The 48,317-nt window shown below is 57.4% G+C and carries 36 protein-coding genes and 2 tRNA genes; 11 read left to right on the top strand and 27 right to left on the bottom strand.

Annotated features, from left to right (window positions below):
• Nucleotides 1-647: 647 nt before the first annotated feature.
• The 14 genes from DXC99_RS09270 to DXC99_RS09205 all read right to left on the bottom strand — a co-directional run bounded on the left by DXC99_RS09270 (nt 648) and on the right by DXC99_RS09205 (nt 17,196).
• On the bottom strand, nt 648-1,445 hold the full coding sequence (locus DXC99_RS09270; RefSeq protein ID WP_117630005.1) for a TraX family protein: 798 nt from the start codon (nt 1,443-1,445) through the stop codon (nt 648-650).
• Nucleotides 1,446-1,639: 194 nt separating this feature from the next.
• Nucleotides 1,640-1,715, bottom strand: a tRNA-Lys gene (locus DXC99_RS09265).
• Between the two features lie 28 nt (nt 1,716-1,743).
• On the bottom strand, nt 1,744-3,024 hold the full coding sequence (locus tag DXC99_RS09260) for an aminopeptidase (RefSeq protein ID WP_117630004.1): 1,281 nt from the start codon (nt 3,022-3,024) through the stop codon (nt 1,744-1,746).
• A gap of 89 nt (nt 3,025-3,113) precedes the next feature.
• Entirely contained in the window at nt 3,114-3,689 is a 576-nt protein-coding gene (locus DXC99_RS09255) for a hypothetical protein (protein WP_117630003.1), read from the bottom strand.
• Nucleotides 3,690-4,568 (bottom strand): phosphoribosylaminoimidazolesuccinocarboxamide synthase, encoded by an 879-nt coding sequence (locus tag DXC99_RS09250; protein WP_117630002.1) that lies wholly within the window; start codon nt 4,566-4,568, stop codon nt 3,690-3,692.
• Nucleotides 4,569-4,686: 118 nt separating this feature from the next.
• Nucleotides 4,687-6,252, bottom strand: a complete 1,566-nt coding sequence (locus DXC99_RS09245; protein WP_117630001.1) for a cell wall metabolism sensor histidine kinase WalK — start codon at nt 6,250-6,252, stop codon at nt 4,687-4,689.
• An 11-nt stretch (nt 6,253-6,263) separates the two neighbouring features.
• Complete coding sequence (locus DXC99_RS09240) at nt 6,264-6,986, bottom strand: response regulator transcription factor (protein WP_006236208.1); 723 nt, start codon at nt 6,984-6,986, stop codon at nt 6,264-6,266.
• A gap of 153 nt (nt 6,987-7,139) precedes the next feature.
• The gene (locus DXC99_RS09235) at nt 7,140-8,351 is read right to left on the bottom strand and encodes a twin-arginine translocation signal domain-containing protein (RefSeq protein ID WP_117630000.1); all 1,212 of its coding nucleotides are present in this window, start codon (nt 8,349-8,351) and stop codon (nt 7,140-7,142) included.
• Nucleotides 8,351-8,614, bottom strand: a complete 264-nt coding sequence (locus DXC99_RS09230; RefSeq protein WP_117629999.1) for a TIGR03905 family TSCPD domain-containing protein — start codon at nt 8,612-8,614, stop codon at nt 8,351-8,353. Before DXC99_RS09230 ends, DXC99_RS09235 begins: the two co-directional genes overlap by 1 nt.
• Before the next feature lie 113 nt (nt 8,615-8,727).
• On the bottom strand, nt 8,728-10,527 hold the full coding sequence (locus DXC99_RS09225) for a diguanylate cyclase (protein ID WP_117584010.1): 1,800 nt from the start codon (nt 10,525-10,527) through the stop codon (nt 8,728-8,730).
• Nucleotides 10,524-11,360, bottom strand: a complete 837-nt coding sequence (locus DXC99_RS09220) for an ABC transporter substrate-binding protein (RefSeq protein ID WP_158551694.1) — start codon at nt 11,358-11,360, stop codon at nt 10,524-10,526. Before DXC99_RS09220 ends, DXC99_RS09225 begins: the two co-directional genes overlap by 4 nt.
• A gap of 344 nt (nt 11,361-11,704) precedes the next feature.
• Entirely contained in the window at nt 11,705-13,690 is a 1,986-nt protein-coding gene (locus DXC99_RS10375; protein ID WP_158551693.1) for an Ig-like domain-containing protein, read from the bottom strand.
• 1,662 nt (nt 13,691-15,352) lie between these two features.
• Nucleotides 15,353-16,696 (bottom strand): adenylosuccinate lyase, encoded by a 1,344-nt coding sequence (purB, locus tag DXC99_RS09210; protein WP_117584013.1) that lies wholly within the window; start codon nt 16,694-16,696, stop codon nt 15,353-15,355.
• A 425-nt stretch (nt 16,697-17,121) separates the two neighbouring features.
• Nucleotides 17,122-17,196: transfer RNA gene (locus tag DXC99_RS09205), tRNA-Gly, on the bottom strand.
• A gap of 295 nt (nt 17,197-17,491) precedes the next feature.
• Here DXC99_RS09205 and DXC99_RS09200 point away from each other — a divergent pair.
• Nucleotides 17,492-20,923 carry a SpaA isopeptide-forming pilin-related protein gene (locus tag DXC99_RS09200; RefSeq protein WP_117629998.1) on the top strand — a complete coding sequence of 1,144 codons (3,432 nt, stop codon included), beginning with the start codon at nt 17,492-17,494 and terminating at the stop codon, nt 20,921-20,923.
• 66 nt (nt 20,924-20,989) lie between these two features.
• Here the strand turns inward: DXC99_RS09200 and DXC99_RS09195 are convergent, their stop codons facing one another.
• A complete protein-coding gene (locus DXC99_RS09195) occupies nt 20,990-21,208 on the bottom strand; it encodes a hypothetical protein (protein WP_022094153.1) in 219 nt (72 codons plus the stop codon).
• Between the two features lie 21 nt (nt 21,209-21,229).
• A complete protein-coding gene (locus DXC99_RS09190; protein WP_117629997.1) occupies nt 21,230-24,427 on the bottom strand; it encodes a hypothetical protein in 3,198 nt (1,065 codons plus the stop codon).
• Between the two features lie 198 nt (nt 24,428-24,625).
• Between DXC99_RS09190 and DXC99_RS09185 the strand changes: the two genes are divergently transcribed.
• Complete coding sequence (locus DXC99_RS09185) at nt 24,626-25,648, top strand: YafY family protein (protein ID WP_117629996.1); 1,023 nt, start codon at nt 24,626-24,628, stop codon at nt 25,646-25,648.
• Nucleotides 25,635-26,552 carry a YafY family protein gene (locus tag DXC99_RS09180; protein ID WP_117629995.1) on the top strand — a complete coding sequence of 306 codons (918 nt, stop codon included), beginning with the start codon at nt 25,635-25,637 and terminating at the stop codon, nt 26,550-26,552. The genes DXC99_RS09185 and DXC99_RS09180 overlap by 14 nt, the downstream gene beginning before the upstream one ends.
• Here the strand turns inward: DXC99_RS09180 and DXC99_RS09175 are convergent.
• Nucleotides 26,549-29,443: a helicase C-terminal domain-containing protein gene (locus DXC99_RS09175; RefSeq protein WP_117629994.1), complete on the bottom strand. Its 2,895-nt coding sequence runs from the start codon at nt 29,441-29,443 to the stop codon at nt 26,549-26,551. The genes DXC99_RS09180 and DXC99_RS09175 overlap by 4 nt on opposite strands.
• On the bottom strand, nt 29,437-30,402 hold the full coding sequence (locus tag DXC99_RS09170; protein ID WP_117629993.1) for a D-alanine--D-alanine ligase: 966 nt from the start codon (nt 30,400-30,402) through the stop codon (nt 29,437-29,439). Before DXC99_RS09170 ends, DXC99_RS09175 begins: the two co-directional genes overlap by 7 nt.
• 85 nt (nt 30,403-30,487) lie before the next feature.
• Between DXC99_RS09170 and rlmN the strand changes: the two genes are divergently transcribed.
• Nucleotides 30,488-31,540, top strand: coding sequence for a 23S rRNA (adenine(2503)-C(2))-methyltransferase RlmN (gene rlmN, locus DXC99_RS09165; RefSeq protein WP_055251319.1), 1,053 nt, complete (start codon nt 30,488-30,490; stop codon nt 31,538-31,540).
• A 198-nt stretch (nt 31,541-31,738) separates the two neighbouring features.
• On the opposite strand, the gene DXC99_RS09160 is transcribed toward rlmN, so the two are convergent.
• From DXC99_RS09160 to rpmH, 9 genes are all read right to left on the bottom strand, one after another.
• Nucleotides 31,739-31,993, bottom strand: a complete 255-nt coding sequence (locus DXC99_RS09160; protein ID WP_099432405.1) for a hypothetical protein — start codon at nt 31,991-31,993, stop codon at nt 31,739-31,741.
• On the bottom strand, nt 31,983-32,888 hold the full coding sequence (locus DXC99_RS09155) for a ParB/RepB/Spo0J family partition protein (RefSeq protein WP_199408909.1): 906 nt from the start codon (nt 32,886-32,888) through the stop codon (nt 31,983-31,985). The genes DXC99_RS09160 and DXC99_RS09155 overlap by 11 nt, the downstream gene beginning before the upstream one ends.
• Entirely contained in the window at nt 32,881-33,681 is an 801-nt protein-coding gene (locus DXC99_RS09150) for a ParA family protein (protein ID WP_117584022.1), read from the bottom strand. Before DXC99_RS09150 ends, DXC99_RS09155 begins: the two co-directional genes overlap by 8 nt.
• 134 nt (nt 33,682-33,815) lie before the next feature.
• Nucleotides 33,816-34,481 (bottom strand): 16S rRNA (guanine(527)-N(7))-methyltransferase RsmG, encoded by a 666-nt coding sequence (rsmG, locus tag DXC99_RS09145; protein ID WP_233502312.1) that lies wholly within the window; start codon nt 34,479-34,481, stop codon nt 33,816-33,818.
• 168 nt (nt 34,482-34,649) lie between these two features.
• Nucleotides 34,650-35,219 carry a R3H domain-containing nucleic acid-binding protein gene (locus tag DXC99_RS09140; RefSeq protein ID WP_022093802.1) on the bottom strand — a complete coding sequence of 190 codons (570 nt, stop codon included), beginning with the start codon at nt 35,217-35,219 and terminating at the stop codon, nt 34,650-34,652.
• A 44-nt stretch (nt 35,220-35,263) separates the two neighbouring features.
• The gene (locus DXC99_RS09135) at nt 35,264-36,034 is read right to left on the bottom strand and encodes a YidC/Oxa1 family membrane protein insertase (RefSeq protein ID WP_055251326.1); all 771 of its coding nucleotides are present in this window, start codon (nt 36,032-36,034) and stop codon (nt 35,264-35,266) included.
• 29 nt (nt 36,035-36,063) lie between these two features.
• The gene (gene yidD, locus DXC99_RS09130) at nt 36,064-36,288 is read right to left on the bottom strand and encodes a membrane protein insertion efficiency factor YidD (protein WP_022093804.1); all 225 of its coding nucleotides are present in this window, start codon (nt 36,286-36,288) and stop codon (nt 36,064-36,066) included.
• Nucleotides 36,285-36,623, bottom strand: coding sequence for a ribonuclease P protein component (rnpA, locus tag DXC99_RS09125; protein WP_082435526.1), 339 nt, complete (start codon nt 36,621-36,623; stop codon nt 36,285-36,287). Before rnpA ends, yidD begins: the two co-directional genes overlap by 4 nt.
• Before the next feature lie 20 nt (nt 36,624-36,643).
• A complete protein-coding gene (gene rpmH / locus DXC99_RS09120) occupies nt 36,644-36,778 on the bottom strand; it encodes a 50S ribosomal protein L34 (RefSeq protein ID WP_019127408.1) in 135 nt (44 codons plus the stop codon).
• A gap of 345 nt (nt 36,779-37,123) precedes the next feature.
• Here rpmH and DXC99_RS09115 point away from each other — a divergent pair, with 345 nt between their 5' ends.
• The 7 genes from DXC99_RS09115 to gyrA all read left to right on the top strand — a co-directional run bounded on the left by DXC99_RS09115 (nt 37,124) and on the right by gyrA (nt 48,258).
• On the top strand, nt 37,124-38,476 hold the full coding sequence (locus DXC99_RS09115; RefSeq protein WP_089572572.1) for an ATP-binding protein: 1,353 nt from the start codon (nt 37,124-37,126) through the stop codon (nt 38,474-38,476).
• A gap of 15 nt (nt 38,477-38,491) precedes the next feature.
• On the top strand, nt 38,492-40,216 hold the full coding sequence (locus tag DXC99_RS09110; RefSeq protein ID WP_117629991.1) for a DnaA ATPase domain-containing protein: 1,725 nt from the start codon (nt 38,492-38,494) through the stop codon (nt 40,214-40,216).
• A 238-nt stretch (nt 40,217-40,454) separates the two neighbouring features.
• Nucleotides 40,455-41,558, top strand: a complete 1,104-nt coding sequence (dnaN, locus tag DXC99_RS09105) for a DNA polymerase III subunit beta (protein WP_117629990.1) — start codon at nt 40,455-40,457, stop codon at nt 41,556-41,558.
• A gap of 9 nt (nt 41,559-41,567) precedes the next feature.
• Nucleotides 41,568-42,674: a DNA replication/repair protein RecF gene (locus DXC99_RS09100; protein WP_117629989.1), complete on the top strand. Its 1,107-nt coding sequence runs from the start codon at nt 41,568-41,570 to the stop codon at nt 42,672-42,674.
• Nucleotides 42,661-43,224, top strand: a complete 564-nt coding sequence (locus DXC99_RS09095) for a DciA family protein (RefSeq protein ID WP_117629988.1) — start codon at nt 42,661-42,663, stop codon at nt 43,222-43,224. Before DXC99_RS09100 ends, DXC99_RS09095 begins: the two co-directional genes overlap by 14 nt.
• Before the next feature lie 105 nt (nt 43,225-43,329).
• Nucleotides 43,330-45,360, top strand: a complete 2,031-nt coding sequence (gene gyrB / locus DXC99_RS09090) for a DNA topoisomerase (ATP-hydrolyzing) subunit B (RefSeq protein WP_117629987.1) — start codon at nt 43,330-43,332, stop codon at nt 45,358-45,360.
• Nucleotides 45,361-45,546: 186 nt separating this feature from the next.
• A complete protein-coding gene (gene gyrA, locus DXC99_RS09085) occupies nt 45,547-48,258 on the top strand; it encodes a DNA gyrase subunit A (protein ID WP_117630006.1) in 2,712 nt (903 codons plus the stop codon).
• Nucleotides 48,259-48,317: the final 59 nt, after the last annotated feature.

The raw sequence follows: 48,317 nt of genomic DNA, 5'->3' as shown, positions 1-48,317 counted from the left end.
GTCCGACCGGGCCGCGCGGCAAGGAGATATATTGCCAGACCGGAGGGCCCCCGGGGGCGGGAATCCAGCACTCCATATTTTGTTCACAAATGAATAGAACCCTCAGTTGCTTCACTGAGGCCGTATTCGAAGCAAGAGCTTCTGATATTGGCGATGACCAGCTGGTTTATAGGTGTTAAGGCATCGGTCATCTCTGGAGCGCCACTTTACTCCAAAAGCATCACCTATTTGTTTCCCGTCGGTAAAAGGCAGGTTTTGTTCGCCAAGCGTTCTTATATATAGACAAGTTCGGGTTCGAGCCCGTGCACCGGCAACAAAAATGCGACCAGCCGGAGCCGATCGCCTTCTGTTCTTTGCTGGAGCATCCAGAGGGTGCTTCCGAACTCATTTTCTCGCTGCCATTCATGCTTTCGAAGCATCGTTCGACCTCCGCAGCCTCATGTTTTGAGGATCTGCCGTGTTTATCACTGTTATTAATGAGTGTGTGGAAGTGATCCTCATGCAGATACGTGCGATTCGCCAGAGAACTGAGAAGCATCTTTCTGCAGCCCTCGTTGCCTATCCTCGCACCTCTCAGGTCTTCCGGAAATTCACAAGCAGTCTTAGGGTCAATTTGTTTCTGCTTTCAGAGACTTGTTTGAGAGTTTTTAAAGACAGTTCAAAACAATAAGTGAGACGCCATAAAGCAGAGCAAGATGTGCCGGATAGAAAATGTAGAAGAAATATTTGAGCTTCAGCCCTCGCTTGCCATTATAAAGATTGATAAGCAGCAACGAAACGACCGCGGCAGCAGCATCAGGATTAAGTACATTAGCTGTAGCAAACTCGAATCCGCCGCCAACTATATGGCATGACGAAAGGAGCACTGCGCACACTGCAGCAAAGAACATCTTGGCCTTGCTGTCGTGGAATAAATAGAATGCAGCCACAAGCAGAATGCCGTACACACCGCCATCCAGTTTAGTGTATTCAGCTGCCAGTGCTGTCAAAACAATCAGAGCAGTTTCTGCGATGTACCTTTTCCATTTTGAAAGACTTTGTATCTTTTCCAGAATAATCAAAAAGACCAAGGAAAGCAGGAGCTCACACATAACATTTTGTTGCCGAAGGTCAAATAGTTGCCCGGTTTGAACGAAATCGTATATGGGCTCCGTAATGATTGCGAAGACAAGCATATTTCGCAGGTACTTCTTTATGTCATGAGTATGCAAAAATCCCTCAACTATCAAAAAGCAAAATAAGGGAAATGCAATTCTGCCAAGAACATGAAGCACATCCGAAGCTTGGCTTAGAATCGCCCACTGTTCGTCTGATATCTGACTGTACGATGCGTGAGTCATGATTCCATTGGTCAGGACGATTCTGCTCACATGATCGAGAACCATCGAAATGGCTGCTATTATCTTTAATGTGCTGCCGCTAATTCCATATCTATCTGTTTTCATTTTGTTTTCCTTTCTTTGGGTGGGCCGTCAGGGGTTCAGCCTGCTCCGCAGGCGGCCGCTGCGGCGCTTTCGCGCCTTGCGCGCTGCGCTGGCAAACGCTCTCGCGTTTACTCAGCTCCGCGCCCCGACGGGTTCGAACCCGTGTACCGGCAACAAAAAAGCGGCCGGCATCCGCCAGTCGCTTTTCTTTTCTATGGTGGGCCGTCAGGGGTTCGAACCCTGGACCTTGGGATTAAAAGTCCCCTGCTCTGCCAGCTGAGCTAACGGCCCGCGGGTGGCATTGTACCACGGTCTGGGACTATTCCCAACTCCATTGGCCGTTCTGGAAAATCACAACTTCACGTCCATCAGGCGTAATGCCCGTAATATCGATGTCGTCCGTGCCGATCATAAAGTCGACATGCGTGCTCGAGACGTTAACGCCATGCTCCAGGAGCTCCTCCTTGGACATGTCATACCCGCCCTCGATGCACTCGGGGAAGCCGACACCCAGCGCAAGGTGGCAGCTGGCGTTCTCGTCATAGAGCGTATCGTAGAACAGAACGCCACTTTCGCGGATCGGCGTGTTCTTGGAGATGAGCGCGACCTCACCCAAACGAGCGGCACCTTCGTCGGTGTCAATGATGCTCGCAAGCGTCGCCTTGCCCACGCGGGCGTCGTAGTCCACCACACGGCCGCCCTCGAACTTAATCCAAAAATCGTCGACCTTGTTACCGTGGTGGATGAGCGGCATGGCCGAGTAGACGATTCCGTCAGCGCGCATGCGATCAGGCGAGGTAAAAACCTCCTCGGTGGGGATGTTGGGGAAGAAGGGGTGGCCATCGGGCGTCTTGCCCTTGCCGCCGGCCCACTCGTGACCCTTCGTCATGCCAATCGTCAGATCGGTTCCATTTTCCGCGATGTAATGCAGGCGGTCAAAACGATTGTCGTTCAGGAAACGCAGGTTCTTTTCGAACGCCGCGTCATGAAGCTCCCAGTCGCTCTCCGGGTCCTGGCCATCGGCACGAGCGGTGTGCAGAATCGCATTCCACAGCTTATAGATTGCAACCTCATCGGTGTCTCCCGGGAACACCTCGTGCGCCCAAGCCACGACCGGAGCGCCGGCGATGCACCACGGGTTGATGTTGTAGTCCAGTCCACGGCGGAAGACCTTGCACTGCGTGTTCCTTGCCTTGGAAGCCGCGGCGGGCTTGGCGGGATCGATACCCTTGAGAGCTGCAGGGTCCGCGCCCTCGATAAAGATAAAGCAGGCGCCATCTTGGGCCAGGGAATCCAGCTGCAGGCGCTTCCACTCGGGCGTCTGCTCAAAATAGCTTTTATCGACATGCTCGTACGTGAGCCTCGTCACGGCATCATCGGCCCAAATGACCGTCACGTGGCCAGCGCCGGCGTCATAAGCCTCCGCGACCACCACGCGGGCAAAAGGCGCGCACTCGACCGGAGACTGAACGACAACCTCCTGGCCGGGCTTGACGTTTACGCCCTTGCGGACAACCAGACGCGCATAGTTTTTAATCTTGGGCTCCAGGGCCTTCATGCCCTCCAGAGCTTCTTCGACCGTCAGGGCAGCTCGAATCATGTGCCACTCCATCTATCTATAGAACAGTAAAAAGACGCGCCGCAAAAACGACGCGCCTTATATCTTAGCGATAAGTATGGATACAAGCGCTACTTCTTCTTGGAGGCCTTCGTGTCCTCCTCGGCAGCCGCGCGCTCAATAAGAGCGTTGAGCTTGTTCTCGGACATGCCCTCGGCCTGCGTGCGGTACATGTTGCGCAGGGGACGAATACGAACGAAGTCGTAGATAAAGTCACCCAGAATGATGACATAGGACAAAACGATGCCGACCATCTGGACGGGACTGGACACCGTGCCGCCGGGAACGAAGTAGAACGAAACCCAAATTGCCACGATGAACACCATGCCGATAGCGAGCACGGCCCACCAAATACGGCGGCGCTTGGTGTAGTCCTCATCCTGCTTGAGAAGGATATTCGACACCGTGTAGATACGATCCTCCTTGGCGCGCTGTTTGGCCTTGCGAGCGCGCTTCTCCTCTTTAGAGAGGCCCTCGAGGTTCTCGCCCTTCTCGAGCTCTTTGCGGCGAGCTTTAGACGAAGCTGGCACGACGCGGACAGAGCTCGCTGCCTGACGGGCGGGCTTAGCAGATGCGGCGGACTTGCGCGCAACCCCGGTAACTTCGTGGGATTGCGTGCGCTTGTTCGTGGCGCTACGGGTACTCACTTATGCGTTCTCCTTCATACTTGTGAACTGGGAGCCCGTGATGATCTGGAAGGCCTCGCGATAGCGCTCGGACGTGCCATCGATGACCTCGGCGGGCAGGTGCGGGGTCTCCCCCGTCATATCCCAGTTGGCTTTGAGCCAATTGCGGACGAATTGTTTGTCGTAGCTGGGCTGAATCTTGCCCTCCTCGTAGCTGGCGGCAGGCCAGAAACGGCTGGAGTCGGGCGTGAGGCACTCGTCGATCAGCGTAACCTTACCATCGATGACACCAAACTCGAACTTGGTGTCGGCGATGATGATGCCTCGAGTCGCGGCATACTCGGCAGCGGCCTTGTAAATCTTGAGGGACAGGTCGCGAATCTGCGCGGCGATGTCCTCGCCCACGATCTTGCAGCAACGCTCGAACGAAATGTTCTCGTCGTGGTCGCCGATCTCGGCCTTCGTGGACGGCGTGAACAGCGGCTCGGGAAGCTTGGAGGCCTCGGTCAGACCCTCGGGCAGCTGAATGCCGCAGACGGTACCGTTCTCGTCATAGGTCTTCTTGCCCGAACCGGTCAGATAGCCGCGGACGATGCACTCGATAGGAATCGTCTGGGCCTTCTTGACCAGCATGGCGCGGCCTGCGAGGTAGTCACGATACTCGGCAAACTCCTCGGGGAAATCCGCCGGGTCGATGGAAACGAGGTGGTTGGGAACGATGTCGGCAAACTTATCGAACCAGAATGCCGAGATGCGGTTGAGCACCTCTCCCTTAAACGGAATCTCGTCGGGAAGAATGAAGTCGAACGCAGAAATGCGGTCGGTGGCGACCATCAGCAGGTTTTCACCGGCATCGTAGATATCACGAACCTTGCCACGGGAATCCGGACGACGCTCCATCGTTGTCACGTGAGTCACTCCTTACCAAAATACGACAGTAATGCGGGTTCTTTCCCGCACGTTTTCGCAAACTCGGAGCGGCAGGGACGAAACCCCTCCTTCACCGAATAGCGAAAAGCTAGTGCTCCATTGTAGTAGATGCCGCGTCCGCCGTGTGCTCGCGAGGCAGATGAATCGTAAAAGTCGTACCCTTTCCAAGCTCCGACTCCACGGAAATGTAGCCATGATGGCGCTCGACGATCTGTTTAGTCACGGCGAGGCCCACGCCCAGACCGCCCGCCTCACGGGCACGGCTGGCATCGGCGCGCCAAAAACGGCCGAAGATGCGCGACAAGTCATCCTTGGCAATACCGATGCCGGTATCAGAAACGGCGACGCTGACGTGTTTGCGGTCACTGAGCACCGACACCACGACCCAACCGCCCTCGGGGGTATAGCGCATGGCGTTGCTCATGAGATTGATGACGCATTGTGTGATCATGTCGGGATCGGCTTCGACGACATCGTCGTGACCTTGCGTCTCGTCAGCAAAGCGCAAGCGCAGATCGCGGTCGACAAACAGGCGCTCCTGGGCATTGACGATGGAACGCACGAAAGGAACCATGTCCACCGGCTCAAGGTTGAGCGGAGCCGTGCTGTTTTCCATGCGCGACAGGTCGAGCATCTGCTGCACCAGACGAGCCAGGCGACGCGTCTCGGAAGCAACGGTTTCCAGATGCTCGTCGTCGGTGGGATACACGCCGTCCTGCATGGCCTCGACCGTTGCAAGCATGGCCATAAGCGGCGTGCGAAGCTCGTGCGCGACATCCGAGGTCAGGCGCTTTTCGTGCTTCATGTCCTTCTCGAGCGAGGTGGCCATCTCGTCAAAGGTCTCACCCAGTTGATCGATTTCGTCATCGCCACGCAAGCCCGTGCGAGCGGACAGATCGCCATCGCGAATTTGCTTGGCCGTGCTCGTAATACGATGAATCGGCTTGGTGAGCATGCGCGACACGAGCGATCCGATAACGACCGAAATGCAGATTGCAACAACCGCGGCGAGGGCCATGGCGTTAAAGGTCTTCTCCCTAAATGCAGAATCCGCCTTGGTGAGCAAGGCATCGGAGCCGATGGCCCATAGCTTCACCTGTCCGACATGCTCGCCCGAAGACGCTATGATTTCGACGTTGGCAACGCTATCGGAGTCGGTTGGAGCAGACGAGACCGGGCTATGCGAGGCCTTTTTACCGCTCGAGCTGCGAGACGCCGATTCGCTCTCGCGCACATCGGCAGTCGCACTTGCCGAAGGCCACGAGTCGTCATAGACAACAACGCCCTTTTTATTGACGACCTGCATGCCCAAATCGTCGGACACCAAACTCGATGTCGCGACCGTGCGCAGCTCGCCCGCAGTCCAGTTGCCGTTTTCCTCATACGACGTCGCAAGCTTTTCGGCAGCAGAATTGGCGATCTCGACGATATTGGAGCGCGTGTAATCCGAAAAGACCGTGCCCCACACAACAGAGACCACGCCCACCAGCACCAATACCGTCATGAGCGATGTCAGAGCAAAAGCAAGTGCCATGCGCGAGGGATAGCTCATCGTTGGCCGTGAATCGGAACGAGGCGTGTTCCAACTAGCCTTGGAACCCGCCTCGCTCTCCTGCTTGTGCTTTTGTCCGATTTCAAAGCGCGCAGGTGTCATATGTGATTTCCCTATTTCTCGTCCGACTTATCGGTCTTGGCCGGAGCCTCGAAGCGATAGCCGACACCGTGGACGGTGTAGAGCCACTTGGGCTTCTTGGGATCATCGCCCAGCTTGGCGCGAAGGTTCTTCACGTGGCTATCGATGGTGCGCTCATAGCCCTCAAAGTCGTAGCCGAGCACCTTCTCGACCAGCTCCATGCGGTTGTAGACGCGACCGGGGTGACGGGCAAGCGTGGTGAGCAGCTTAAACTCGGAAGCCGTCAGGTCGACTTCCTTGCCCTCGACCAAAATCTTGTGGCCCGAGATATCGATGACCAGATCGCCGAAGTCGAGTACCTCGACGGCTGGCTCGTCGGCCTGATGGGCACGGCGGAACAAGGCGCGTACGCGCGCGACAAGCTCGCGCGGCGAGAACGGCTTAATCAGATAGTCGTCGGCGCCGAGCTCAAGACCGATAATACGGTCCTCGATCTCGCCCTTGGCAGTCAGCATGATGATGGGGACATCCGAGGTATCGCGAATGGTGCGGCAAACGCGCTCGCCGGGGATCTTGGGGAGCATAAGGTCGAGCACGACCAGGTCAAACTGATGCTTCTCGAACTCCTCGATCGCGGACTGGCCGTCGCCGACACCCACAACCCAGTAGCCTTCGCGCTCGAGATAGGCAGCGACGGCGTCACGGATTGCCTTCTCATCCTCGACCAGCAGAATCTTTTTTGCATCTGAAGCCATAACACGGCCCCCCTGTCTCAATCAGCTAAGAACAAGCCCATTTTAACGCACCTGAGCCCGCCGGATGCCACTATGACGCGGCAGCTCGGCGGGCGGTACTCACAATTACAACGCGTTTATTCCCCTGTTGGCGCCTTTTTAACCCCTCTAAGCTTAAAGAGAGAATAGGCGTGCGGTGACCGTCTCGGGTATACCCTGGCTGTTGCGCACCGTGGCGTACGTAAGGAATGAGTCCGATTTTCCCGCCGTAGCTGGATAATCGCCATATTCCAAAGCGCGGTCGGGCGACAACAGCGAGCCATAGGTCTTGGCAGAGGTGTCGATGAGAAAATGCGATGCCTGTACCTTAACGAGATATTTATTCTTCTTGCCGGCAGCACATGCGAGCGGCTCGCGGGACAGAAAGAGGTACGGCCCTCCCTCATTACCGATATACGTGCCCATGTTGCCCAAGCTGCCCACGCCACTATAGGTCGCCTCGATAGAAAACACGAAGGTATCGCCCATATATACGGCCTCGAAAGGCGAGACTGACGAGGGAAGGACTAGCTGGGCACGTTTGGTGTTGTTGCCATCGGTCAGATCGATTGCCGTTATGCCATAGTAGACGCCTTCGTCGTTGCGGACACGCGGCGAGATGGTCAAAATGCCGTCGCTCGCGCGCGGGGCCGATGCAAAGCGGCCCATCGATTTCCAAATTACCTCGGCCTTGGATTCATCAAGCGAGCGACGATAGCAAAACGAATCACTACTCGTTTTATTGCCGCCTGCCGAAGGCATTTTATACCAGATGACCGATGACCCGAACGCCGTAAACAGTGGCGGATCATAGTCCTTGCCACCCCGATCGAGCTCAACCACGTCGCCAGAGAGCGAAGCGCCCGACAGATTTTGAGCGTAGAGTTTCCACGATGAGTTCGCAAAGTTCATCTCAACCCAAGCAAACACGCCATCGCCGGCGCGAACATCGTAAAACGAATACCCCGTACCTTCGACGGGATCCTCGATAAGCGTCGTGAGCGAGCCGTCGCCCAAGTTGAGCACGCCAAGCGTGTTGGCATGTAACGCAGACGCCGGGGCCATCATCGCCGCGGCGTAATCGCCGTCGCAGTAGTACAGCAGCGTACCCAAGGGCAATGTCCATGAAGCCATGGGCTCAAGATCGATATCGACGGCCTCATACTCATCCGTAATCGAGACAATCTTTGAGTCGTCTTTGATAACCTGTGGCTCGCCGGCAGCATCGTCGCTGGTACCCGTTTTCTTTGAGCATCCGGCAAGCACCGTGGCAGCGCCCGCGGCAGCCCCTCCGAGCACAAAGCCGCGGCGCGATATTCCGTTCTTGACGTGGTCGGCGATACTCATTAGGCGATCTCGGCGCGAGCGGCCTCGATGGCGCGCGTGAGCTGATCGGCGCAAGAAGTCTTTTTCATACCGCAGGTATTACCGGCGAGAACCTCGATTACGCGATCGGCAGGAGCGCCCTCGACCAGCTTGGAGATAGCCTTGAGATTGCCGTTGCAGCCACCGGTAAACTCGACGCCCACCACCTTGTTGCCGTCATCGGACAGGTCAAGGTGGATATTGCGAGCGCATACGCCCTGAGGCTTGTAATCAAAACTAATCATTGCGTTCCCCTCTCGTAAAGCAATTTCAGACGTCTATTATCCCCGTCCGAACCGATAAAGTATCGCGGGCACCGATTCAACATTCCCCAATGCGCAAACCGGCGGCAGCAATACTAGCAATCTGCTTCCCGAGCGTGGACTTTTCGTTTCTCTTGATACATGTTGTGGTCAGCGATGTGGTACATCTCGGTCAGTGTACATCCGGGTGTCTCTGCCGTCGCGACACCAAACGACGCACTGACTGTCAGCACCTCATCGCTCGCAGCAGCAAGGCTGAGGCGAAGATCTTGCACTACTTCACATGCGGATTCGCGATCGGTGTGAGGGCAAATCAACAAGAACTCGTCGCCACCAATGCGCATAGGCACAAACTTCTCGCCTGCCGCCCGCCTCAATACAGACGCCGTACGCCGTAGCAGCTCATCGCCCATTTCGTGACCGTAGAGATCGTTGGTATGCTTGAGGAAATTGCAGTCCATCATGATCACACTCACGGGCAGGGACTCGTTCACCAGATCGTCGCCAAGGGACTCAAGGTAATTTCTATTGCGAAGTCCCGTCAGCTTGTCCTGGAAAGAGAGCTCCTCGGCGCGCTTTGTCATCGAGATGTTATGCGTCGCCACGACGACCGATTCCAGTCGACCCCGCTCATCGCGGCGCTGTGGAACAACCTGCAGCGAATACCACGTACCTCGGCAATCTCGCACCTCGGCATCCAAGTACGGCACGCCCTCCATACGATCCCGAAGTGTCTTTATATCTAAGAGCTCCATGACCGCCTCGCGACTTTCGGGACTCACAATGTCTCGGCAAACCGTTGCAAAAAAGTCATATGCCTCGGCGTGCTCGGCAAATATCTTCGCCACCGATGGCGACATGTTAATTCCCTCGATCTCGAGCGTATCGAGATGCAGCAGGAAGGTCGACTCATATATGGAACTGATAGCATTGATGATGCCGAGTTGCTTGTCCTTTTCGGCCAAATTGCGACGATCGGCAATGTTGCGCGCCAACAGCACTACAACCCAAAACGCCAAGAGCACCAGCACGCCGGCAGCGATAAATGAAATCCTGCCCGACATGACCTCAGATTTGGGATAAAGCGCAAACAGGCGATAGTCCTCATACGCCGCACGCACGGCATACCAGGTACTTCCCCGATATTCGATACGTGTTAAGCCTTCGTCTTTCCAATCAATTCCGCTATCGGCAAGAAGCCGGGCAAGGGTTAGATCGACATTCGAATCGTTTGAGGAAACGATCTGCATATCGCGCATCACGAGCACCGTTGGGCTCTGATGGAATGTGTTGTTCACGAGCACGTCGGCGATCGTATACGAATAATCATCGGCGGGCTCGAGCGCAAGCGATCGATACCCCAGCGCTACGCCATCACCGTACGGAACAACACTCACGGCAAAATCGACATCGCGACGCTCAACGACCGTCGAGTAGGACACCTTGGATCCTCGATACATCGATGCGACCGACGAACAGGCCAGCTCCTCTCGCCACAGCATCAGCGGATCGCGACCATCAATATCGTAATGAGCGGCCATATGGCCGTCGGCGTCCATGACCAACATTCCCGAAAGGTGCTCGGTATGGACGTACTCCTCGACGAGGTCATCGTTGACTTCAACGTGATCAGACGGCAAGAACGTCGAAAACGACTCGAGCACGGCATCCAAATTGTGCGTCGCTTCGGTTTTTCTTCCCTGTTCATATCGGTCATATTTTTCGCAGGCGTTTTTTAAAAACACCATGGTTTCCTGACCAAACCCAAGCGTTTTATCGAGACAGCGATGCGTGCCGACCATATACAGCAGACCCAACAGAACAGCGCTGACCACAACGCAGATAGCCGCGGTGACTAATGCCTTTCGGCGCAAGCGGCGCTCATCATTTGTCATGATTCCGCTCCTTGCCCGTCCGTCGTCGCCCCTGCCTTGTACTTGCCCACAATGCGCTCAATCGTGCCATCTCGATCCATCTCGAACAGCACGGTATTGAGGTTTTTGACGTACTCCCCCTCATAGCCGTCCTTAAACGCGACGCCAAGGTCAACCGTCATAACGTTGTCAGCGAACACGCGGTAAAGGCCGGGATACTGGGCGACAAGTCGATCAAGCGGCTGAACGTCCGCCATCCAACAGTCGACATACCCTTTGGCGAGGGCGGCTTTGCAGAGCTCGGCAGAACCGTACGATTTGATTTGCACGTCCGGCGAGATTTCCAGATCCCCTGCGAGCAATCGGCGTTCGCTCACCGAGCCCGCAATCACCGCGATGGTCTTGCTTCCATCGAGATGCGCCAAGGACTTGATGCCGCTCGTTTTCTTGGCGGCAACCGAGACCGTCACGGTTAGATACGGCTCGGTCCAGTAATACTTATCCTCGCGATAACAGGGAGAATAATCACACCACAGGCAATCGATATCACCGTTTTTGAGCAGCCGGTCGCGATCGTTCCAGTCAATATCGACAAACTGTGGCTTGAGCCCCGCACGCTTGCAGGCCTCGCGGGCGATGTCGATATCGATACCGACGTAATCGCCCGTGGTATCGATATACACATAGGGGTCGTTATCCGTAACGCCGATTTTGAGTACTGGGAGATCTTTGTCGGCTTCATTCGAGGAGGAAGAGCTGCTTCGAACGGTATACGTCAGGGCGACCACACAGGCAGCAACAAGGAGCATGAGCGTAAACGAGACAATGGTGACTCGCTTGATACGTCCGGGCACGCGCCTCCCTTCATCGAAACAGCAGTCGGATTTCATTTTATACCCGGGGCTGATGCGGCAATAAAAAAAGCGCCTCGCCCAAGACGGGCAAGGCGCCAATGGTCCAAATGCAACCGCAAGCGGTCGAATTAGTTTAACCCTACTCGAAGCTCAACTGCTCCCGAATGCACCCCCGACCGCCGCCTCGTTCAGGCCGTTGGCGCCGACCGCGTATCTGGCGGTTTCCGACGCGCCGCACTGCACGCGACACACGGGCTGAAGTCTTTAACGGAAAAGCCCCGTTAGTAAGACGAGTTACCAACAGGGCTTGGACTGAAAGGTCGCGCTTAAACGAGAGGGGCGCCCTAACGCTCGAGACGTTTGCGCATAAGCGCGAAGGCAATCAACGAAGCGCCGGCAACGGCCATAATAAAGGCGACGGCAGGGGCCTGATCGCCCGTATTGGCGAGCGCACCCTTAGTAGTCTTAGTAGACTTTTTGGTCACCCTGGTCGTCGTCTGCTGACCAGGCTGGGACGGCGTCACGGGCTGCGTAGGCTGAGCCGGCTCCCCATTGGCCTCCTCGCCCGTCACCACGTACGTCGAGAAGTGGCTCGTGCGGAAGCAGAGGTAGTCCCCCTCGATCCACGTATCCATAGCCTGGGTGGAACCATCCTCAGCAACGTAGAGCACCTTGAGATTGGTGAGCGCCTTCATGGCGGCAGTCATCTTGACACGGACGATGAAGGACATGCCTTCGTAGTCCTCGATAACCTCGCCGTCCTTGAGAAGCTTGATATCGAGCTTATCGGCAACCTTGGTACTCCCCTGCTCAAGGCCGGAAATTGTAGCATTGGCGGCGTCGGTAAGATTTGTCGGTTCCTCGACCACAAGAGAGATGCTGTTGTTCTGGGCAATGCCGGCAGCGGCATTGTTCTCGGCGCTTACGCTAACGTCCGTTCCGTCGCTACCTGCAACGCCCGCAATGGTCCTCGCCGCTACAGTAACGGTACAGGTCGTTGTTTTGTCACCACAGGTGGCGGTGATCGTGGCGGTACCGGCCTTAAGCGGCGTCACGACGCCGTCTTTGACCGTAGCGATCGACGAGTCGCTGGAGGCCCAGCTCACCGTCGTATCGTCTGCATCGACAGGACTCACCGTTGCGGAGAGCTTTACGGAGGCATCACCGACGGTAAAGGACAGGCTCGTCTTGTCGAGCTCGACTTTCTGGACGGGGTTGGTCACGGTCACCGAGACGGTTTGGGAGAGCGATTCTGCAGTAATGACAAATGAGCCAGAACCGGTCTTGAGGGCGGTAACGGTGTAGGAGCCATCGCCGTTGTCGACAACCTCAAACGCCTTAGAAGCGCCCGTGTTATCCAGAGCAAGCTTGGTCTCGTCGACCTCGCCCGCAAGGGCTCCAACAAGAGAAATCTTCACGGTGCGCTCTTCGCCCTTCTTGAGGTTAAGAGCGGTCTGGTCGACCGTAAGGTTCGTTGCGGGGTTGGAAACAGTCACCGCGCAATCCTGAGAATAGGTGCCATCTTCGGTCGAAGCAGTGATGGTTGCGGCGCCCTTGGAAACAGACGTCACTTTGCCGGTTTGATCGACCGTAGCGACGCTGTCGTTACTGGACTTCCAGACAACCGTCTGGTCAGCCTCCGCGGGAACGACCGTTGCCTTAAGCTGCTCGGTTGCAGCGCCCACAAGCGTGACCTTCTGCTTATCGAGTGTGATACCCGTTGCAGGTTGAATAACCGTCACCTTGCACGTGGCGCTATACTCGCCGTCCTCAGTGGTAACGGTGATCGTGGCAGCACCGGCCTTGACCGGGGTCACGACGCCGTCCGCAACCGTGGCGACCTCCGGGTCGCTCGAAGACCAGGACACATTCTTATTCGTTGCATTGTTGGGCTCAACCGTTGCGGTCAACGTCGAGGGCTCGCCGCCCACAGCAAGCTTAAGATTCGACGCGCTGAGACTGACGCTCGAGATCCTTACTACCGGAGTGGTTACCGTAATTGTATCCGTGGTTGCAGAGACTCCATCAACTGTTGCCGTGATCGTGGCATTACCGTCACCGACAGCGATAACAAGACCGTTGCCATCGACGGTAAGGACGTTCTCGTTAGAAGAGGACCAGACAACCTTACTGGCCTTATCGTCAGGGGAAACCTTTGCCTTCAACTGCTGAGTCGTGCCCTTGTCCATAGATGTTGAGTAACCATCCGTAATGGAGACCGTAGTTTTTGCAGGTTCCTCGCCCGGCTTGACGACGTGAACGGTCATAGTGTCGCAGAGACGACCACCCAAGTACATTGAAACCGTTGCATCGCCGTAACTATGAGGCACTAAATACCCCAAGTAACTGCCACCATTAAACATCGGTCCTTTTACCTCGAGGACATCGGGATTATCTGAAGTGAAAGAATACTTTGCGCCGGCATAGGAGTCCATCAATTCCTCAGCGCTTTTGCTCAGCACGCCCTTTGGATATTCAAACCCCCTGTCACATTCCAGCCAAAGCCAATCTTTGGATATACTATCTGAACTGACCTCACAGGGAAATGTATAATCGCTCGACACAAACTTAGCCTTCGAAAGGCTCACTTCCGCAGGGTCGACAACCTCTATCTCAAAGGGATGGTCATTGCCAAGGCCATCACGAGCATGAGCCTTAACGGTGCCAGGCTTTATTGCCTTAAACGAGTTTTCACCATCGGTAAGCTCAACAACATCGCTGCTTTCTAGAGAATAGGTTACAGAGCTAACGAGCGCATCCCAATGTGCACGCTGGCATGCCTTCAGTGCTTCATTTGGGGAAACGTTGAGAATGGCAGAAAGATAAGAGCTGTCCCCAACCAGCATCTTTTGTTTTTTGTTCCCACGCTCATTGAATCCAGGCTCCTGATTCTCGGTTACAACATCACATAGCTTCTTCGTCTCGGTCTCGCCGTTGCAATAGTCGACAAGAACCTTGGCCTCTTTTGCATCTTTCGCCAACGCCTCGAGTTGCAAAGAAGCGCTTAGCTCAGAAGTTCCATATGAATAATAATTCGAATTCACCCTTGCCTGAACTTTGGAATCCTTTGAGGGATCTTCCTTTATTTCAAAATATGTAGCCGCACGGGTCTCGTCCTTGGGGTGAACGTAAACTGTCCCCTCTAGCAATGCATAGTGCGTGTTCCCGCATTTTTGCGGACAATCATCCGTGTAACCCAGCGTTGCAGTCGTTGTCGTCGCACCGGATTGGTCATAGGATACGAAACTCACCTTAATTGGATTGAGATTAGCCACGCTCTTAATCTTAAGAGAACCGTTTAAACTCTCGTCAGCCCTGCTCTTCATGGTTATAGTCGTTGTGCCGACTTTGGTGGGACTAATTGTCAACACCCAATCACGTGATTTATAGCTCACTTTAGCGATATCCTCATCAGACGATGTGATATCGATATCACTAGGGTCAATGGGCGCCCATTCGTGATTTTTATTAAAAAAGGAAAGCCTTCCTTTCACCGTCTGTCCAACAGCGACATCAAATTCTGACCACACATCGCCTGTAGACGAATCGTATGGGAGAAACGATGCACCCATGGAACCATCCTGCGACTCCAGCATGACAGCATCCGCATGCGGGGCGGCCACCGTCAGCCCAAACGTTGCCGCCGTTAAAGCAACGCAGATGCCTGCGGCTATCCTCCGAAACCCTTTTCTCATTCCCCTAAGTCCAATCTCTCGTGAAAAAACGCAGCATTCTCCCACACCTTAAAATTGGCTTAAGGATACCCCCCCCCCAACGAGCACTTGCAAGCTAATGTTTGCCAGAAGGGGCAAATTAACGGCAAGCGACATTTCTGCAATATACCATCATCCGCTGAAGTGTGACTTTCCCGACGCTCCCACGCAAAAGCCCCGTTGATAAACGCGTTACCAACGGGGCTTGGGCTGAAAGGCCGAGCTTCAACGGAGGCCGAAAGTAAACTGATCGGTTTGACTTCGTCCCCAATCGATCAGTTAGAACTCGAGCTGCTCCAGGCGATCGAAGACCGTGTCGATGCGGGTGAGGAAGTCCCACGGATCAAAGATCTCGTCGAGCTTCTCCTGGCTGACGGTGCAGCGCGGATCGGCCTCGAGACGCTCCTTAAAGGTGGGGCCGGCGGCGCAGTCCTGCACCTCGTGCCAGGTAGCCATGGCGTTTTCCTGCACGATCGCATAGGCATCCTCGCGGGTGATGCCCGTATCGACGAGGGCCAGCAGGACCTTGGAGGAGAAGATGAGGCCGCGAGTCTTGTTGAGGTTGGCCATCATGCGAGCCGGATACAGCTGCAGGCCGTCGATAACGCGAATGAGACACTGGAACATGTGGTCGAGCGCGATGAAGCTATCGGCCTGGGCGACGCGCTCGGCAGAGGAGTGCGAAATGTCGCGCTCGTGCCACAGGGCGACATTGTCGAAGGCGACCTGGGCGTTGGACTTCACGATGCGCGACAGGCCGCAGACCTTCTCCATGGTGATCGGGTTGCGCTTGTGCGGCATGGCGGAGCTGCCCTTTTGACCCTTGCGGAACGGCTCCTCGGCCTCAAGCGTATCGGTCTTCTGCAGATTGCGAACCTCGGTAGCGATGCGCTCGCAGGTGGCCGCCGTGGTGGCGAGGACTCCGGCGAGATAGGCATGATGGTCGCGGGAGATGACCTGCGTGGACAGCGGGTCGTGGACCAGACCCAGGTGCTCGCAGACGTACTCCTCGACAAACGGCTCGATGGAGCTGTACGTGCCGACCGCGCCCGAGATGGCACCGAAGGCAACGTTCTTGCGGGCATCCTCAAGACGATCCAGATCGCGCTTGAGCTCCCAGGCCCAAGAGCCAAACTTCATGCCGAAGGTCATCGGCTCGGCATGGATGCCATGGGTGCGGCCAGCGCAAAGCGTGTTGCGCTCCTCGAAGGCGCGGCGCTTGCAGATCTCGCCGAGCTTTTTGACGTCCTCGATGATCAGATCGCAGGCCTGGGTGAGCTGGTAGCACAGAGCCGTATCGCCCAGATCGGAGCTGGTCATGCCATAGTGAACCCAGCGGCTGGGCTTGGGGTCGCCCTCGGGAACATCAGCGTCGATGTACTCCTTCATGTTGGTCAGGAAGGCAATAACGTCGTGGCGCGTGACTTCCTCGATCTCGTCGACCTTTGCCTTCTCAAAGTTGGCGTGGTCGCGGATCCATTGGGCTTCGTCTTTAGAAATGCCGATCTTGCCGAGCTCCGCCTGGGCCTCGCAGGCCAGGACCTCGATCTCCTGCCAAATGGCGTACTTGTTCTCGAGGGAGAAGATGTGTCCCATCTCCGGGCGGGTATAGCGATCGATCATAGCGGCTCCTTTTTGGTTATTGGCACGTTGGTCGCAACCCAACCATTGTACCGTGCGCGGGTGCAAGTATGGGCAGCAGGCATGAACCTAACATTTTGAAGCAGGAGCGGGCAACGGGACGTCCGCGCGCCCGCGTCGCGGACGCACACCGGCTGTGGTCAGCATGCCCCGGTCCGCAAAGCCGCCGAAGGAGACCGGATCGAACCGAGTGTCCCAGCATCCCCCTTGGCTGATGGAGCGGGCAACGGGACGTCCGCGTATTTGCTTCGCAAATACGCACCGGCTGCGGTCGCCTATCGGCGACCTTGCCTGCTCGCTATAAACGCTTCGCGTTTATTTAACGCTCGCACCCTGTCGGGTTCGAGTCCCGGCACTTTATTGAAAAAAGCACGGCACCGTGATGGTGCCGTGCTTGTGCTCTTAACTGGAGCGGGCAACGGGACTCGAACCCGCGAGTGTCAGCTTGGGAAGCTGATGCCTTACCACTTGGCGATGCCCGCTTGTGTTGGCTAGTATAACGCGGTTGTCTTGTTCGATACAAGGGTGGTGATGCTTGTTTTAGCTGTGGAGATTCGTTTGAAAATCGCGTCAATTGTGGAGATGAGGACCTTTGTCTTTCTTTTCTTACCATCTTCTACCTGTACTTTTATCTGATTGTTGTATTTGAGTTCGCTTTGTCAGAAATCGGGCAAGCTTTTGGTCAGCTTCTGGTACTTACCCGCATGAACCATGGCGGTAGCCTCATCCCAAGCGCCGCGGCCTCCCCGTGCGGCGCACGAGGGATAAGGAGCAGCCATGTCCAACGCACCCACGCACTCTGTCCACAGCGCAATCGCAACAGGTCCGCTGCTCCTGCTCCTCTTCCTGCTTTTCGGCTGCCTGGCACCGGGAGCCGCATTTGCCGTCGATGGCTACGATCAGCTCGGCTTCCGCACCATTAGCGATGATTGTGGGCCCTTCTTCATCGGCAAGTATGAAGCTCAAGACGCCTCGATTGCCTACTGCATGAACCAGGAGCGCCCCGGCCCCACCAAGCCGGGCGGCCCATGGCTCAACTTTGATCAAGGCTGGGTGTGGCTCGACGACGAGTTCGCGGCAATCGTTTGTCACGGATATCCTACCGCCACGTCGTTTGGCGGTTACCATCTTTCACCAGATCGCGCCCGCGCCGCCACCCAACTTGCCGTATGGATGCTCAACGGCACTACCCATGTCGACGGCACCTACTCCTACACGACCGCTCAGGGCAAAACCAAGAGTGGACACTTTACCGCCGACAATGAAGTCGTGGCGGCTGCGCGATGGCTCCACGACAGAGCAAAATCAGGAAGCATCAAAGCCGCTCCGCACCGCGCGCGGCGCTATCTAGGAGCCGTATCGGGCGGCAGCAAACGTCAAGACATGCTCTATGTACTGCCGGCGGTCTCTGTTTCCTTCCAAAAGCAGTCTGCAAACGCTGCCATTACCAGCGGAAACAATACTTATCAGTTTGACGGGGCAACATTCGATGTTTTTGAGAGCGCCAGCGGCGCGCGTGTCGGCACCATCCAGATGGACAGCAACGGTCGAGCGCAGGCAGCACTTCTGCCCAACACGGCATACTACCTAGTTGAAACAAAGGCGCCGGCCGGCTATGTCCCCCGTCGTGATCGCATCGCCTTTACCACGGGGAATGACGGTGAACAGGTCGCCGTTGATGAACAACCCGGCGCCATCACCCTGCATGTCGTAAAACTCGATGCCGCGACGAATGCCGGACCCCAGGTGGGATCTTCACTCGCAGGAGCAGAGTTCACGTGCGTGTCGCAATCCACCCCCGGATGGGCGCAAACCCTCACAACCGATGAAAACGGTCGAGCTACCCTCACCGATGTCCCCCTAGGAACCTTTACCATCTACGAGTCAAAAGCCCCCGAGGGCTACCTGCCAGCCAACGACAGCTGGTCCTATACCGTTGGAGCCGACCATCTCGGTGATTCAGGCGTGGTCGAGATCGAATCGCGCGTTTCCGATATCCCCATTGCGTTTGACCTTGAGATTTCCAAATTCAAGGACTACGGCGATAGCGATCAATCCGGCCTGGAGCAGCCGGCAGGAGGTGTTGTCTTTGAGGTTGTCAGCAACAGCTCTCAGCAGGTTGTTGGCACACTGACCACAAACATCTATGGCTTTGCCTCCACCAAAGATCAGCCAGAAGCATGGTTCGGCGCAGGCAAGCGACCCGCCGGTGTCCACGGAGCCATCCCATACGACCGCGCCGGCTACACCGTTCGCGAGGTTCCGGAAACCGTCCCCGAGGGTTTTAAACGTGCAGGGGAATGGACCGTCGGGGCCAATCAGATTTCCGACGGCGCCGAGCTTCAATATATCGTGGACAACCACGCTCTGTCGACGCATCTCCAGATTGTAAAACGCGATGCCCAAACAGGCGCTTCTGTTCCGCTAGCCGGATTCACCTTCCAACTCCTCGACAGCAATCACAAACCTGTCTCACAAACATGCTGGTATCCAGCACATAATGTAATGGACACCTTTACGACTGACGCGACCGGCACCGTCACACTGCCCGAATCGCTCGTGCCGGGCACCTATTATGTACGCGAAACCTCGGCCAAAGAGCCCTATCTTGTCGGTGAAGAGATCGAGGTAAACATACCCGCCGACATGAACCTAACGCCCTTTGCAATCGCCTCGTATTATGACCACGCCGCGACCGGAAACATCAGGATCGTTAAAACCGATGCCGTAGACGGCAGCAGCCTCGCGGGCGCCATATTTGAGATCCGTGCCTCGGGTGATATCGTGCGCCCCGATGGTAGCATTGCCGCGCTCGACGGTGAGACCGTCGCGACCGTCGCGACGGATGAAACTGGAGAGGCACGCGCGGACGACCTCCCGCTGGGATCTGGCACCGCACGCTACGAGGTTGTCGAGACTCAAGCGCCGACCGGCTTCTTACTCGACCGGACGCACCATATCGTCGACCTTACCTATGCCGACCAGAAAACACCCGTTGTGGAAGCACGGCTTAACGTATCCGACGATTACACCAAGGTTGATATCTCCAAGGTCGATGCAAGCGGAGAGCAGGAAGTGAAAGGTGCACAGCTCACCTTATATGGTCCCGATAAAACCGAAATAGACTCCTGGACCTCATCCGACAAGCCACACCGCATCGAACATCTTGCACCCGGCACCTACTCGTTGCGCGAAACGATGTCTCCGCGGACCTATGACCTTGCCGAGGAGATAACGTTTGAAATAAAGGATACGGGAGAAGTCCAATCCGTCGCGATGAAGGATGCGCCCATCGAGATCAAAGGACAGGTCGACAAGCGTCAGGAACTTGTCCAACCTATCGGGAAGGGTCTGTTGGCTAACGGCGATGGAAAAAACCGCGCCGCGATGCAAACCAATACGGATGGGCTTTTCTCCTATACCATCGATGCTCGAAACGATTCCGCTACTTGGGTTGATGAGTTTACGATTACCGATGATCTTGAGTGCGCCAAAGACGGCACGGCGAGATTCGTCTCAATCGAAACCCCCGTCGCCATCGGCGACCTCAACGGTCTGTGCAACGTGTGGTATCGCACGACGCCGTTGGACTCGACAGACGTCGATGAGCCGGCAAACGCGACGCTTGACGATGGGCACGAAAATCCTTGGCTTGAGTCCGACGAAGTAAAAGAGAGTCTGGGTGAGGATTGCCGCCTCGTCGATTACGACGGCTGGCACCTCTGGAAGGCGGATGTCTCGACCACGGAATCCGCCACACTCGAGGCGAAAGAACTCGACCTTGCATCCAATACCGTCGTGACGGGCATTCGCATTGAATACGGTGCAGCAGCCGCCGACTTTACGACTCGAAGCGATACGGATTCTTGGACCCGCGATGATCTCAAAGATGAGCACGACGACCTTGACGATGCCAGAGCAATCCTTGGCACAGACGCTCGGGGCGCAGTCGTGCACATGCAGGCAACGTCGGCTTATACACCCCAAACTGCACTCACCAACAGCGCACGCGTCGATCTTTGCCGCAACGGCGGCGGCGATAAACTTGAGTCACATGACGAGGACAGTGTCATTCAACGCTGTACCCTACCGCAGGACCTACCGGCAACAGGATCAGCCCCCATCGCCGCTTGCATCACCGCGCTCCTGACCTCGGGTGCCGCAGCCCTATGGTTCGCTCGCCTTAGGTCAATCCCAAAGAAGCGCTAGCGCGATGAAAAAGCGGGCGAGCCAGTCCCCCGGCTCGCCCGCTTTCAATCATTTAAATCGCCGTATCTACTCTGCAGACGAAGATCCACCATCAACGATTGCTTGCTCGGACTCAGGAATCCCATCGGCACCCGTGCTCTGTTCTTGCTCCACCTCTTCGCTGATTGCGGAGGCGGGGGTCGAGCCCTTCGCGCCCACGATATAGGCGGCTCCAAACCCCAACGCAATGGCAATCAAGGTCAAAATCACGTAGACAGGCCAATGGCGCTTAATATACGAAAACACGTTGACTCCTTAGAGCTCCGTCTACGAACGGCGGATAACCTCGGTCACGACCTCGGATACCGTGGCAATGTTCGTCGGGTTGACATTGTGGGGCAGGTCGTCCTCGGTACGAGCACAAGCCAGGCGCGTGCCGTCCACGCCGGCGATGGTGAGGGCTCGGCGGCTCGCCTCGAGCGCGGCGTAGGCATCGGTCTTGGCATAGGGCATCTCGAGCGCGCCACAATCGACATGGAACGACTTGCACACCTTGCTGACCAGGTTCATGATGCGGCGATCGCCCTTGAGCAGCTGCTGTTCGCCCTCAACCGTCACCACCGAAAGCCTACCGGCGCCGACGGATTCAAGATTGATGAAGAATACGCCGCGGAGCTTATCGCGATGCGAAGCCAAGAAGGCCTTCATGCCGGCGCCATCACAATCCGAGGCGCCCGTTGCCACAAACCAGATATCGTGACCGAGCAGCTCATCGTCACCCATAGAGGCGACAGCCGAGAGCATATCTTCGGAAGAAGCGCCGTCGGAAGACGTAGCGCCGCCCTTCCAGCCATCGTTGTCGTCCTCGAAATTATCCCACGAACCGATGCCGCGACCGGACTTCTTGGCATCGTAATCGTCTTCGACGCCCAGCCAGTCACTCATGCTGTCCTGTTCGTTTTTCTTTTTACGACCGAACAGGCCGCCCAGGCCGCGCTTGCGAGACTTGGGTGCCGCAGGGGCGGGAGCCGAAATGGTCTCGATCGGCTGCGCGCCCGACGCAACGGGCATAGGAGGCGCAACGGGTGCCGATGTGGGTTCGGGACCCTGAGCGGTAGCAAAGGGGTCGTTGACCTGTGCGGAGGGATCGGGAAGGTCGAACAGCGACGTGCGAGACGCAACGTTTGTCTGCTTCATCGACGGCAGCGACGGATCGGGGACCGAAGCCAGCGGAGACGAGGAGGGTGCAGGCGACGGTGCCGACGCCGGATCGGGAACATTCATCTGCGGACGCGGCGATGCTTGGGAGGAAATCTGGGCCATAAGGGAATCGACCGTTTCGTCCTGGGTGGGAGCGACATTGGCAACCGTGGCACCGGAACCACTCGAGGTCGGCATGGTGAAAATCTGCGTGGAGTAAGGCCTCGACTCATCCGTCTCGGGAGTCTCGGAAACCGCAGGCACTTCCTCCTGCTCGACCTCGGTCGAATCACCTTGATCGGCTGCCGCGTATTGCTCTTCGTCAGAGTTGGCCTCGACGGGCTCGTCCTCGGCGACATCTTGGATTTCGGCAGCATCAATAGGCTCGTCATCGTCTGCCGCGTCGCCCTGCTCATCGGAAACAGGAAGGGGCCCGGCAATCGCGGTGCCTTGCTTTTCAAACGTTATCGTGGAATCGAACTGCGCGGCATCAAACGACATGGTGCTATCGACATGTTGCTGAGCCTCGAAAGACGTCGTCGCCTCAGCAACATCCGCGGACGCCGGTTGCTGGGACTCAAAGGACGTCGTAGCTTCGGCAGCGTCGACGGGCACGGACTGCATAGCCTCGTTCTGCTCGAGCTCTTGCGCCGCGCGCTCACGTGCCGCCTCGGCTGCCTGCTGCTGAGCGATAGCCTCCTGCTCGGCAGCCTCGCGTGCGGCAGCGCGCTTCTCCTCGAAATCGTCGACAAATTTCTTGCCCTTTGCAAGCGCACCCTTAAAGAAGTTGGAAGCACTGGCGCCAATCGAAGAGAACGCGGATACAATATCGGCATGGGGCGTTGCCGCGGGAATCTCGGCCGAGAAATCAGTATCGCTCTCGTAAGACACGCGCCTCGGCTGTTCAACGTAATCGTCGTCAGACTCGTCCGTAACGTCTTGCGCCGGCGCGGCGGGAGCCAAAATGTCCAGTCCTGCCGCGGGATCGATCGCGGACACCGCCTCGGGCTCGGCAACGGCAGCGGTAACCGCGGCAGACTCATCATCCACGGCGACAACGGGCGCAGGTGCAGTCACGACGGGGGCAGGCTCGGGCTCAAACGTCGGCTCCTCGCCTTCCTCGTAATCGAGCGTGCAGGACTCGGGAAGCATTCCGAGCGCACGGATGGCATCCGAACCAAAGCGGATGTTGCCGGCGGCATTGCGATAGAGCTTGGGCTCGGGCTCGGCCGCGACAGGCTCCTCCGCCGGCTCGGCAGCGGGAACCTCGTCATTGAACTCTTCGGCCTGGACAGCCTGATTCTGATCCTCGGGCACGATGGCGCCAATCAGCGTCTCGTCGGCAGACGCACCCTCAAAGCCCTCGATCTGCTCGTCGAAAGCCTCGCCCTGTTCGGGCTCGGTCTGAGCGTCGGAAGCAATCGGCTGGCCGAACTCGTCCTCGGCGTAGGTAGGCTCTTCATACTCGATGGTGTTGCCGTAGTCGTTTTGCTGTTGGGCCGCGGCATACTCCGCCGCTGCGCGCGCCATTTCCTCGGCACGACGCTTCTGCTCCCCAAAATAGGTATCGAACGGAACATCGTCGGGAAACTCGTTTTCGCCCTGGAAGGGAGCAACGTTGTCCATAACGCCGAGCATAGCGGCGACAGAAGACTTGTTGCACACTGCGCCGGACGTATAGGGAAGCACAAAACGGTTAGAAATGATGTTTGCCGCGTTGGCGAGCGCAACGAGGGAAGCGAGGATCGCGACAATCCACAGCAGAACCTTGAGCGCGCCGGGGAGCGGCAGGATACGCAAGATGGCAACGGCAGCAGGGGCAACCGTGGCAACGGGCAACAGCTTGGCGATGAGCGCACGATAAGAAGCATAGGGCTCGCGGGCGAGCAGCTCAGCACGGGGAGAGTCGTAGTGTGCGACAACGACCACCGGGCGGTTGCGCGGAGACGCGAGCGGGCCCGAGGCCTTGTGGTAGGCGATGACATTTTGGCTCACGCCCGTCTTGCCCAGGCGCGAAACCACGGGGTGGCCCGTGCGTTCGAGCACGTAAAGAACGGCGCCGGCAATGGCCAGCAAGGTGCCGACCAAGCCGATGCCGCCGCCGATGCCCATCAGTAGGGCGCCGGCAAACGCAAGAATACCGGTAACGGCAAATGCCAACCTACTGGGCGCCGGGGCATTGAACTCCTGAACCTCGGGATCAAAGCCGTGGTTGCGGAAGATCTGAGCGATATCCTCGGCAGCCAAGCGCTCTTCTTCGCTGCATGCCGGCGTAATGCCGGTGTTCTGCAGCAGGTGGTTAATATAGTTCTGGGTGTTCGCCATGTGCGCTCCACATCCATAATCCGACAAATAGGCCCAATGCATGCACATTAGAACCGTATATAGTCGAAAGTATACCCCGAGCGAGCGCAAACGACCGAATTCGGGCCATCTTAACGCCCCGAGCGGACAAGGATATAGCCTAATCTCCATATCGGACTAAAATCATGGCAGCAAACCACCTTCTCATGCGAGGACTCTATGACGGCAAGCGACACGACCGCGACAATTAAAAAGGAAAATTCGGAGCCCAGTTTCGATAAAACGGCTCAGCGCATCCTCAATCTTTTCTTTGTGCTCAACAGCTCCCCCGAACCGCTGACGACCGAGCAGATCGTCTTGGATTCTGACCTGGGATATGGCTCGGGCAACATCGACTCTGATAAGCGCAAGTTTCGGCGCGATCGTGACAAACTGCTCGAACGCGGCATCCTAATCAAGGAGGTTCGCCCTGCCGGCGCGCAGGAGACCGAGGAAAGCTCGTGGACAATCGACCGCGAGCACACGTTTGCAGCAGGTGGCCTCATCACCGCAGACGACGCCGACATCCTACTCAACGCCATCGACCAAACGCTTGCAAGCGGCTCTTCCACCTTTGCCGCACCACTTGCCGATATTCGCTCCAAGATTGCCTACCTCACCGGCAGGACGACGGCGGACGAGGCGACGATCAGCCGCTCTCCCACCGTCGATGCGGTTTGGAGCGCCTTTGCCGAGCGATGCGCGCTGCGATTTTTATATCAGAACGGACGCGGTGAGCAAAAAGAGCGTACCGTCTGCGTCTACGGCATGTTCGAGCGCGAGGGCGTGGCGTACTTCTGCGGCCTCGACAATGCCACCGACGACATCAGGACATTCCGCTGCGACCGTATCGTTCGCGCTTGGCGTCCTTCGAAGGCCTACACCATCCCTGCGGACTTCAACCTCAACGACTACCTGTTCTTTGAATTCGATTTTGCCGACCGACCGCCCGTTGCAGCTACGTTCTCATTCGCCCCTCAGACGCAGATCGATATGATCAACGGTCTCACGCGCGGGCGAGGTAAGCTCGCACACACCGATGCGGGATGGATCTGGACCGTTGACGTGCGCGACCTTGAAGCCGCCGCCTCATTTTGCATGGCCCACGCCATGGACGGCATGAGGCCCATGGCCCCCAAATCGCTCAAACAGGCGTGGAACCACCTCATCGAAAGGACGGTGCACGAGCATGCCCGTGCGTAAACTCACCAGCGAGCAGAGGCTCTCGCGCGCCATCGACATCATGGAGGCCCTCTACGCCGCCGGCGAGAACGGCATGACTCGAAACGAGATTTGCAGTCGCTTTGACATCACGGGGGCGTCGCTCGACGAGATTCTCGAGATCGTCTCGACGCTCGCGGACCGAGAATCGGGCGCGCGCATCATCTGCGAATGCCACGGCGAGCGTGTGGTCCTCACCGGTGACGCCGGTCGTGTGCTACCGCTGCGCCTGAGTGCCGCCGAGGGCGCCGTGCTCAACCACGAGCTTGAATCGTTGGGGATCGAGCCGCAGACGGCGGCTCGGATTCGATTTGCTCTTCTACCCGAAGAGCTCGGCTATAACCAGCGCGTCTTTGACACCGTCAACCACGGGTCGCACTGGCAGCAGCTGAGCTGCGCCATTCAGGACGGCGTTCGCTGCCGTATCTCGTATCGCTCGATGGACGATGCACGGCCACGCGAGCGTCTGGTCGACCCCTTGCGCATTACGGCAAACGGCGACCAAACATACCTGATTGCCTGGGACATCGCAGTCGATGAGCAGCGCACCTATCGCATGGATAAAATCGAGGGACTCGCCTTAACGGAAGACTCCGTCGTGCCTCACGCACCGGACGTCGCATCCCTCCACGATTCCCTTGCCCGAACGCAGCGCAGCGCAAAGCTCTTGATGCCATTCGATATGGCGGAGCATCTGGACTGGGCCGGCATCACCCTAATCAAGCGCAGCGGGACAGACATGGCAACGGTAACCGTACATTACGGCTCCGAGCGTTGGCTGCTGAGCCAGATAATCGCAGCGGGCGGAGCCATCCGCATCTTGGATGACCCCGCCCTGTCAAAGTGTCTGTGCGATATGGCAAAAACCCTCGTCTGTCCGCTTTAGCGCCGCCGCTCGTGGCGTGCACGCCACAGCTGTAGATAGTGCCCAATCTGCGCCGATTCGATGCGCTGGTAGGAGCTCGTGGGCAGCGACGTTAAGAACTTCTTGCCATAGCCCTTCGTCACCAGGCGAGGATCCGCCAAGATCAGCACACCGCTATCGGTCGACGAGCGAATCAAACGCCCCGCGGCCTGCTTAACCTCGAGCACCGCCTCGGGCAGCGAATAGCGCGCCCATGCGCGGTCTTCGCGCAGGTTGCGCTCGCACGAGAGCGGGTCCGTGGGGCTTGAGAACGGCAACTTGGGAATGATGACGCAGCGCAGCGTCTCGCCGCTGGCATCAAACCCCTCCCAGAAGGCCTTGAGCGCAAAAAGCGACGAGGTCGGTTCGTTGATAAACCGGTCGCGCAGGCGACGAGGAGATGAGTTGCGCTGCTGGCAGTTGAGCTCCAGACCCGCACGGGCCATCTTGGGCTCAACGCGGGCGTATAGGTCCTCCATGTCGCGCCGATTGGTGAACAACGTGAGCACCGATCCGCCCATGGCAAGATGGGCGTCGACCAGTACGCGCTCGAGCGCCGTAAGATAGCTCTCACGATCGCGCGGATCGGGGATATCGCCCGCAACGACTACAGCCATGTTCGAATCGAAGTCGTAGCTCGAATCCAAGTGCAGCGATGACGACGTTGAAGCACCGATGCGATCAAGGCCGACCGCATGGTTAAAGTGCTCAAAGCTTTTGGACACCGTCATGGTCGCCGAGGCAAAGATAGCCGTGTGAACCTCGGGTAGCCACTCGGTTGCCAAAGCCTCGCCAATGTCGATGCGCTCTGCGGTCATCGACTCTCCGCCGGCACGAAGTCTGCGATTGACCTGCAGCGAATACACGTAGTGCTCATCGGTGCCATCAATGATGAGTTTGAGGTTCTCGGCCAGCTCGTGCAGGCGGCGCGAGATATCACCCAGGTCGACAACAACCTCGGGCTTGTCGGCGGCGACGGCTTGCACCAGCGCGTCGACGCTCTTGTCAGCTTGTTCCAATGCGTCGATGCCAGTGTAGGCCGACTGTAAGAAATCATGCCAGTCGTCTGATTCGCGCAGCTCGGGGCCAATCCATAGATTGGCATTGTCATAACCCCCACGCGCACGGCGGCCGAGCTCGCGAACGCCATCGAACACGTCGGCGATTGCCATGCTCGCGCGGGCAACCGTCGACGTCGCCTTGGCAGTAAGGCCCAGATAGAGCGTAGAGCCCTCGGAGGTTGCCAAATCACGGGAAACCTGGCTTAGCGCGCCGGTGCTCGAACCACCCAGGCGCTCGAACAGGACGCGTGATTCGTCCGCCGACACCACGCGCGCCCACTGACGGCGCGCCTCGCGCTCGATGGAATGGGCCTCGTCGATTACCCAATGACGAATCGGCGGCAAAATCCTGCCCTCGGCCGCGACGTTGCGGAACAGCAGGGAATGGTTGGTGACCACCACATCGGCATGCGCCGCACGACGGCGAGCGCCGTGGACCAAACATTTATCAGGGAAAAACGGGCAGAGGCGACGAGCACACTCGCGCGAGGCCGTCGTAAAGTCGGGACGGTTGACGCTGCGCCACCGAATGCCGAGCGAGTCGAGGTCGCCATCGGCTGATTGGCAGACGTACGCCATAATGACCGCGACCGCCGTGAGCGTGTCCGCCGGATCGCGCTTGGTGGTAATCTCGACCTGGCCGCGGCTCATGCGCTCAAGCTTGCGCAGGCACGGATAGTGGTCATACCCCTTGAGAGCGCAAAATGACAGACCACCGTCCAGTTGCTCCGCAAGTTTTGGCAGCTCATGGTACATGAGCTGGTCGGCAAGATTGTTCGATTTGGTCGCAATACCAACCGTGATGTTGTTACGGCGTGCTGCCTCGGCAAAAGGCACCAGATAGGCCATCGATTTGCCGACGCCGGTGCCTGCCTCAATTACTCGATGAGTGCCCGTGACCAGCGCATCGCGGACCTCGAGCGCCATCGCGATCTGCTCATCACGCGGCTCGTAGGTGGGATACATGCGATTGACCAGGCCACCTGGCGCATAGTCTGCCTCGGTCTCCTCACGACTCGGCATCTTGAGAACCGGCAGTTCATCGGCGTCCACCCGATCGTCGGCGCGATCGGCCTTGAGAACGTCAGCACGAGCGGCGCTGAGAGAGAAGATGGAACCAGGGTTCTGCCCTGCCAAGAATGAGAAGATAGGACGATAGGACCAAGGCACGTCCGGATGCATGTCGGCTAGGCGCGCCATGAGGCCCTGGGGCAAGTCGGTGAGCGCCACGAGCAACACGCGCCATACGCCACACAGGGCGTCGACGTCGGCATTGGCACGGTGTGATACCGAGTCGCAGCCAAACAGATCGGCCATAAAAGACAGCTTGTGCGAGGCCAGGCGCGGAAGCGCGATGCGCGACAGCGCCAGCGAATCGATCCAAATATCGCTCACGTTGACGCCGCCTTTGACCGACTCGATAAACGAGCGGTCGAACGTGGCGTTGTGTGCGATCACCGGGCAGCCACCGACAAAATCGGCGAGAGCGGCGACGGCCTCAACCGCCGACGGGGCATCTGCAACATCGGCATTTGTAATGCTCGTGAGCTCGGTAATCTCGGCGGGAATCAGCTGCCTGGGATGCACGAAGGTATCGAAGCGGTCGATGACCTCGCGGCCCGAAAGACGGGCCGCTGATATCTCGATAAGCTCGTTGTCCTGCACCGAAAGACCCGTGGTCTCGGTATCGAGGACGATAACATCTTCCTCGATGAGGCCAAACGATTGGGTTTTGGCGCGTTCGGCAAGCGTGGCATAGGGGTCGATGACAAACTGCGGCGTTCCTGACGAAACCGCGTCCTCGATTAGCATGCAATGCCCGCTCGACGAAGTCCCATACGGATTAGGCTGTCGCAGACCTGCGGGAACGTCATGTCGTCGGTGTGGCGGATTTCATCCGGATACAGCGACGTATCGGTCATGCCGGGAATGGTATTGGTCTCGAGGATGACGGGGCCATTCTCGCTCACGATAAAGTCGCTGCGCGAGATACCCAGGCAGCCGAGGGCCTTGTGAGCGGCACAGGCAAGTTCCTGAGCGCGAGCGTAGTTCTCGGGCGAAATCTGTGCCGGAATGCGATGGATATCCGTGGGGTCGACATACTTCACGTCCAGATCGTAGAACTCGCAGTCCTCGGGCTTACGGATCTCAACAATCGGCAGGGCGCGCACGTCATCCTCGCCGTATACGCCGACGGTGATCTCGGTGCCCTCGATGCACTTCTCGACCAGCACTTTGTCGCCAAACTCAAACGCCTTGGCGATTGCCGCGGGCAGCTCGGAGGGCTCGTGGACCAGGGAAATGCCATAGCTGGAACCGTTGACGGCCGGCTTCACAAAGCAGCGCTCGCCACAAACCTCGACGATATGATCGATATCGACTTCATCGCCCACCTCGAGCGCAAGGCCGGGGGCAATGGGAATGCCCGCCTTGGCGTACAGGAGCTTCGAGACCTCCTTGTCGGCACCGCAGGCGCTCGCGAGCACGCCTGAGGCCGTGTAGGGGATACTCAGGGTCTCCATGGCACCCTGCATGGCGCCATCCTCACCGCCGGCACCGTGCATGGCGATAAACGCCACGTCAAAGCCACCGGTCGCCATGGTTACCATAAAATCATCGGCAGCCGTGTCGAGCAGCTCCACCGAAGTGTAGCCGGCCTCCTTCAGGGCCACCACGACGTTCTTTCCCGAATTGAGCGAGATCTCGCGCTCAGCGGAATGACCGCCCGCCAAGACCGCTACGTGCATGTTCTCTAGGCTTTTACCCGGCATGGGCAGACTCCTCCTCTATAATTTCTGCAGCTGATACCATATTGTAGCGATACCCTCTACGTTTCCCCAAAATCGAAAGGCTTCCATGAATCCCAGGACTAAATCTCAGGACATTCGCGACTTGAGCCAAAACGATATTCGCGAGCTTGTGGCCGAACTTGGCCAGCCCGCCTTCCGCGCGAAGCAGCTCATCGAATGGGTCTTTGAGAAGAACGTTTGTTCGTTTGACGATATGACCAACCTTCCCAAGGCTTTCCGCGAGCAGCTTAAAGAGGCTTTTGCCTTTGACACGCCTACTGAACTCACCAAGCAGGTTTCTAAAGATGGCTCTCGCAAGTATTTGCTCGAGTACCACGACGGCATTTCCGTCGAGACCGTCGGTATGCCCCGTCGTAACAAGCTTTCTGTCTGCGTTTCCACCCAGGCAGGCTGTGGCATGGGCTGCGCCTTTTGCGCTACTGGTCTCAACGGCCTCAAGCGCTCTCTGACCGCTCAAGAGATCGTCGACCAGGTACTTCATGTATCCAACGACTTTGGCGAGCGTGCCACGAGCGTTGTCTTCATGGGCCAGGGCGAGCCGTTTGCCAACTACGACGAGGTTCTCAAGGCATTGCGTATCCTCAACGACCCCGATGGTATCGGTATCGGCGCTCGTCACCTCACCGTCTCTACCAGCGGCGTTATTCCCGGTATTCGCAAATTTGCCGACATCCCCGAGCAGTTCACGCTTGCCGTTTCCCTGCATTCCGCCATCCAGTCGACGCGCAATAAGCTCATGCCCGGTGTTAAGAAGTACACGCTGCTTCGCCTTCACGAAGCGCTTCAGCTCTACACCGAGAAGACTGGCCGCCGCCCGACCTATGAGTATGCCATGATCGAAGGCGTCAACGATACGAATCCCGAGATGCAGGCACTCTGCGACTTCTGCGAGGGAACGCTGTGCCACGTTAACCTGATTCAACTAAACGACATCGAGGGCAGCCCGCTCAAGCCGTCGCCGATTCATAAGGTTGAGGATCTTCAGCGTCGTCTTGAGTCCCGTGGCATCGAGACCACGATTCGTAACTCCCGTGGTAACGATATTGACGCCGCTTGCGGACAGCTGAAACAGCGCTTCAAAGTTCAGAAGAACGCATAGGGGAGTCTTACTCCAAAACGTTTCATGTGAAACATCGAACGGCCCCGGTTGCAGGATATGCAACCGGGGTCGTTTCATTATTGACATCAATTTTGGACCAGCTGCTACCTTTCCCATTATTTACGGACAAAATAAGGGGCCCTTGTCTCATGAATCAGACAAGGGCCCCTTAAAATATGCAGGGTAATTGTTAGGTACCTAATAGCCTACATTTTCCCATTGGTTGCTAACCCAACCTTGATTAATCTTAGGATTTTTCGTTACCTGAGCAGTGCGCATGGCAACATCTTCTGTCATAACATCCATTTTCTTCTTTGACGTATCAACGATATCTTGCGCGCCACGAAGCAAACGACCTCGAAGTTCATCGTCTGTCGCGATCTTATAGCCAGCAAAGGCACCAGCCGCGACAGTCGTCGCCAATGCAATCGCAGTAAAAATCTTATTCCTCATCTTGGCCTCCTTGATCAAACTGAATCATTTCACCAAGAATACGAGAGAGCTCTTCCTCGTCTTTAAACTCAATCTCAATCTTATTCTTTCCACGCGAGCTCTTCACACGAACGTTGGTATTAAATACCTGACGAAGTACACGCGCAGCCTTTTTAAAAGACTGAGGCGTTGCAGGCCGTGGCGTCTTAGTTGTCTCTCCGGCAGAAAACAATGGAGCAAGATTTTCTGTCGCTCTTACGGAAAGGCCCTCCGCAACAACCTTCTCTGCAAGTCGAATTCGCGCGTCCTCATAGGGAACTGCAAGAATCGCACGTGCATGTCCAGCAGTAAGTTTACCCTCAAAAATCATCTGCTGAACTACTTCGGGGAGATCGAGAAGGCGCAGCGAGTTTGTAATTGCAGAGCGTGACTTGCTTACTGCTTTCGACAATGCCTCCTGGGTCATACCGCTGGCATCGATAAGCTGGCGATAGCCCTTAGCCTCTTCGACGGGATTCAGATCAGAACGCTGAAGGTTTTCGATAAGAGCAAGAGCCAGCATCTCTTCATCATTAACATCTTTAATGATGACAGGCAGTTCCTCAAGACCAGCAAGCTTTGATGCCTGATACCGACGCTCACCAGCGATGATCTCATAGCCGTTTCCATGCTTGCGAACCAAGAGCGGCTGCAAAACGCCATGCTCTTGGATTGACTCGCTCAACTCGCGAAGTTCAGTTTCATTAAAATGAATTCGCGGTTGATTAGGGTTGGGAACGATATCCTCAATAGGTAGTTTTGTTACAGATGCGGCATTTGAAGCAGATACAGCAGAACCACCGGTCTCATACTCGGCCTCTGAGACCAAAGCATTGAGTCCACGTCCCAATCCGCCACGTTTCTTTACACTAGGCACGCTTGATCACCTCTTTTGCAAGGTTCATATACGCTTTTGCACCCTTATTTTGAGGTGCATAGGTAATTACCGGTTCTCCAAAAGACGGAGCTTCGGAGATTTTAACCGTACGGGGGATTAGCGTCTTAAATGCCTTATCACCAAAGTACGATTGAACCTCCTCAACAACCTGATTCGATAGAGAAGTACGCGAGTCATACATGGTCATAAGCACACCATAGGTGTCTAAGCCCTTGTTCAGACGTGATTTGACCATCTTCATTGACTCTAGCAGCTTCGTAACGCCCTCGAGTGCGTAGTACTCGCACTGGATCGGAATCAAAACGCTGTCTGCTGCGGTCAAGGCATTGATAGTAAGCAGGCCGAGCGAAGGAGGACAGTCAATGAAAATAAAATCGAACTCGTCCTGAATCGGCTCAAGCAAATCTTTGAGGCGGGTTTCACGAGCAATTGCGCTTACGAGCTCAATTTCGGCACCTGCAAGCTGAATCGTAGCTGGAATTACGAATACCTTTTTGCAATTTGTATCAAGAACAAGCGATTCTGCCGGCACATCATTCAACAATGCATCATAGATGCAGCGATCAAGGTCTTCTTTTTCAATTCCAAATCCACTGGTGCTGTTTCCCTGCGGATCAAAATCGACAATCAGTGTCTTACGACCCTGCTCACCCAGTGCTGCTGCAAGGTTCACAGCCGTCGTTGACTTACCGACGCCGCCTTTTTGATTGATGATTGCAATGATACGCGTGTCTTTTGCGCTCTTAGAACGCTTAACGTCGCGAAATCCCACGGTCCCTCCTGGTGTGTATTAAAGCTGTCAAACGGAGGATGTTTCACGTGAAACATTCCGATTCGATATCAACCGCCATGTTTCACGTGAAACACTGCAAGTTGTTAGTATCCATTATGTTTCACGTGAAACATCTAGGCAAGCGGATTCTTCTTTGCCATGCCATTTGCACGAGGCAATGAAACGGATGCCGGATGACTCTTTTTAAGAACAATGAACTCCCTGTGGCCCAAGCCCTCAGGCAAATCGATTGCGTCATTCAGAAGCAAAGTGAAGCCGCAAATCTTAGCTGCTGACATGCCGGAAGCAAGCTCCTCATCCGAAGGATTACCCTTGGTGATAACAAATAGCCCTCCGTCTTTGAGGAACGGAGCAGCATACTCAACAAGAATCGGTAGAGGGGCAAGTGCACGGGCGGTTACGACAGAAAACTGCTTCTTATGGCTTCGAGCATATTCTTCAAGGCGATCATGAACCGCATGAGCATGTTTCAATCCAAGAACATCAACAAAAGAATTGACAGCATCAACCTTCTTACCAACAGAGTCAATATAAGTAGCTTTACGATGCGTGGTTATGGTTAACGGAATACCAGGGAAGCCCGCACCTGTTCCCATATCGAGCAAAGCTCCCTCAGGAGCCTTATTGATATAGGGGAGCAAAACAAGTGAGTCGAGGATATGAAGTACCGCAGCATCTTCTATGTTAAGAATACGGGTGAGATTGGTTGTCTTATTTGTTTCCAGAACCAAATCCAAATGTTGAATACATTTCCTCAGCTCAGTATCAGTTACGCTCAAGGAATACTCTTTGCAATAGGAAGTTAGACGACTCAACATCTCGTCAGCCTGCTGATCAGTAAGTACTAACAACGAAAGCTCCTTTCTGACAAAAATCAGTGTATCGAGAACTTTTGACAAAAAAAGGGGACGTGGAAACCACGTCCCCTTAGCATAAGCTCGAGTAGATTATCGAGCAACAATCACCACATGGCGATCGGGGTCAGAACCCTCAGAATGAGTATCGACGGCGTCATTGCCACGAAGTGCAATGTGAACCAGTCGGCGCTCGTAGGCATTCATGGGCGGAAGCGAAACACTCTTATGAGTGCGGATGGCACGCTCGGCAGCAGACTGAGCCATGGAGGCAACCTTGTCCTGACGGCGGCTCTTGTATCCCTCGACGTCCACTACAACCGGATACCTAAAGCCGAGCTTGCGGCTCACCAGCAATGAGAACATAACCTGAAGGGCATCAAGGGTGCGACCATGACGGCCAATGAGAACAGCAAGGTCGGGAGCCGTTACATCCAGAATCAGCTCACCCTCGTCGCCCTCATACTCATCGATAGGAGAGTTGGCGGCATCGAAGTGCGAAAGGATGGAACGCAGGATGGAAATCGCGACATCGGCAATGGTGTCGAGCTCCTCGTCGGTCAGCTCTTCACCAGCCTTGTAGCGCTGTGCAATCTCGGGATAATCGCCCGCGACCTGCGGGGCAACCTCCTCAAGCATATCCTCGATGATCTCTTCAGACATAACGTACTCCAAAAGTTAGGTACCTAAATAAGATTGATATCCCACTACTTCTTCTTGTGCGGGCGCGGCTTCTTCTCGCGACGAGTGACCTCAACCTGCAGCGGCGCGTTCTTAAGGCGCTCCTCCTCATCGGCCTTCGCCTTGTCGATGACCTTCTGCGTCACAAAAATCTGCTGGATAACCTGCCAAGCAGACGAGACGTCGTAGTACAGCAGAACACCAACGGGAAGGCTCCAGCCCATCCAAAGCATCATGACCGTCATGACAACGGCCATCATACGCATGCTCTGAGCCTGCTGGCCGGTCTGGTTGCGCGACATATAGAGCTGCGGAATCAGGGTCAGGACAGCGAACAGGATCAGGCAGACCAGCGCAGGCAGCGCGACCATAAAGCCATCGGCAAAGGAGGCACTCGGCGTGGTGGTCAGGTCGGGCAGAATATTAAAGAACGAGAACGTGCCGTCGTTAAAGTAGTCCGGCAGGTTACGCAGCAGCGTAAATAGGGCGAACAGGACAGGCATCTGAATCAACAGCGGCAGACAACCAGCCATCGGGTTGAACTTGTTCTCGCTGTAGAACTTCTGCATTTCCTCGGCCTGACGCTGGGGATCGTCGGCATAGCGCTCCTGGATCTCGAGCATCTTGGGCTGCAGCACCTGCATGCGTGCCGTCGACTTAGTCGACTTGAGCATAAGCGGCGTCAGCAGCAGACGGATGATGACCACCAGGATGATAATGGACAGGCCCCAGTCGACCGCAAAGGTCTGGATGAGCTTGAGCAGCTCGAAAAGGATGTTAACGATCCAATCCCACATGTAAGTTTTCCTCCGATAGCGAGTGCCCGCTAGGGCACAGGGTCATAACCGCCGACGTGCAGGGGATTGCAGCGAGCGATGCGCCTCACGGCAAGCCAGCAGCCTCTCAAAACACCGTACTTCTCAATCGCCTGGACGGCGTATTGCGAGCACGTTGGGTAATAAATGCAGGCGTCAGGCAATAAGGGCGAAATAACCTGTTGATATATGCGAATAGGAGCGATGGCAACACGTCGCAAAACGTGATTGCTCATCGCTCCTCCCCGGCAACGCCGGCGCGTTTCATAAGCGAACGCAATGCATTGTCCATCTCCTGCGGCGAGGAAACCCTCGTCTTGGGAGTTGCGAACAAGATGATGTCATAACCCGCAACGGGAAATCCACAGCTGCGGGCGGCCTCGCGCATCACACGCTTAGAACGGTTGCGCACGACAGCACAACCGAGCCGTTTAGCACCAACGAAGGCGACCCTTCCGGAGTCGCCTTCGCCAACCGATTCACATATGGTCATTCGAATCAGAGGGTGATTGAAACGACGCCCCTGACTGAACACATGCTCGAAATCTTGCCGAGACTTAATAGTCTTCATGCGAGATGTGTGTATCGCTGCTAGACAGTGAGACGCTTGCGGCCCTTGGCGCGACGACGGGCGAGCACGGCACGACCACCCTTGGTGGCCATACGGGCACGGAAGCCATGGGTCTTGGCACGCTTACGCTTATTAGGCTGATACGTACGCTTCATCTTAAGTTCCTCCTGCTGCATTTCGAGTGTCCGCGGGGGCGCGGACGCAGATATAGACACGTGAGCTTGAAGATTGTAGGGAAATCAATGTTCAAATGTCAAGAAATCAAAGGTAAAAGGTTGCGCAGTTCACACGGTTCCCCCATAAGCCGAGCTCGATTTAGCGGTGCATGGCAACTTTTCACGATATTTCATCGAGTTTTCAACAGGTCATGTTGGCAATGTTGAGAACTTTTCGTCCGTTTTCCAAAGTTTTCAACAGGTTTTGAAAAGTTGTCGAAAGATGAGAAACATTGCACGGTGAGCTACTATTTGTTCGAAACCTTTTGAAAGATTGCGAGCGGCATGTCTGACGACTTTTACACCATGGTCGATTCCGGAGACCCGGCACCCGACAACGAGCACATCACCGGCGTGCGCGAAGAGCGTAAGGAAGGCGAGCAGACGACCACGCAGGCGCCAAAAGCCATGTACGCCGCGCGCATCGCCGTCTATGACGACATGCTGTCGACACCGCGTGTGATCGTCATTGATCCGCAAGATGTCCGCACGTATTTGGAAGAGACGACCAACACCGTCTACCAGTGTATGAAAGAGCAAGGTGGCCACATCTCGCTCATGGTCATCCGCGAGATTGTCGAAAACTTTATCCACGCACACTTTGCCGAGCCCATCATCTCGATTCTGGACGGCGGAGACACCATCCGCTTTGCTGATCAAGGACCCGGCATCGACGACAAGGAGCGCGCTTTCGACTTTGGCGTTACCAGCGCAAACAGCAAGATGAAGCGCTATATCCGTGGAACCGGAGCAGGGTTTCCCATGGTGCAGGAGTATTTGGAAAACGCCGGCGGGGCCGTGTCCATCGAGGACAACATGGGCAACGGCACCGTGGTTACGGTAAGCCTGGACCCTAAACGCGTGCAGGAAATCGAACGCGCCGGCGGGCGCGGTGCTGCCGTGCGGCCCGAGACGGAGCAGCCCGCATATCCCCTGCCGGGAGCTTTTGCGCAGCAGCCCATGGCAACGCAACAGATGCAGCCCCGCGTGGGACAGATGCAGCAGCCCGGAATGCTTCCTACACAAGAGCCCCAGGCGGCGTCGATGTCGATGCCGCCAAACGTGCCAGAGGCCATGCCGCTGGCGGATCAGGATACAGCAGCAATGCAGCAGGCGACGGGGGCACCGGGTGGCCAGCAAATGGGCTATCAGCCGTACCAACAGGGATATCCATATCAGCAGATGCCGCCACTGGGATATGGCCAGCAGTTCCCGCAGCAGTACCAGCAGGGATATCAGCAGCCGTACCAGCAGATGACGCAGCAGCAGTACAACCCCTGGGCCCAGCAGATGCCTCCGCAGCCTTACCACCAGTGGCCTCAAAGTTTTCAACAGCAAATGCCGCCGATGCAGAGTTCTCAACAACCAGCAGCTCAAATGATGTATCCTAATGCAGCAAATCAGTATGCGCAGCCACAACCGGACGTGTTCGTAAGCGATCGCGGCAACGCCGCGCTGGGCTATCTGGCGCAAAATCAAGCGTGCGGTGCTACCGATCTGGCGAGGGCGTTTGGAAACTCGGCCCCCACTTGGTCACGCACGCTCAATGACTTGGCGCAGGCCGGCTTGGTCATCAAGCATGGCCAGAAATACCATCTGACCGAACTCGGCGCCGCTCGCGTGCGAGCTCAGAGCTAAAGAACGGGAGAGACAGTGGACGAGGAAGCAAGCATCATCCTGGGGGATGCCATCGCCTTTTGCCAGCGCGACGGCCGAGATGCACGCCTCATCAACATGCTGGGGCAATCGCGCGCCATAAGCCTGACCGAAGATACGCTCACGATCGAGGCCCCCTCGCGCTTTGCCATCGCGCAGCTCAAAAAGCATCAGCCGACCATTGAGGCCTATCTGGAAGAAATCGCCTTTGCACCGATTGCGCTCGACATCGTGGCACCGCAAGGAGCCGTGGCGGAATCCGCTGCTGCGACGGCGCCCGCCGCGGCTCCCGCTGCCTCCCCGGCGGTGCCGGCCTCCGCAGGCGACGTGCCGACAATCGAGCACCAGCACGGCGATGTTTCCCGTGAAACCATGGCACCGTTGCCGACCGCGGCGGCGACGTCAACGAACGCACCCGTCACGCACATGCCTATCGCTCACGACGCAGCGGCGGGCGCGGATTCGGGCATTGCAATCAAGAACACGCTCTCGGCCGATGATTTTCGTCGCATGATGAACCAGATGAAGGGCGGAGCGCCGACTAAGTCCACGCAAGCTGCGACCCCCGCTTCACCCATGCCGGCACCGACCGTACCGGCCGAGCAGAATGCGGATGGAGCCCCGCTCGCCGCGAACTCAAAATTTACCTTTGAGAACTTTGTCTACGGCCCCGAGAACAGCCATGCCTATCGCTCGGCACTCAAGTTTGCCGCCCTCGCGGACGAGCGTGGCACGTGCACATCACTGTTCATCTACGGCAAATCGGGCCTGGGCAAGACGCACCTGCTGCTTGCCATCAAAAACGAGCTCGCCGAAAAGTCGCCCGAGATCAAGGTCAAGTATGCCAACTCCCAGGCATATCTGGACGACCTGATGACCGAGTTCGACCGCCAAAAGAAGAGCAACGCCCCCATCATGCAGGCGTACCACGGCGTGGACGTGCTCATCATCGACGACATCCAAAACATCATCGGCAAGCGCGCGAGCGTGGACTACTTTTTCCAGCTCATGGACGAGTTCATCCGCAACAACAAGAAGGTCGTCATCGCGGCAGACCGCGCCCCCAAGGACCTGAGCATGGACGAGCGTCTGACCAGCCGCTTCAACGCCGGCATGCTCTGCCTGGTCGCAGAGCCCAGCTACGAGATGAAATACAAGATCTTGCAGCGCTATTACGAGAACACCATCGTCGCCGCTCCCGAGGCAGGCGACGACTCGCTGCTGGCGGCCTATGGGGGCGACGGCGGGCACCTAACCGACGAGCACTTTAAACACATGGCCGAGGTCTCGGGCACCAACATCCGCGAACTCGAGAGCTTTTGCGAGCGCTGCGCCGGCGAGGCGGGCGACCGCGAGCGCGAGGGCGGGGAGCTCACCTTTGACGATATCGACGCCATCGCCAGCCAGTACTTTGACACATCGGCCAAAAAGATCAACGTCCAGACGGTTCAGTCCGTCATCGAAGAGCAGTACGGCGTGACGCACGAGGAGCTCATCGGCCCGCGTCGCAACGCCAATATCGCCAAAGCACGCCATATCGCTATCTACCTGGCCATCGAGATGTGCGAGATGACGACCACGGCGGTGGGCGCCGAATTTGGCAACCGCAACCACTCGACCGTCAGCACGAGTTACAAAAAGGTCCAGAAGATGATCCAGGAAGACCGGACTGTTACCGAAGACCTCAAGTCGCTGCGCGATAAAATTACACTGCGCTCGTAGGTAAATGGACACAGCTGTTGAAAACTTGTCGAAACCACGGGCATAAGGTGTCTAAAACCCAACCCGCGGTGATGAAAAGTTTTGCGCAGGTTTTGAACGTGGAAAACCACCCCTGTTGCACACAGGTTGCTGTCGATTCTCTTTCTGGGTCTGACCTGCGTCTTTGGGAGTAATCAACAGTTTCGTCAGTGCTATTACTATTATTAAGATATTTATATCTATAGAAAGGTATTAAAAGATGAAGTTCACCGTCAGCCAGAGCTCGCTTACACAAGCCATCGGCGTCGTTATGAAGGGTGTCGCTTCGGCATCCACCCTCCCCATCCTGTCGGGCGTGCTCGTTAAGGCCCAAGACGGCATCTTGGAATTCCAGACCTCTAACTACACCATCTCGATCCGTCATCGCATCGCGGCGCATGTCGAAGAAGAGGGCGAGATGGTTATCCCCTGTAAGATGCTCTCCAATATCACCAAGACCCTCCCCGATGCCCCGGTCACCTTTGAGCTGTCCGAGCGCCAGGTGCTGATTGGTTGCGAGAAGAGCTCTTTTAGGCTGAACACGCTCGATGCCAATGACTTCCCCGAGTTTCCGGCCTATGCCATCGAGAGTGCCGTGGAGCTGCCGACCGATATCTTGTCCGAAATGGTCGGCCGCGTGTGGCGCGTCACCTCGACCGACAAGGCTCGCCCCATCCTGGGCGGCGTGCACATGAAGGTCGAGAACAACACCGTACGCCTGGTGGCGACCGATTCCTTCCGCTTGGCCGTGTGCGATACGCAGGTCGAGACCTCGACCCTCGAGGGCTCCTTTGAGCTCAACGTTCCGGCTGACGCCTTTAACGACGCGCTGAGCATCATGGCCAGCCAAGCGACCATCATGATCGGGGCTACCGACACCCAGGTCGTCTTCGAGGCCGGCAACACCACCTACGTGTCGCGTCGCATCGAGGGCGTGTACCCCAACTACAAGCAGCTCATCCCCGATTCGTGCGTGACGAGCGTCAAGATCGATGTCGCCGCCTTTAACGCCGCCCTCAAGCGCGTAGCCGTTATCGCGAGCGCCAACCCCGCCGTCAAGTTCGAGATCGATGTCGAGAACGGGCAGATGGGCCTGTCCTCCATTTCCAATGACCAAGACCTTGCGCAGGAGACGATCGATGTCGAGGCCGAGGGCGAGTCGGGTACCATCGCCTTCAACTACCACTACATCTTCGGCTGCCTCAATGCCCTGTCCAAGGAGAAGGAGATCACGCTGGAGCTCAAGAGCTACTCGCAGGCGGGCATCTTCAAGTCCTACGACAAGATCAACTACCTGTACCTGGTCATGCCGGTCCGCATCTAGCGCTGCGCCATGACCATGTTCGCTCGCGATCTTTCCGTCGCGCACTACCGCAGCTTCGATAGCTATCGCCTTGCCCTGGACGAGGGCGTGACGATACTTGCGGGACCCAACGCGGCGGGAAAGACCAATCTCATAGAGGCGCTGCAGCTGCTGACGAGCGGTTCCTCGTTTAGGCATCCGACCGCAGCCGAGCTTGTCCATGACGGCGTGGGCTCGTGCAAGATCGAGCTGAGGCTCGAGGGCGACGGCCGCGTGCTTGATATGGGATTGAGCGCGGAGGACGGTAAGCGCTCGTTTAGTCGCAACGGCAAGAGATGCTCTGCCGCCGGCGTGCGCGGGATTCTGCCGAGCGTGCTGTTTTGCCCCGACCATCTGGACATGGTTAAGCGAGGCGCCAGTGTGCGCCGCGCCGCCCTCGATGACTTTGGCATGCAGCTGAGCGCACGCTACGCCGATCTTGCGAGCACCTATGGGCGCTGCGTGACCCAGCGTAACGCCTTGCTCAAGGAGACCTGGTGCTGCCGTGAGATGCTCGGCGCGTGGAACGATTCGATTGCCCGCGCGGGCTCGGCCCTGCTCGTGCACCGGTTGGCCCTGCTCGACCGGCTGGCGGGCCATGTGCACACTGCCTACGGGCAAGTGGCGTCAGGTGAGGTCGCCAACGTGACCTATGCGTCCACGCTGGGGGATTTGCCCCAGGTCGAGGATCGCGAAGAGCTGAAGGGTTGGGCGTACGAGCGCATGCTGGCTGCCCTTGACGAGCATGCCGACGAGGAAATTCGCCGCGGCGTGACGTTGGTGGGACCGCATCGCGACGAGATTGAGTTTACCGTGGCGGGTCGCTCCGCCCGTTCATTTGCCAGCCAAGGACAGCAGCGTACGCTGGTGCTGTCCTGGAAGGTGGCCGAGGTTGCCGTGGCTCGCGATGTCCTGGGCACCGCCCCACTGCTGCTTCTGGACGACGTGATGAGCGAGCTCGACGGCGAGCGTCGCGGCGCTTTCCTGCGGCTGATCGGCGATGATATTCAGACGGTCATAACCACGACCAACCTGGGGTACTTTACCGATGACCTGCTTGATCGAGCCAAGGTGGTGAGCATGGGTGAGACGTGCTAATTACGAGCGCGAGAGCGAGACAGTCGCCTTCAGCGGGTTTTTGAACGCAGAGCGCCAGCGCATCCTGGCGGCTGCAACGCCTAAGCGCCGTGCGCAGATGGAGGCCGCCGAGGAGTCGCGCACGGTCTATCGCGCATGGAACGCGGTGTGCTCGGGCACGCGCGAGGGGCGGCATGTGACGGGACTGCGTTACCTGCCCGAGTCCAATGAGCTGCTGGTGTATCTCGACTCGCCCTCGTGGACGCAGGAAATGACGCTGTTGCGCGAGATCATCCGCGCGCGCATGGAGCGCGCCGGTGCGCATGTGGACGGCCTGGTGTTCAAAACCACCGCGCCCGGTCACACGCCGCCCGCCGCCAAGGAGCGCCTGCGCCCGGCGACGACCGAGCGACCGCCGGCCCCGCATGCCGACCTAAGTGAGGCCGAGCGCACCGAGATTGAGCGCCAAGTGGCGCCCATCGAAGACCAAAAACTGCGCGAGGCCCTCGAGAATGCCATGAGAGCCAGTGCCGAGTGGGCCAAGGGCGTGCAAAGCAAAAAAGAGCCTTAAATCGCATCTGGTGGCCTTGTAGAGCCAAATACCCTCGTTCCCGATGGTATTTTTTTACGATAAACTAGTAAGGCTGTACACATTTTCTTGACTGAAGGAGGACGTGTGGCAAACGAAAACGATTACGATGGCGGCGAGATTAAGATTCTCGAAGGTCTCGAGGCCGTTCGTAAGCGCCCGGGCATGTATATCGGCTCGACGAGCGCCAGCGGTCTGCATCACCTGGTGTGGGAGATCGTTGACAACTCCGTCGACGAGGCCATGGCCGGTTTCTGCACCGAGATCCAGGTGACGGTCCACGCCGACAACTCCATCACGGTCGTCGACAACGGGCGCGGCATCCCCGTCGACGAGCACCCTGTTAAAAAGATCCCGACGCTCGAGGTCGTCATGACGATCTTGCACGCCGGCGGTAAGTTCGATAACTCGGCCTATAAGGTCTCGGGCGGCCTGCACGGCGTGGGCATCTCCGTCGTCAACGCACTGTCCAAGCGCGTGGTCGTTCAGGTTCGTCGCGATGGCAACACCTACGAGATGGAGTTCTCGCGCGGCAAGACCGTCAAGAAGATGGAGGTCGTGGGCACCTCGGATTCGACGGGCACCACCGTCACCTTCTGGCCCGACGACGAGATCTTCGAGACCTGCATCTACGATTTCGATACGCTGCACAACCGTCTGCAGGAGACAGCGTTCCTCAATAAGAACCTCAAGATCGTGCTGACCGACGAGCGCGAGGCGACTCCCCACGTGGAGGAGTTTTGCTACGAGGGCGGCATCATCGACTTCGTCAAGTTCCTCAACGAGGGCAAGGACGTCCCCGAGGCCTTTAAGGAGCCCATCTACATCGAGGGCAAATCGAACCCGGACGCTCCCGTGGCCAAGATGGGCGAGGTCGAGGTTTCCCTGCAGTGGAATAGCGGCTACGGCGAGAACGTCATGTCGTTTGCCAACGACATCTACACTCCCGAGGGCGGCATGCACCTTGAGGGCTTCCGCACCGCGCTCACCCGCGTGATCAACGACTACGCGCGCAAACAGAACCTGCTCAAGGAAAAAGACGCCAACCTGACCGGCGACGATGTGCGCGAGGGCCTTTCGGCCGTTATCTCGGTCAAGCTGCCCGATCCGCAGTTTGAGGGGCAGACCAAGGCCAAGCTCGGTAGCTCCTATATGCGCGCGCTCACGCTCAAGATCGTGACCGACGGCCTCGCCGATTACTTGGAGGAGCATCCCAAGCCCGCCCGCGAGATCGTCAAGAAGGCGCAACAGGCCTGCAAGGCGCGCAACGCCGCCCGCAAGGCGCGCGAGGCAACCCGCCGCAAGAGCCTGCTCGAGACGGCGTCCCTGCCCGGTAAGCTCGCTGACTGCTCAGTGCGCGATGCCGAGCTGACCGAGCTCTTCATCGTAGAGGGCGACTCGGCAGGCGGTTCGGCCAAGGACGGCCGTCGCCGAGACATCCAGGCGATTCTGCCCCTGCGCGGCAAGATTCTGAACGTCGAACGCGTTGGTGACCATCGCGCGTTCTCGAGCGACACCATCCAGTCGCTGATTACCGCGATCGGCTGCGGTGTCACGACGAGTGCCGGCGACGGCGGCGACTTCGATATCACCAAGGCGCGCTACCACAAGATCATCATCATGACCGATGCAGACGTTGACGGTGCGCATATCCGCATCCTGCTGCTGACGTTCTTCTACAAGTACATGCGTCCGCTGATCGATGCCGGCTACGTCTATGTTGCCTGCCCGCCTATCTTTGGCATTAAGGTGCGCAACAAGATCCACTACGTGTATCCCAACGGCCGCCAGCCCGAAGACGAGATCCTGCGCGACACCATTCAGAGCCTGGGCCTGAACCCCGACGAGGACGACGAGGACGGCAAGGCCAAGGACGGCAAGATCACCAAGAAGCGCAAGGGCTATACCGTCCAGCGCTACAAGGGTCTGGGCGAGATGGACCCCAAGCAGCTTGCCTCGACGACGATGGACCCCAAGACCCGCATCCTGCAGCGCGTGTCGATCGAGGACGCCGTGGTGGCGGACCGCGCCGTGCGTGAGCTGATGGGTTCCGAGGTCGGCTATCGCCGCGAGTACATCGAGAAGCACGCACATGATGCACGCTTCTTAGACGCCTAACCTGTTCGGCTTTCCCAGCCACCGCACCTTCGCCCTCAATCGTCGGTCGCGTACCCAAGTACGCTTCCCTCCTCTTTCGAGCGAATCTGCGGCACCTGGAAAAGCCGTCTCCGTGGCAGGATGATTAATGGACCACGCAAACCATGAGGAGGTAACGTGGCAGACGATATCAACAATAACGAGGGTATGGACGAGGCCGGCGATGCCGGTATGCCCGATGATCTGAAGCGCCTGCTTGCCCGTGCTGAGCAGGGCGAGGACGGCGACCCGGACGCCTATAACCCCGATGCCGATGATGATGAGGAAGAGGACGACGACGGTGAGCTCGAGGAGAGCTTTGGCGAAGTCGACCGTGGCGCCTCGGCCGGCGAGGATATCAACGGCGGCCAGCTCCAGATTTCGGAGTTTGGCCGCGAGATGAAGCAGTCATTTATCGAGTATTCGATGTCGGTCATTACGGCGCGCGCCCTGCCGGACGTGCGCGACGGCTTAAAGCCGGTGCACCGCCGCATCCTGTACGCGATGAACGAGAGCGGCATCTACCCCAACCGCCCGCACAAGAAGTCGGCCTGGACGGTCGGCGAAGTTATCGGTAAGTACCACCCGCATGGCGACTCCGCGGTCTATGAGGCCATGGTCCGCCTGGCGCAGTGGTTCTCCATGCGCACGCCGCTCATCGACGGTCACGGCAACTTCGGTAACATCGACGGCGACGGCGCGGCGGCCATGCGTTACACCGAGAGCCGCCTGGCAAAGCCCGCCATGGAATTGCTGCGTGACTTGCAGAAGGATACCGTCGACTGGCAGCCCAACTACGACGAATCGCTCGCCGAGCCTCAGGCGCTGCCTGCGCGCTTCCCCAACCTGCTGGTCAACGGCAGCCAGGGCATCGCCGTCGGCATGGCCACCAATATCGCCCCGCATAACCTCACCGAGGCGATCGAGGCAACCTGCTACCTGATCGATAATCCCGACGCCACTGTCGACGAGCTCATGCAGATCATGCCCGGTCCGGACTTCCCCACCGGCGCCATCATCATGGGCAGTGCCGGTATTAAGCAGAGCTACGAGACCGGCCGTGGCTCCATTACCGTGCGCGCCAAGGCTCACGTGGAGTCCACCAAGACCGGCCGCAGCCGCCTGGTCTTTACCGAGATTCCCTACATGGTCAACAAGGGCACCCTGCAGGAGAAGATCGCCCAGCTCGTCAACGACAAGCACATCGAGGGTATCTCGGATATGCGCGATGAGTCCAACCAGAAGGGTATCCGTCTGGTCATCGAACTCAAGAAGGGCGTCATCCCGCAGGTCGTGCTCAACAACCTGTACAAGTACACCTCGCTGCAGACGACCTTTGGCGCCAACAACCTGGCGCTTGTCAACGGCGTTCCCAAATGCCTGAGCCTGCGCGAGATGCTGCAGCACTACATCGACCACCAGGTCGACGTCGTCACCCGCCGCACCCGCTTCGACCTTAAGAAGGCCCAGGCCCGCGCGCATATCCTTGAGGGCTACCTGATGGCCCTTGACCATATCGACGAGGTCATCAGCATCATCCGCTCCTCGCAGACCGACTCCGAGGCCAGCAGCCGCCTGATCGAGCGCTTTGGCTTTACGCCCGAGCAGACCACGGCCATCCTCGAGATGAAGCTGCGCCGCCTGACCGGCCTGGAGCGCGACAAGATCCAGGAAGAGCTGGACGGCCTGCGCCGCGCCATCGCCTACTACGAGGACCTGCTGGCGCACGAGGAGAAGATCCTGGGCGTCATTAAGGAGGAGATGCGTGAGATCTCCAAGAAGTTCGGCGATAAGCGCCGCACCGAGATCAGCCATGTCGAGAAGGACCTGGACGTCGAGGACCTCATTGCCGATGAGGACATGGTCGTGACCATCACCCACACCGGCTATGTCAAGCGCATCCCGGTGGCCGCCTACCGCGCCCAGAAGCGCGGCGGCAAGGGCGTGTCGGGCGTCAACCTCAAAGAGGACGATGTCATCGACGAGATGTTCATCGCGTCCACGCACGAGTATGTGCTGTTCTTCTCGAGCAAGGGCAAGGTCTATCGCCTGAAGGTGCACGAGCTGCCGGTGGGTACGCGCCAGGCGCGCGGTACCGCGATCGTCAACCTGCTGCCCTTCGAGGAGGGCGAGAAGATCGCGAGCGTCATCAGCTGCCGCGAGTTCCCTGCCGACGAGTACCTGATGTTTGCCACCAAGAGCGGCATGGTCAAGAAGACCGTAATGAGCGCATATGACCGCAGCCGCCGCGACGGCCTGATCGCTATCAACCTGCGTGACGACGACGCGCTGCTGAACGTGCGCCGCGTGCGCGAGGGCGACAAGATTATCCTGGCCACCACCGCGGGCAAGGCGATCATGTTCTCCGAGGAACAGGTGCGCGCCACCGGCCGCGATACCAGCGGCGTTCGCGGTATCGGTATGAAGGACGGCGTGAGCGTTCTGGGCATGGAAGTCACTAACGGCAACGGCGATCTGTTCGTCATCACCGAGCGCGGCTACGGCAAGCGCACGCCGGTCGCGGACTACCCGGAGCAGAATCGCGGCGGCCAGGGCGTCTACACCATCCAAATGACCGAGCGTAAGGGTAACCTCGCGGCCATGAAGACGGTGGGCCCGCAGCACGAGCTGTTCATCGTGACGGAGGGCGCGACGGTCATTCGCGTCAAGACCGATGAGATTAGCCAGACTGGCCGCGCTACCCAGGGCGTCAAGATGATGACCGTCGACGACAACGACCGCATCTGCGCCGTAGCCCGCATGACGGCCGCCAAGGAGAAGCCCGAAGGTGAAGCCACAGAAGACGGCTCTGCCCCCGAAGAAACCCCTGTCGATCTAGGCGACGGCAACGACATGCCAGAGGATCTCCTAGACGAGTAAGAGGAACTAGCTGGTAAAAATTATCAGACCCCATATATCGGCGGTCGGCGCACTGCGCG

Origin of the sequence: Collinsella sp. TF10-11AT (assembly GCF_003437565.1) — a bacterium.
Lineage (GTDB): Bacteria > Actinomycetota > Coriobacteriia > Coriobacteriales > Coriobacteriaceae > Collinsella.
The sequence above is the reverse complement of the archived record's forward strand: the minus strand, read 5'-3'. Positions and strand labels throughout refer to the sequence as shown.

Coding starts and splice junctions, on each gene's coding strand:
- DXC99_RS09270 (WP_117630005.1), bottom strand. CDS start 1,445: ATGAAAACAGATAGATATGGAATTAGCGGCAGCACATTAAAGATAATA.
- DXC99_RS09260 (WP_117630004.1), bottom strand. CDS start 3,024: ATGATTCGAGCTGCCCTGACGGTCGAAGAAGCTCTGGAGGGCATGAAG.
- DXC99_RS09250 (WP_117630002.1), bottom strand. CDS start 4,568: ATGGAGCGTCGTCCGGATTCCCGTGGCAAGGTTCGTGATATCTACGAT.
- DXC99_RS09245 (WP_117630001.1), bottom strand. CDS start 6,252: ATGACACCTGCGCGCTTTGAAATCGGACAAAAGCACAAGCAGGAGAGC.
- DXC99_RS09240 (WP_006236208.1), bottom strand. CDS start 6,986: ATGGCTTCAGATGCAAAAAAGATTCTGCTGGTCGAGGATGAGAAGGCA.
- DXC99_RS09235 (WP_117630000.1), bottom strand. CDS start 8,351: ATGAGTATCGCCGACCACGTCAAGAACGGAATATCGCGCCGCGGCTTT.
- DXC99_RS09230 (WP_117629999.1), bottom strand. CDS start 8,614: ATGATTAGTTTTGATTACAAGCCTCAGGGCGTATGCGCTCGCAATATC.
- DXC99_RS09225 (WP_117584010.1), bottom strand. CDS start 10,527: ATGACAAATGATGAGCGCCGCTTGCGCCGAAAGGCATTAGTCACCGCG.
- purB (WP_117584013.1), bottom strand. CDS start 16,696: ATGATCGATCGCTATACCCGCCCGGAGATGGGACACATCTTCTCCCTC.
- DXC99_RS09200 (WP_117629998.1), top strand. CDS start 17,492: ATGTCCAACGCACCCACGCACTCTGTCCACAGCGCAATCGCAACAGGT.
- DXC99_RS09190 (WP_117629997.1), bottom strand. CDS start 24,427: ATGGCGAACACCCAGAACTATATTAACCACCTGCTGCAGAACACCGGC.
- DXC99_RS09185 (WP_117629996.1), top strand. CDS start 24,626: ATGACGGCAAGCGACACGACCGCGACAATTAAAAAGGAAAATTCGGAG.
- DXC99_RS09180 (WP_117629995.1), top strand. CDS start 25,635: ATGCCCGTGCGTAAACTCACCAGCGAGCAGAGGCTCTCGCGCGCCATC.
- DXC99_RS09175 (WP_117629994.1), bottom strand. CDS start 29,443: ATGCTAATCGAGGACGCGGTTTCGTCAGGAACGCCGCAGTTTGTCATC.
- DXC99_RS09170 (WP_117629993.1), bottom strand. CDS start 30,402: ATGCCGGGTAAAAGCCTAGAGAACATGCACGTAGCGGTCTTGGCGGGC.
- rlmN (WP_055251319.1), top strand. CDS start 30,488: ATGAATCCCAGGACTAAATCTCAGGACATTCGCGACTTGAGCCAAAAC.
- DXC99_RS09160 (WP_099432405.1), bottom strand. CDS start 31,993: ATGAGGAATAAGATTTTTACTGCGATTGCATTGGCGACGACTGTCGCG.
- DXC99_RS09140 (WP_022093802.1), bottom strand. CDS start 35,219: ATGTCTGAAGAGATCATCGAGGATATGCTTGAGGAGGTTGCCCCGCAG.
- DXC99_RS09135 (WP_055251326.1), bottom strand. CDS start 36,034: ATGTGGGATTGGATCGTTAACATCCTTTTCGAGCTGCTCAAGCTCATC.
- yidD (WP_022093804.1), bottom strand. CDS start 36,288: ATGAGCAATCACGTTTTGCGACGTGTTGCCATCGCTCCTATTCGCATA.
- rnpA (WP_082435526.1), bottom strand. CDS start 36,623: ATGAAGACTATTAAGTCTCGGCAAGATTTCGAGCATGTGTTCAGTCAG.
- rpmH (WP_019127408.1), bottom strand. CDS start 36,778: ATGAAGCGTACGTATCAGCCTAATAAGCGTAAGCGTGCCAAGACCCAT.
- DXC99_RS09115 (WP_089572572.1), top strand. CDS start 37,124: ATGTCTGACGACTTTTACACCATGGTCGATTCCGGAGACCCGGCACCC.
- dnaN (WP_117629990.1), top strand. CDS start 40,455: ATGAAGTTCACCGTCAGCCAGAGCTCGCTTACACAAGCCATCGGCGTC.
- DXC99_RS09100 (WP_117629989.1), top strand. CDS start 41,568: ATGACCATGTTCGCTCGCGATCTTTCCGTCGCGCACTACCGCAGCTTC.
- gyrA (WP_117630006.1), top strand. CDS start 45,547: ATGGACGAGGCCGGCGATGCCGGTATGCCCGATGATCTGAAGCGCCTG.